We start from the raw sequence: 57,671 nt of genomic DNA on the forward strand, positions 1-57,671 counted from the left end.
ATCAGACAATCTGTGTGAGCACTTCACGCGAATCAATATCATTAGGTAAGGAGGTGATCCAACCGCAGGTTCCCCTACGGTTACCTTGTTACGACTTCACCCCAGTCATGAATCACAAAGTGGTAAGCGCCCTCCCGAAGGTTAAGCTACCTACTTCTTTTGCAACCCACTCCCATGGTGTGACGGGCGGTGTGTACAAGGCCCGGGAACGTATTCACCGTAGCATTCTGATCTACGATTACTAGCGATTCCGACTTCACGGAGTCGAGTTGCAGACTCCGATCCGGACTACGACGTACTTTATGAGGTCCGCTTGCTCTCGCGAGTTCGCTTCTCTTTGTATACGCCATTGTAGCACGTGTGTAGCCCTACTCGTAAGGGCCATGATGACTTGACGTCATCCCCACCTTCCTCCGGTTTATCACCGGCAGTCTCCTTTGAGTTCCCACCATTACGTGCTGGCAACAAAGGATAAGGGTTGCGCTCGTTGCGGGACTTAACCCAACATTTCACAACACGAGCTGACGACAGCCATGCAGCACCTGTCTCAGAGTTCCCGAAGGCACTAAGCTATCTCTAGCGAATTCTCTGGATGTCAAGAGTAGGTAAGGTTCTTCGCGTTGCATCGAATTAAACCACATGCTCCACCGCTTGTGCGGGCCCCCGTCAATTCATTTGAGTTTTAACCTTGCGGCCGTACTCCCCAGGCGGTCGACTTAACGCGTTAGCTCCGGAAGCCACGCCTCAAGGGCACAACCTCCAAGTCGACATCGTTTACAGCGTGGACTACCAGGGTATCTAATCCTGTTTGCTCCCCACGCTTTCGCACCTGAGCGTCAGTCTTTGTCCAGGGGGCCGCCTTCGCCACCGGTATTCCTCCAGATCTCTACGCATTTCACCGCTACACCTGGAATTCTACCCCCCTCTACAAGACTCTAGCTTGCCAGTTTCAAATGCAGTTCCCACGTTAAGCGCGGGGATTTCACATCTGACTTAACAAACCGCCTGCGTGCGCTTTACGCCCAGTAATTCCGATTAACGCTTGCACCCTCCGTATTACCGCGGCTGCTGGCACGGAGTTAGCCGGTGCTTCTTCTGCGAGTAACGTCAATGCAATGTGCTATTAACACACTACCCTTCCTCCTCGCTGAAAGTGCTTTACAACCCGAAGGCCTTCTTCACACACGCGGCATGGCTGCATCAGGCTTGCGCCCATTGTGCAATATTCCCCACTGCTGCCTCCCGTAGGAGTCTGGACCGTGTCTCAGTTCCAGTGTGGCTGGTCATCCTCTCAGACCAGCTAGGGATCGTCGCCTAGGTGAGCCATTACCCCACCTACTAGCTAATCCCATCTGGGCACATCTGATGGCATGAGGCCCGAAGGTCCCCCACTTTGGTCCGAAGACGTTATGCGGTATTAGCTACCGTTTCCAGTAGTTATCCCCCTCCATCAGGCAGTTTCCCAGACATTACTCACCCGTCCGCCGCTCGTCACCCAGAGAGCAAGCTCTCCTGTGCTACCGCTCGACTTGCATGTGTTAGGCCTGCCGCCAGCGTTCAATCTGAGCCATGATCAAACTCTTCAATTAAAAGCTTGATTTGCTTCAACTCGTGAAGCGATGCTCGAAAATTAACTTTCGTAATAATTCAACTAAATGAATTACTGCTTGGTCACTCTTCAAGACTTGATATTTTTTTGAACCCGAAGGTTCTGGATATCGTCTTGTGGAGTGCCCACACAGATTGTCTGATAAATTGTTAAAGAGCAGTGAGTTAGGTTGCTAACTCGAGGTGGCGTATATTACGCTTTTCACCTGAAGAGTCAAGCTTTTTTCTTATTAAGAAACGGTGTTTTCACCGGCTTGAATCTTTCTGGCTGGGCGACTGGTTCTCGTTAGAGGAGTCGTTGTTCCCGGTCAGTGGAGGCGCATTATAGGGAGTTCTCAGAAGGCCGCAACCCCTAAATGCAAAAAACTTTTCAAGCGCGGTATTTTTCGACAAAACGCTGAACAAGCCAGCGTTTTCGTCACTTTTTCCGGAAATCAGCGACAAAAGCTGGCGATCCGTAGAGTAAAATAAGAGTAACAATGTCAGTAAGGACTCGCAGCCATGCAATTTAATGCTCAACAACAGGCCGCCCAACGCAATCTTTCTTATCTACTTGCAGAAAAACTCGGCCAACAAATTCTGGCAGGCGATTATCAGGCCGGCAGTATCCTGCCCGGAGAGATGGAACTCGGGGAACAATTTGGCGTGAGCCGCACCGCGGTACGTGAAGCGGTGAAGATGCTGGCCGCCAAAGGCATGCTGCTCCCCCGTCCGCGCATCGGCACCCGGGTCATGCCGCAAAGCCAGTGGAACTTTCTCGATCAGGATTTACTGACCTGGTGGATGACCAAAGAGAACTTCGATCAGGTGATGCAGCATTTCCTTATCCTGCGAACCTCGCTGGAACCTCAGGCCTGCTCATTGGCGGCTGCCAACGCCAGCACGCAGCAAACTGCGCGGTTGGCTGAACTGATGGCGGAAATGCGGGCACTGCATGTTCAGTTTGACCGCGAGCACTGGATCCAGGTTGATACCCAGTTCCACCAGCTTATCTATGAGGCCAGCGGTAATCCGTTTCTCACATCATTCGCCAACCTGTTCAGTTCGGTGTATCAAAGTTACTTCCGCGCCATCACCGGTAACGAAGTGATTAAGCTCCAGAACCATCAGGCCATTGTCGATGCGATACTCGCCGGCGACGGCGCAGGGGCATTAGCCGCCTGCCAGATCTTGCTCAGAGAGAAAGACTAACTCATGCCCTACTTATATATAGAAGAACAATGAAGGGACGAATACGACAGTTAACCGGGAATCATAATGACTAAATCCGCGCGCAGTATGGCAGGGCTCCCCTGGATCGCCGCAATGGCATTCTTTATGCAGGCGCTGGACGCCACCATCCTCAACACGGCGTTGCCTGCGATAGCGCAAAGCCTGGAGCGCTCGCCACTGGCGATGCAGTCTGCCGTAATCAGCTATACGTTGACGGTTGCCATGCTGATCCCGGTCAGTGGCTGGCTGGCAGACCGTTTCGGTACCCGGCGGGTGTTTATCTTTGCGGTTTCGCTATTTACTCTCGGTTCGCTGCTGTGTGCGCTTTCCCCAACGCTAAGCGTGTTGGTGACCTCACGCGTCATTCAGGGCGTTGGTGGTGCGATGATGATGCCGGTAGCACGTTTGGCCCTGTTGCGCGCCTACCCGCGCAGCGAGCTGTTGCCGGTTCTGAACTTCGTGACCATGCCCGGGCTGGTTGGCCCGATCATGGGGCCGATGCTGGGGGGATGGCTGGTCACCTACGCCACCTGGCACTGGATTTTCCTTATCAACATCCCGATTGGCCTGCTCGGCATCTTCTATGCACGCAAATATATGCCGGACTTCACCACGCCCAAGCGTCGGTTCGATTTCCTCGGCTTTATGCTGTTTGGCCTGAGTCTGGTGCTGGTTTCTACCGGGCTTGAGCTGTTTGGCGAACAGGTGCTGGCCAGCTATATCTCACTGGGTATTCTGCTCAGCGGCGTGGTGATGCTGTTCGGCTATATCGCTCATGCCCGCAGGCACCCTCAGCCACTGATTGGTTTGGATTTATTCCAGACTCGCACCTTCTCCGTGGGGATCGCCGGCAATGTCGCTTCACGCCTGGGTACCGGCTGCGTGCCGTTCCTGATGCCGCTGATGTTGCAGGTCGGTTTCGGTTACTCGGCGATTATTGCGGGCTGCATGATGGCACCGACGGCCATCGGCTCACTGATGGCGAAATCCACCGTGACTCAAGTGCTGCGCTGGTTCGGCTATCGCAAAACGCTGGTTGGCATCACGTTGATTATCGGCGTGCTGATCGCCCAGTTTGCATTACAAAGCCCGGGAATGCCGCTGTGGTTGATGATCCTGCCGCTGTTCGTGCTGGGGATGGCGATGTCTACGCAGTTCACCGCCATGAATACCATCAGCCTGGCGGATTTAAACGATGCCAATGCCAGCTCCGGCAATAGCGTGCTGGCGGTTACTCAGCAGCTTTCCATCAGCTTCGGCGTGGCGATCAGCGCAGCGGTGCTGCGTTTCTATGAATCTATATCGCTCGGCACCATGGTCGATCACTTCCACTACACCTTTATTACCATGGGGATTGTCACCCTGGCCTCAGCGTTTGTCTTTATGCTGTTAAAAAGGAAGGACGGCCGTAACCTGATCAGTGGCCGTGACAGCAAGAAAGAAGCCGAAGCTCCCCGCTAGCGGCGGCCAACCGAAGCGCGTTCCACCAGCTCAGGGGTCAGTACCAGAACCTGAGCTTCACGTTCCGGATTCTGCAGGCGGTTGATCAACGCATCGATCGCCAATTCACCCAGCGAATCTTTAGGTTGATGAATGGTGCTTAGCGGCGGCGCAAGGTATTTGGCCAGTTCGATATCGTCGTAACCCATCACCGCCATGTCCTGCGGTACCGATAACCCAGCCTGATACAACGCCTGGTAAGCTCCCACCGCGACCGCGTCGTTACCGGCGAACACCGCGTGGGGTGGCTCAGCCAAGGCCAACAGCTGTTTCATGGCGATGACACCGCCTTCAAATTCAAAATCGCAGTGCACTTCATACCCCGGCAGGATCGCCAGCCCAGCACGCTGCATGGCGCTTCGGTATCCTTCCAGTCGGTGGCGTGCCGTGGTTTTATCCTGCGGGCCGGCGATGCAGGCGATTTTGCGATACCCACGAGCGATCAGATGATCGGTCGCCATCTCGCCACCCAACAAAGAGTTGTCCTGGATGATGTCGTTAGCCCCTTCGAACGGCGCCCAGTCCATCATCACTATTGGTAGAGACGGGTAGCGACTCAGCGCATCCTGCGATGGCCGATGGTTTTCGGTACACATCAACAGCAAACCGTCGACGCGCTTTTGCAGCAGCGTCTCCATATTGCGGTTCATGCGCGCGGCATCTTCTTCGGTATTGCACAGGATCAAACTGTAGCCACGTTCATAACAACTGCGCTCGACGCCACGCACCACCTCAGCATAAAAGGGGTTGTTGCTGGAAGTGACCAGCATGCCGATGGTTCGCGTCTGATTCAGTTTGAGACTGCGCGCCAGGGCGGAAGGCGCATAGTTCAGTTGTTCTATAGCCGCCATGATTTTGGCTCGCACGCTGTCGCTGACAAAGCGATTGTTATTAATGACGTGCGAAACCGTCGAGGTTGAAACACCCGCCAGGCGGGCGACATCTTTCATGGTGGCCAAGGGGGTTACTCCTGCTGCTGCAAGAAGGCGTCAATCTCTTCGCGCCAGGGCACGGAAGGTTGGGCGCCGGGACGGGTCACCGCAATTGCCGCTGCTGCATGAGCAAAGCGCACCGCATCCGCCATGATTTTGCCTTCCAGCAACGCCGTGACCAGCGCCCCGTTGAAGGTATCGCCAGCGGCGATAGTATCGACCGCTTTAACCTTGAAACCAGGTACCAATTTGCCGTTGCCGTTCTCACTCAGCCACACGCCACGGCTACCAAGAGTGATGATCACCGTTGCGATACCTTTATCGTGCAACGCCTGAGCGGCGCGCGCGGCATCATTATCGTCATTGACAGCAATACCGGTCAGGCGCTGAGCTTCGGTTTCGTTTGGCGTAATCATATCGATAGTCGCCAGTAGATCGTCCGGCAGCTCACGAGCAGGCGCCGGGTTAAGGATAACCTGCGTCTGATGCTGTTTCGCCAGGCTGGCGGCTGCGATAACGGTTTCCAACGGAGACTCGAGCTGCATCAGCAACGCGTCGGCGTCGATAACCTTTTGCTGATAACGTGCAAGATAATTGGGGGTCACTGCGGCATTGGCACCCGCATCGATGCCGATCACGTTCTCGCCTTCCGCATTAACGAAAATCAGCGCGACGCCCGTGGTGCTGTCGGCAATAGCTTCTATCGGTTGGGTATCAATGCGATCGCTCGCCAGTTGCTGACGCACGCGTTCACCGATGTCATCGGCACCCACGCAGGCGATAAAAGCGATATCTGCACCGCTGCGCCCAGCCGCCACCGCCTGGTTTGCGCCTTTGCCGCCAAACGCTACTTTATACTGTTTCCCGATCACCGTTTCGCCCGGGCGAGGAAACTGCTCAATATTAAGGATATGGTCGGCATTGATACTGCCCAGAACCACCAGCTTACCTGTTGCCATCGCATTGATTCCTGAATTACGCGCCATCATAAACGCCCCGTTTTGATGGCGCTGGTATGACTTATTGGGTGACCAGTTTCAAATCCACCGGAATGGTAGCCGACACTTTCTCGCCTTTCAGCACTTTATCGGCGGTTTCTACGCCGATCACGCCGATCTGATCCGGACGCTGCGCGACGGTAGCCGCCAGTTTGCCGCCTTCAACCGCTTTCACGCCGTCGGCAGTGCCGTCGAAGCCTACCACGACCACGTCGGTTTTACCGGCGGTTTGCAGCGCACGCAGGGCGCCCAGCGCCATTTCATCGTTCTGGGCAAACACCGCCTGCACATCAGGGTGAGCGGTCAGCAGGTTCTGCATCACGTTCAGGCCTTTGGTACGGTCGAAATCTGCCGGTTGGCTGGCCAACAGTTTGAATTTGTTCTGATCCAGTGATTGTTTAAAGCCTTCGCCACGCTCACGGGCAGCGGAGGTACCGGCGATCCCTTCCAGTTGGATCACTTTAGCGTCTGCGCCCACTTTTTTGGCAATGAAATCACCGGCCATTTTGCCGCCAACGCGGTTATCCGAAGCGATATGGCTGACCACTTCGCCCTTGCTCGCCACGCGGTCCAGGGTGATGACCGGGATCTTGGCCTGATTGGCCATCTTGATGGCGTTACCGACCGCATCGGAATCGGTTGGGTTAATCAGCAGCAGCTTAGGCGCCTGCACCATCAGATCCTGCACGTTAGCCAGCTCTTTCGCCGGGTTATTCTGCGAATCCAGCACCACCAGGTTGTAACCCAGCTTGTTGGCTTCCTGCTGCGCCCCCTCTTTCATTGAGACAAAGAACGGGTTGTTCAGCGTGGAAACCACCAGCGCAATAGTGTCTTTCGCCAGCGCGTTAGCGCTCAGGGTGGCGCTCAGTGCGAAGGCTGAAGCCAAAATTGCCAGTTTTTTCATTTTCATCATCGTGATTCCTGTAGGGGGAGGTTATTTGTTGCTTTTGTTCTCTACCAGAACCGCCAGCAGTATCACCACTGCCTTCACGATCATTTGGTAGTAAGAAGAAACACCCAGTAAATTCAATCCGTTGTTCAGGAAGCCAAGGATCAGCGCCCCGATCAAGGTACCAACAATGCGGCCCTTGCCGCCGGCCAGGCTGGTACCGCCCAGCACCACTGCGGCAATGGCGTCCAACTCATAGCCGGTGCCGGCGGTCGGCTGCGCGGAAGACAGGCGCGCCACTTCGATCACACCCGCCAATGCCGCCAACAAACCACAAAGCGAATAAACGATAATCTTCACTTTATCGACGCTGATACCGGACAGGCGGGTCGCCGCCTCGTTGCCGCCCAGAGCATAAATATAGCGGCCCAGGCGGGTATGGTGCAGCATGTACCACGCAGCGATAAAGACGATCGCCATGATCCAGATCGGGGTTGGTACGCCCAGCGGCCGGCCGATGCCGAACCAGCCGAAAGTATCGGCCACGTCGGTAAAGCCGGTGTTCACCGGGCTGCCGTTGGTGTACACCATGGTGACGCCGCGCAACAGCAGCATCATCACCAGGGTCGCAATAAATGCCTGCACCTTGCCTTTGGCAACGATCACCCCGGTACAGGCGCCGACCGCGGCTCCCAATGCCAGTGCCGCCGCCACGGCCACCACCGCGTTAACTTCAAAGCCCACGATCGATGCCGCTACCGCACCAGTTAACGCCAGTAGCGATCCCACCGACAAATCGATGCCGGAAGTGAGGATCACCAGCGTCATCCCCACCGCCATAATGGCGTTAACCGAGGTTTGCTGCAGAATATTGAACAGGTTATTTAGGGTGAAGAAATTCGGGCTCATTGAAGAGACCACGGCGATCAGCACCAGCAGAGCAATCAGTGATTTTTGCTCTAACAGCCACTCTTTACTGAACCAGCGCTTTGCCACACTCTGGGAACTCATATCTGATTACTCCTGCTTTACGCCGTATTGCTTGCCAACGGCCGCAGCCATCAACGCTTCCTGGGTGGCCTGTTCAATCGGGAACTCGCAGCTAAGGTGTCCTTCGTGCATCACCAGAATGCGGTCGCTCATGCCCATGACCTCCGGCATTTCCGACGACACCAGAATGATGCTCAGACCTTCCTGCTTGAACTGGTTAATTAACTGATAGATTTCTTTTTTGGCACCGACGTCGACACCGCGTGTCGGTTCATCGAGGATCAACACCTTTGGCCGCGTCATCAGGCCGCGGGCGATTGCCACTTTTTGCTGATTGCCGCCGGAGAGCAGGCCAATGGGCTGTTCCATCGACGGCGTCTTGATATTGAACAAGCGGATGAAATCCCCCACCGCCTGCTGTTCTTCGGCCTGTTTCAGGCTGCCGCCGGCACGGCTGAAATAGCGCAGCGCGGTCAACGACATGTTTTCCTTCACCGACATCCCCAACACCAGACCATCGCGCTTGCGGTCTTCGGAGATATACACAATGCCGTTCGCCAAACCGTCCTGTGGAGAATGAGTGACCACCTGGCGGCCATCGAGGCTGACCGTGCCGGCCTTGCGTGGTGCAGCCCCGTAGAGAATTTTCATCAGCTCGGTTCGCCCGGCGCCCATCAACCCGGCGACGCCAAGAATTTCGCCACGGTACAGCGTAAAGCTGACGTCATGCACACCCGGACCGGAAACCTGATTGACCTCCAGCCGTTTTTCACCGCGCGGCTGGTTGAGGCGCGGGTATTGTTCTTCCAGCTTGCGGCCGACCATCATTTCTATCAGCGAATCTTCCTGCAGCTCACTGACCGGACGTTCGGCGATAAACTGCCCGTCACGAAACACCGTGACGTCATCGCAAATTTCAAAAATCTCTTTCAGCCGGTGGGAGATGTAAACAATCCCTCGCCCTTCGGCCTTCAGTTCATTGATCACTTTAAATAAAGAGGCCGTCTCGGTATCGGTCAACGCATCCGTCGGCTCATCCATAATGATGACTTTCGATTCGAAGCTCAGCACCTTGGCGATTTCCACCATTTGCTGATCGCCGATCGACAGTTCCCCCACCAGCCGGTGGCTGCTGTAACTCAGGTTCAGTCGTGCGAGCAGTTTGTCTGCTTCGGCATACATGCGCTTCCAGTCGATGCGGCCGATACGGTTAACGAACTCACGCCCGAGGAAGATGTTCTCCGCAATGGTCAATTGCGGGATCAGGTTCAGTTCCTGATGGATGATGCCGATGCCCGCTTCCTGCGAATCCTTTGGGCCGTTGAACGCCACCTCTTTTCCGAGAAAGTACTGACTGCCGGCGTCTTTGTTATAAATGCCGGTCAGCACCTTCATCATGGTGGATTTCCCGGCGCCGTTTTCACCCACCAGCGCCATCACCTTGCCCGGGTACACGCTGAGCGCAGCGCCGGAAAGCGCCTTCACGCCGGGAAAGGCTTTATCGATCCCTTTCAGTTGCAGTAAAGGTTGCATAGGTGCCTCAGAAAGTTACGCCGGCGCAAAGGATCACGTTCGCGTAGGGCGAACATTCCCCGCTGCGGATCACCGCACGGCAGTGTTCCGTTTGTGCTTTAAAAGCCTGGTGGCTGATATAGCTCAGGCTGATGCTCTTCCCCTGGCGTTGGCCAAGTTCGGTCAGCTGAGCCAATAACGCGCTATGAAGCTGTGGATTTTGCTTAACGATTTCTTCCGCCAGAATGGCGCTTTCGACCTGCATCTCCTGCGTCACGACCTCGAGTACCTGTAGAAAATTCGGCACCCCCTGGGTCAGCGCCAAATCGATGCGCTGCGTGGCCGCCGGAATAGGCAGCCCGGCATCGCCGATAGCTATCTGATCGGTATGACCGAGACGGGAAACCACGGCAGAGACATCAGCATTCAGCAACACGCCTTTTTTCATCTTGTTCTTCTCATTCCGCCAGCGAAACGTTTCGCTTGTGTCTGGAGTTTAAAAAAACGTCAGTAGAAGGCAACCGGGATAATGCAGAAGTGTGATCGTCATCGAAACGTTTCGCTCGTGTTACCGAGAACAGATACCCTAAATAATTGACGTTGCATCGCGGCGGCAAGCCTGCGAATTCCCGGGAGCATAATCCACTATGTGATCGGGATGAGCTGGTGCAGCCAACAAAGAGGCAGCTTCAAGTATGACGGGGTTAAACAGAAAGGGCCCAGCGGTGGCTGAGCCCTTGAGCGGGAGTTAAATCTCGACCTGGGTTCCCAGCTCGATCACCCTATTGGGCGGGATCTCGAACTGGTCCGGCGCGCGTAGCGCATTGCGGCTCAATGCAATAAACAGCTTGCCGCGCAGGAACAGGTACCACGGCCGTTTGGTCAGGATCAACGACTCGTGCGACATAAAGAACGAGGTTTCCGTCATCCGGCACGGCAGCCCTTCCAGCCCGCAGCGGTGGAACACTTCTTCAACGTTCGGCGTTTCACGCCAGCCATAGCTGGCCACCACCCGCCAGAAGGTCGGTGACAGCTGTTCGATGGTCACTCGCCGCACGTTGTGAACGTAAGGTGCATCCTCGGTACGCAACGTCAACAGCACCACGCGTTCGTGCAGTACCTTGTTGTGCTTTAGGTTATGCAGCAGCGCAAAAGGGATCACGTTGATGGCGCGTGACATAAAGACCGCGGTGCCAGGCACCCGCACCGGCGGCGATTTTTCCAGTGAGGCGATCATCGCCTCCAGGGAATTGCCGTGCTCGTGCATGCGGCGCAGCAGGCGGAAACGTTCGCTCTTCCAGGTGGTCATGATGATGAACATCACCAGCGCCAACATCAGCGGCAGCCAACCACCCGAGAACAGTTTCAGGGCGTTGGCGGAGAACATCGGGATGTCGATAATCAGCAGGACAACCAGAATGCCGACGGCGAAGAAGCGATTCCAGTGCCAGTTTTTAATCGCCACCGACGTCACCAGAATACTGGTCAGCACCATGGTGCCGGTCACGGCGATGCCGTAGGCCGCCGCCAGATTACTGGAGTGTTCGAAACCGACAATCACCAGCACCACCGCGATATACAGCGTCCAGTTGATCACCGGAATGTAGATTTGGCCGGATTCCATCTCAGACGTATGGATGATGCGCATTGGCGACAGGTAACCCAGGCGCACCGCCTGACGGGTCAGGGAGAACACGCCGGAGATCACCGCCTGCGAGGCGATAACCGTGGCCAGCGTCGCCAGAATTAATAGCGGGATCAGCGCCCAGTCCGGCGCCAACAGGAAGAATGGGTTCTTGATCGCCTCCGGATTTTTCAGTAACAGAGCGCCCTGGCCAAAATAGTTCAGCACCAGTGAAGGCAGCACCACGGTGAACCAGGCCAGGCGAATAGGGAATTTGCCGAAGTGGCCCATATCGGCGTACAACGCCTCAACGCCGGTAATCGACAGCACCACCGCACCCAGCGCAAAGAACGAAACCTTCTTATATTCAATAAAGAAGTTCAGCGCCCATTTCGGGTTCAACGCCTGCAACACTTCCGGGTTAGCCATAATGCTGCGCGCCCCCAGTACCGCCAGGACGATAAACCACAGCAGCATCACCGGTGCAAAGAGCTTACCGACGCTGCCGGTACCGTGTTTCTGGATGGCGAACAGCAGCGTCAGCACCAGTATCGACAGCGGAACGATATAGCCATCGAGCGACGGAGCGGCGATTTCCAAACCTTCTATCGCGGACATCACCGATATTGCCGGGGTGATCACCACCTCGCCATAGAAGAAGCTGCCGCCAATCAGGCCCAGGATCACCAACACTGCAGTAGTGCGCGCTGAAGTATTACGCCCGGCCAACGACATCAGCGTCAGGATCCCGCCTTCGCCGGCATTATCTGCCCGCATGACATAAGTGAGGTATTTAAGGGAAACAATGATGATCAGCATCCAGAAAATCAGCGACAGAAAGCCGAAAACTACGTCTGGACGAACATCGAAGCCGTAATGGCCGGAGAAACACTCTCTGAGAGTATAGAGAGGACTGGTGCCGATATCACCGTAAACCACCCCAATTGCCGCCAAGGTTACCGCCGATAAGGACTGTTTATGCTCTGTGCTCATAATTCGTTTCTTTATTAGAACATCCGTTAGCGATGCATCCGCATCAGCCAGAGATACGGGCTCTAAGATCCGTTACGCCCACTAAAAGGCGCACAGTATGCACGATTTATACTGCTTGCCTACTCTTATATCAGACCCAAAAAATAAACAAAATGTGAACCGGCCGCTCTTTTGATAATAGAAAGATTTTACTAATCAACAAGCTATACCATTAAAAATAATGGTGGTTTATCATCGGATTATCCACCAAGATTGGCTAACTCTCGGACAACACGACAATAATATGGCGCCATCATCACTTCTTGCAGAACGGATTTCCCGCCTCAGCAGCGCGCTGGAGAGCGGTCTTTATGAACGTCAGGAAGCCATTCGCCTGTGTCTGCTGGCGGCGCTCAGCGGTGAAAGCGTGTTCCTGCTCGGTCCACCGGGCATTGCCAAAAGCCTGATTGCACGCCGGTTAAAATTCGCCTTTCGCCATGCGCGCTCCTTTGAATACCTGATGACGCGCTTCTCGACGCCGGAAGAGGTGTTCGGCCCGTTATCCATCCAGGCGTTAAAAGACGAAGGCCGCTATCAGCGCCTGACCGCCGGCTACCTGCCCGAAGCGGAAATCGTATTTCTGGATGAGATCTGGAAAGCCGGCCCGGCAATCCTCAATACCCTGCTGACCGCGATCAACGAACGTCGCTTCCGTAACGGCAACGCGGAGGAACCGATCCCCCTGCGGCTGTTGGTCACCGCCTCCAATGAATTACCGGAAGCCGACAGCAGCCTGGAAGCGCTGTACGACCGCATGCTGATACGCCTGTGGCTGGACAAAGTGCAGGACAAGCAGAACTTTCGCTCGTTGCTGGTCAGCCGCCAGAACGAGAATGAAAACCCGGTGCCGGAAGCCCTGAGCATCACCGACGAGGAGTATCACCAGTGGCAATCGCAGATCGACAAAATCAAGCTGCCTGAAAGCTGCTTCGAACTGATATTCCAACTGCGTCAGCGGCTGGATGCGCTGGACCATGCTCCTTACGTTTCCGATCGCCGATGGAAAAAGGCATTGCGCCTGTTGCAGGCCTGCGCCTTTTTCAGTGGTCGCGACGCCGTGGCCCCGATCGACCTGCTGCTGCTGAAAGACTGCCTGTGGCACGATCTCACCTCGCTAAAACTGCTGCAGCAGCAAGTAGAGCAGTTGCTGAACGAGTCGGCCTACCAACAGCAAACGCTGCTGATCCAGCTGCAACAGATCCACACCCGCTGGCTGCAGCACCAACAACAGCAGAGCGACAGTCAGGCGATCACACTGGTAAAAAAAGGCGGCATGTTCAGCCGAAAGCCGCAGTTTGCCCTGGCCACGCCGCTCGGCACCGGCCCCCTGACACTGTTGCTGCAAAAACCGCTGCAGCTGCATGATATTCAGGTCAACCATCTGAGTATTGAAAACAGCGTACTGGAAAACTGGCTGCAAAAAGGCGGCGACGTACGCGCCAAACTGAACGGCATCGGCTTTGCCCAGCAGATCGATCTGGAAGTGGACGAAAAACTGCATCTGACGGTACTGGACGTCAGTCGTCAGCCTTCGCTGCTGGCCCTGCCCGGTATAAAGACCGGGGGAACGCCTCAGGCAATGCTCGACGAAATGGACCAGTTGGCTCAGCGTCTGGCGGAACAGCGTCGGTTGTTCAGTCAGCATCAGCCCTGCCTGTTTACCCCGGCCGCCAGGCTGGCAAAAATTGAGGCCAGCCTGTTGCAGGTGGCGGAACAAATCAAACAGCAGCACCAGCAGATGCGCGGTCAGTAAGCATGCTCAGCCTGGAAACGCTCGATCTGCTGCTGGCGATCACCGAAGGTGAACTGATCGAGGAAATGATCATCGGTATGCTGGCGGCCCCGCAGCTGTCGATTTTCTTCAAGAAGTTTCCGGCGATCCGCCGGGCGCTGGATCGCGACCTGCCGCGCTGGAAGCTGCAGTTGAAACAGCGTCTGCATGAAGCCATGGTGCCACCTGCGCTGGCGCAAGAATTTTACCGCTATCAACAGTGCCAGTTAGAGAACAATACCCAGTTCTTTCATAACCTCAATGACACTCTGGACCTGCTCCGCCAGCTGGTTTCTCCTTTCTATGAGCAGGCCCGCTCGCTGGTGGACGCCGCCGATCTGCCCAATCATCCGCTGGACGACAGTTTCCAGACCCTGTTTTTACAACGCTGGCGTATCAGCCTGACGCTGCAGGCCACCATGATGCACCACCAGTTGCTGGAACAGGAACGCGAACAGCTGATGGCGGAGCTGCAGGAGCGTCTGGCACTGAGTGGGGCGCTGGAACCGCTGCTGTCGGAAAACGACACCGCCGCCGGGCGACTGTGGGACATGAGCAAAGGCCATCTTCAGCGCGGCGATTATCAACGGCTGGTGGAATACGGCAACTTCCTGCAGCAACAACCGGAGCTGAAAAAACTGGCGCAGCAGCTTGGGCGCAGCTATCAGGCCAAAGCGGTACAGCAACAGGATGCTTTGCCAGAGCCGTTTCGCGTCATGGTGCAGGTACCCGCCACGCTGCCGGAAGAGGTCAGCGGTATTCATCAGAGCGACGATATTCTGCGCCTGCTGCCGCCTGAATTGGTCACGTTGGGTATCGAAGAATTGGAATTTGAGTTTTACCGGCGCCTGCTGGAAAAGCAGTTATTGAGCTACCGCCTGCAGGGCGATGTCTGGCAGGAACAGATAACGATCCGGCAGGTCACCCACCAGCAGCAGGATCAGCAGCCGCGCGGCCCGTTTATCGTCTGTGTCGATACCTCAGGCTCCATGGGTGGGTTCAATGAGCAGTGCGCCAAGGCGTTTTGTCTGGCGCTGCTGCGCATTGCGCTGGCGGATAATCGCCGCTGCTACATCATGCTGTTTGCCAACCAGATAGTGCATTACGAGCTTACGGCCGCCAGCGGAATTGAACAGGCAGTGCGTTTTCTCGGTCAGCAGTTTCGCGGCGGCACCGATCTGGCAGCCTGCCTGAACGCCACGGTGAGTAAAATGGCGGAGAGCGGCTGGTTCGACGCGGATGCGGTGATCATTTCTGACTTTATTGCCCAGCGGTTGCCGGAGGAGGTCATAAAGAAGGTCAAACAGCAGCAGCAGAACCACCAGCAACGCTTTCACGCGGTGGCGATGTCCAGCTATGGCAAACCCGGCATCATGCGCATCTTCGATCATATCTGGCGCTTTGATACCGGGTTAAAAAGCCGCTTGATGCGCCGCTGGCGGCGCTGATTGTTACAGAAGCCCTTCGACCGCGTCACGCACTTGCGGTGACCACACGCCACACTGCACCTGACCAATGTGCGACAGTTGCAGCAACAGCATCACCAGGCGTGACTGGCCGATACCGCCACCGATAGTCTGCGGCATATCGCCACGCAGCAATGACTGATGCCACTCCAGCGCCAGACGATCTTCATCGCCGGTTTGCGCCAACTGGCGCTTCAGCGCACTGGCGTCAACGCGAATCCCCATAGAAGAAAGCTCGAAGGCATCCTGCAATACCGGGTTCCAGACCAGAATATCGCCGTTCAAACCTGCCAGGCCTTCTGCCGCCGGTGTCGTCCAGTCATCATAATCCGGCGCACGGACATCGTGTGATTTGCCGTGCGACAGCTTACCGCCGATCCCGATCAGAAATACCGCGCCCAGCTCTTTGGTAATCGCCCGCTCACGGCCTTTGGCATCCAGTTCCGGGTAGCGTTGCAACAGGGTTTCACTGTGAACAAAATGAATCTGCTCTGGCAGGAACGGCGTTAAGCCATATTCGCGGCTCACTTCGACTTCAGTGGCCTTAATCGCCGCATAAATACTGCTCACGGTGCTTTTCAGGTAATCCAGGCTGCGCTCACCATCCCCCATCACCCGCTCCCAGTCCCATTGATCGACGTAGACCGAATGGATCGCGCTCAGGCGATCTTCATCAGGACGCAATGCTTTCATATGGGTATACAGGCCTTCACCGGCGCCAAAATCGTAGCTGCCCAGCGTTTTACGTTTCCATTTCGCCAGTGAGTGCACCACTTCGAAGGTGGCTTCCGGCAGGGTTTTGACCTTTACCTGCACCGCTTTCTCACTGCCTGACAGGTTATCCTGGGTACCGTCACCCAGGCGGCTGAGGATCGGCGCCTGCACTTCGATCAGGCCAAGCTGCTGTTCCAGCTGGCGTGAGAAGAAGGATTTAACCAGGCTGATTTGTTGTTGTTTTTGAATAAACTGTTTTTTCATTGCCGTATCTCTTATAAACCTGTCTCTGTTGCCAACGATTAAGCAACAGAACGGCACCGTAATTCAATATCCGCTAATCAATATTGCCTTTTCACTTTTAATCGTTCATTTTGATGCGGTAATAATTCAACAATCAGCAATTAGTGGGGGATTAAATGGCTGAAAATTATCAGATCGATAATCTCGATCGCGGCATTCTTAACGCTTTGATGGAAAATGCCCGCACGCCTTACGCCGAACTGGCCAAGAACTTTGCCGTCAGTCCCGGTACCATTCATGTGCGAGTAGAAAAGATGAAGCAGGCCGGTATCATCACCGGCGCACGGGTTGACGTGAACCCTAAACGCCTGGGTTACGATGTCTGCTGTTTTATCGGCATTATATTAAAGAGTGCTAAAGACTATCCTTCGGCACTGAAAAAGCTCGAAAGCCTGGAGGAAGTGGTTGAGGCTTACTACACCACCGGCCACTACAGCGTGTTTATCAAAGTGATGTGCCGCTCAATAGATGCGTTGCAACAGGTACTTATCAACAAGATCCAGACCATTGACGAGATCCAGTCCACCGAAACGCTGATCTCGCTGCAGAACCCCATCATGCGTACCATCACGCCCTAGCCAATTAATTACTATACCCATATTATCCACAGGTAGATCCCAGCCGATTCACAGCGTACAATGCTGCCACTTTGAGAAGGCTGGGATCATTCATTTCATGGCAGACATTACTCTGATCAGTGGCAGTACGCTTGGCAGCGCCGAGTACGTAGCCGAGCACTTGGCTGAAAAACTGGAAGCTGCGGGCTTTACGACCGAAACCCTGCACGGCCCTGAATTGGATGAACTGACCCTGTCCGGGCGCTGGCTGGTGGTGTCTTCTACCCACGGTGCCGGCGATTTACCGGATAACCTGCAACCGCTGCTGGAACAAATAGAAGAACAGCTTCCTGACTTATCCCAGGTGCAGTTCGGCGCAGTCGGTTTGGGCAGCTCGGAATACGACACTTTCTGTGGTGCGATCCAACAGATCGACGATCTTCTGATCGCTCGCGGGGCGAAAAGGATCGGCGATCGGCTCGAGATCGACGTGACTGAACACGAAATTCCTGAGGATCCGGCAGAGGAATGGGTGAAAAATTGGATTAATTTACTCTAATTTGTTCAAAGATCACCCGAACGATTGTGGATAACTATGCTTAAAAGCAGGGTAAAAGCGGTAGTTATCCCAATAACAACCTTAGGTCTCTTTTTGACCTGTGCATAACATGCCATTTAGATCCCAGCTTATAAGCTATAGGATCACCGATCATTCACAGCTAACGATCCTCCTTAATCCGCTGATCTCAATCACGAATAATCACTTATCCACAGAAGATCGCGATCCTAATAAGAGATCTAATAAAGAGATCTTTAAATAAAAAAGATCTTCTTTTAATTACCGACGATCCTGACCACTTGGTCGATCGACTAAACTTGAGTAGAATCGCCCTCCCCAGGGCAAACAACGATCGTTCGCAATACGGCGAGGTGCAGTTCCATGTTTTATCCAGAGCAATTTGACGTCATCATCATCGGTGGTGGCCATGCCGGTACCGAAGCCGCAATGGCTGCGGCACGCATGGGGCGTCAGACTTTATTATTGACGCACAATATCGATACGCTGGGGCAGATGTCTTGCAACCCGGCGATTGGCGGTATTGGTAAAGGGCATCTGGTTAAGGAAATTGATGCACTTGGCGGCCTGATGGCCACGGCGATTGACCATGCCGGCATCCAGTTTAGGATACTAAACGCCAGCAAAGGCCCGGCGGTGCGAGCCACTCGTGCCCAGGCTGACCGCGTACTGTATCGCCAGGCTGTGCGCACCGCCCTGGAGAACCAGCCGAACCTGATGATCTTCCAGCAGCCGGTCGAAGATCTGATTGTGGAAAACGATCGCGTTGTCGGTGCGGTAACCCAAATGGGGCTGAAGTTCCGTGCCAAAGCGGTAGTACTGACCGTAGGCACCTTCCTGGATGGCAAGATCCATATCGGCCTGGAAAACTACAGCGGAGGCCGCGCCGGGGATCCTCCGTCGATCTCGTTGTCACAGCGCCTGCGTGAATTGCCTTTGCGCGTTAATCGATTGAAAACAGGTACGCCACCGCGTATCGATGCACGCACTATCGATTTCAGCGTTCTGACGCCGCAACACGGTGATACACCGATCCCGGTGTTCTCGTTTATGGGCAATGCCGGGCAACACCCGGAGCAAATGGCGTGCTACATCACCCATACCAACGAAAAAACCCATGACGTGATCCGCAATAACCTCGATCGCAGCCCGATGTATGCCGGGATCATCGAAGGGATCGGCCCACGCTATTGCCCATCGATCGAAGACAAAGTCATGCGCTTTGCCGATCGTAACGCTCACCAGATCTTCCTTGAACCGGAAGGCCTGACCAGCAACGAAATTTATCCTAACGGCATTTCCACCAGCCTGCCGTTTGACGTACAGATGCAGATCGTGCGTTCGATGGAAGGGATGCAGAATGCCCGTATCGTTCGTCCGGGTTATGCCATCGAGTATGATTTCTTCGATCCGCGCGATTTAAAACCGACGCTGGAAAGCAAATTTATCCAAGGCTTGTTCTTCGCCGGTCAGATTAACGGCACCACCGGCTACGAAGAAGCCGCTGCACAGGGCCTGCTGGCCGGTCTGAATGCCGGACGTTATGCCAACGAAGATGAAGGCTGGTCACCACGTCGCGATCAGGCTTACCTCGGCGTGCTGGTGGACGATCTCAGTACCCTGGGTACCAAAGAACCGTATCGCATGTTCACTTCACGCGCCGAATACCGCCTGATGCTGCGCGAAGACAATGCCGATCTGCGCCTGACCGAAAAAGGCCGCGAACTGGGTCTGGTGGACGATGCCCGCTGGGCGCGCTTTAGCGAAAAGCTGGAACACATCGAACAAGAACGTCAGCGCCTGCGCGACATCTGGATGCACCCGCATGCGGAGAATGTCGATCAGGTCAACGTACTGCTGAAAGCGCCGCTGTCGCGTGAAGCGAATGGCGAAGAGTTGCTGCGTCGCCCTGAAATGGATTACCAACAGCTGACCTCCGTAGCCGCATTTGCGCCGCCGTTGGCCGATACCCAGGCCGCAGAGCAGGTTGAGATCCAGGTAAAATACGAAGGCTACATTGCTCGTCAGCAGGAAGAGATCGAAAAACAGCAGCGTAACGAAAACACCGTGCTGCCGTTGGATCTCGATTATCAGCAAGTTTCCGGCTTGTCGAATGAAGTGATTGCCAAATTGAATGACCACAAGCCGAACTCGATCGGCCAGGCTTCACGCATCTCCGGCATCACACCGGCGGCGATCTCAATTTTGCTGATCTGGCTGAAAAAGCAGGGTTTGCTGCGCCGCAGCGCATAAATCTTGTTTTTGTGCGACCGTTTGTCTACTTGATAGACAAACGGTCGCTGACATCGTCCCGTGCCTGAATTATCATGCTTGGCTTCTTGGCCAGCCCCAATTTGGCTCGTCGTTCCACGCCAGTCAGAGGACCCGTTGTGCAGAAAAAATTAGACTCGCTGCTCACTGCAGCAGGCATTGCGCTTCCCGATCAGCAAAAACAGCAATTGCTAGGCTATGTCGGCATGCTGGACAAGTGGAACAAGGCTTATAACCTCACCTCGGTGCGCGATCCTCAGCAAATGCTGGTACGCCATATTCTCGACAGCATCGTGGTAAACCCGCATTTGCAGGGCTCCCGTTTTATCGACGTAGGCACCGGCCCCGGTCTGCCGGGCATTCCGTTGGCGATCGTTCGTCCTGATTCCCATTTCACCTTGCTGGACAGCCTGGGCAAGCGCGTGCGCTTCCTGCGTCAGGTGCAGCACGAACTGGGCCTGACCAACATTGAGCCGGTACAGAGCCGCGTTGAGGAGTTCCCGGCCGAACCGCCGTTTGACGGTGTGATCAGCCGTGCTTTTGCTTCGCTGCAGGACATGCTGTCCTGGTGCCACCATTTGCCGGCGAAAGGGCAGGGGCGTTTCTACGCGCTGAAAGGGGTTCGTCCTGATGAAGAGCTGACGCAGCTGCCGGAAGGTATCGAACTCGAGTCGGTGGTGCGCTTGCAGGTGCCGGAACTCGAAGGCGAACGTCATTTGGTGATACTTAAAGCAAACTGAGTTTGTTTTTGATCAAATAAGCGTGAATTAAAAGATAGTGTCTAGAGTAAATGTAAGCAGGCTAATCAAATGGCGGTTTTTTTAGTTAATTTACTTTTTATTAACACAAAAATAGCCGCCAATTAGCGACAATAGAGTAATTGCAATTCGAAATAGTCACGTTAGCAACGATAAGTTAACGATTCTGCTTTGGCGCTAATGTTAATTGGCTGTTGTAATATTACGCGACAAGCTGTCAATAAAAGGTTTTTACCGAGTAGATGGATTGTTTTTGAACGGTTAACTTGTAATATTTTGATTTATAATGTTTTTTGATCACTCAATTTGCTAAAGACGGTTTACACGTCGGTGAGTTATAAATCAGAAAGAGGCATTATTGTGAGCGGTTCGACGTTTCGTACTGTAACGCTGGAATAATCAGACAATTTAATGCGCCCTATATTCCGACCGTTTTCTTGTGAAAATAGCCTGAAATAGGGGAATTTAAATAATTGTTCACCTTTTCGCTACTTATCGATTGAATTCGTTGGTATGCCCCGTATAATTTGCTCGTTTTTTGCTGCTTGACTCAGATCAGTAAAAACAGTTTTATACGTCACTCAGCATACCCCCTCTGGGGTACGGAGAGAACAAACGTCATGTCTGTGTCCCTTTACAGCGGAAAAGTTGCTCGTAAATTGCTGTTTCTGCAGTTAATGACTTTTGTTCTGATCAGCGCTGCTTTCGGACTGAAAAGCCTGGAATGGAGCGGTTCGGCACTGGCGGGCGGTCTCGCAGCCTGGTTGCCGAGTACCATGTTTATGCTGTTTGCCTTGCGTCATCAGACGCAGACGCAGGCACCCGGTCGGGTCGCCTGGTCATTCGCCATCGGCGAGGGGTTAAAGGTCTTGATCACCATAGTTTTGTTGATCGTGGCGCTTGGGGTGTTCAAAGCGGAGTTTATACCGCTTGGCCTGACCTATTTAGCGGTGTTAGCGGTGCAAATTATCGCACCCGCCGTGATTAACAGTTACCGAAATTAACTAAATAAGGGTAGAGGCATCATGTCTGCAGAGGGATACAACAGTCCACAGGAGTATATCGGTCACCACCTGACGCAACTTCAGGTCGGGACTGGTTTTTGGTCGATTAACCTCGACTCGATGTTTTTCTCCGTTGTCCTCGGGGTTCTGTTCCTGGTGATTTTCCGCCGGGTTGCCAAAAACGCCACCAGCGGCGTACCGGGTAAGCTGCAAACCGCAGTGGAACTGGTCGTCGGGTTTGTCGACAGCAGCGTACGCGATATGTACCACGGCAAGAGCAAGGTAATTGCTCCGCTGGCGCTGACGGTGTTTGTCTGGGTATTCCTGATGAACATGATGGACCTGATCCCGGTCGACTTCCTGCCATTCATCGGTGCTCAGCTCGGTCTGCCGGCACTGCGTGTGGTGCCTACGGCTGACGTGAACGTCACCCTGTCGATGGCGTTGGGCGTATTTATCCTGATTCTGTTCTATAGCATTAAAATGAAAGGCGTTGGTGGGTTCGTTAAAGAGTTAACCATGCAGCCGTTCAACCACCCTGTATTCATTCCTATCAACCTGATCCTTGAAGGTGTCAGCCTGCTGTCCAAGCCTGTTTCACTGGGCCTGCGACTGTTCGGCAACATGTATGCGGGTGAGTTGATCTTCATCCTGATTGCCGGCCTGTTGCCGTGGTGGTCACAGTGGGTCCTGAGCTTGCCTTGGGCTATTTTCCACATCCTGATCATTACGCTTCAAGCCTTTATTTTCATGGTTCTGACGATTGTCTATCTCTCGATGGCATCTGAAGAGCACTGATTTTCTTAAAACACTTGCACTTTTAAACTGAAACAAACTGGAGACTGTCATGGAAAACCTGAGTATGGATCTGCTGTACATGGCTGCCGCTGTGATGATGGGTTTAGCGGCAATCGGTGCTGCGATCGGTATCGGCATCCTGGGTGGTAAATTCTTGGAAGGCGCTGCACGTCAGCCTGACCTGATTCCTCTGCTGCGTACACAGTTCTTTATCGTTATGGGTCTGGTTGACGCCATCCCGATGATCGCTGTTGGTCTGGGTCTGTACGTGATGTTCGCTGTCGCGTAAGTAGAGAATTTCTCTACACTGAAACCACACTATTAACTTTTAAAGAGGCATTGTGCTGTGAATCTTAACGCAACAATCCTCGGCCAGGCCATCGCGTTCGTTCTGTTTGTCTGGTTCTGCATGAAGTATGTATGGCCGCCGATTATGGCAGCCATCGAGAAGCGTCAGGGAGAAATTGCTGACGGTCTCGCTTCTGCAGAACGTGCCAAAAAAGATTTGGACTTAGCGCAAGCCAATGCGACCGACCAGCTGAAAACTGCTAAAGCAGAAGCTCAGGTGATCATCGAGCAAGCAAACAAACGCAAAGCTCAGATCATGGATGAAGCGAAAGCCGAAGCCGAGCAGGAACGTAACAAAATCGTGGCGCAGGCTCAGGCTGAGATCGAAGCCGAACGTAAGCGCGCTCGTGAAGAGTTGCGTAAGCAAGTCGCGATGCTGGCAATTGCCGGCGCCGAGAAGATCATCGAACGTTCCGTGGATGAAGCTGCTAACAGCGACATCGTTGATAAACTGGTCGCTGAACTGTAAGGAGGGAGGGGCTGATGTCTGAATTTGTAACTGTAGCTCGCCCCTACGCCAAAGCAGCTTTTGACTTTGCCGTTGAGCATCAAAGCGTAGAGCGCTGGCAAGATATGCTGGCGTTTGCTGCTGATGTCACTCGCAATGAACAGATTTCTGAACTGCTGTCTGGCGCTATGGCGCCAGAGACGCTGTCCAAGACGTTCATCGCGGTATGTGGCGATCAACTCGACGAACATGGCCAGAACTTTATCCGTGTAATGGCCGAAAATGGACGTTTACTGGTTCTTCCTGCCGTGCTGCAGCAGTTCAATGAACTGCGCGCCTTGCTGGAATCCACCGTCGAAGTCGACGTGCTCTCTGCGAGCGCACTGAGCGACAAACAGCAGGCTAATATTGCCGCTGCGATGGAAAAACGTCTGTCACGCAAAGTTAAGCTGAATTGCAAAATTGACAAGTCTGTACTGGCCGGCGTAATTATCCGTGCTGGCGATATGGTGATTGATGGCAGCGTTCGCGGTCGTCTTGAACGCCTGACAGACGTCTTGCAGTCTTAAGGGGACTGGAGCATGCAACTGAATTCCACCGAAATCAGCGAACTGATCAAGCAGCGCATTGCTCAGTTCAATGTGGTGAGCGAAGCTCACAATGAAGGTACTATTGTTTCCGTCAGCGACGGGATCATCCGCGTACACGGTCTGGCCGAAGTTATGCAGGGCGAAATGATCGCACTGCCAGGCAACCGTTACGCAATCGCATTGAACCTGGAGCGCGACTCCGTAGGTGCCGTGGTTATGGGTCCGTACTCGGATCTGGCCGAAGGCATGAAGGTAAAATGTACCGGCCGTATTCTGGAAGTTCCGGTTGGCCGTGGCCTGCTGGGCCGTGTAGTTAACACCCTGGGTGCACCTATCGACGGTAAAGGCCCGGTTGATAACGACGGTTTCTCCCCGGTTGAAGCTATCGCCCCTGGTGTTATCGAGCGTCAGTCCGTAGATCAGCCGGTTCAAACTGGCTACAAATCTGTCGACGCCATGATCCCAATCGGCCGTGGCCAGCGTGAGCTGGTGATCGGTGACCGTCAGACCGGTAAAACCGCTCTGGCTATCGATGCGATCATCAACCAACGCGACTCCGGCATCAAATGTGTTTACGTGGCTATCGGCCAGAAAGCGTCTACCATCGCTAACGTGGTGCGCAAGCTGGAAGAGCACGGCGCACTGGCAAACACCATCGTTGTGGTTGCTACCGCGTCTGAATCCGCTGCACTGCAATACCTGGCGCCATACGCCGGTTGTGCGATGGGCGAATACTTCCGTGACCGCGGTGAAGATGCACTGATCGTTTATGATGACCTGTCCAAACAGGCCGTTGCTTACCGTCAGATTTCCCTGCTGCTTCGTCGTCCACCAGGTCGTGAAGCTTACCCAGGCGACGTATTCTACCTCCACTCCCGTTTGCTGGAGCGTGCTGCGCGTGTTAACGCCGACTACGTTGAAGCCTTCACCAAAGGTGAAGTCAAAGGCCAAACCGGTTCACTGACCGCTCTGCCGATCATTGAAACTCAGGCAGGTGACGTTTCCGCGTTCGTTCCGACCAACGTAATCTCGATTACCGATGGTCAGATCTTCCTGGAATCCAACCTGTTTAACTCCGGTATTCGTCCGGCGGTTAACCCGGGTATCTCCGTATCCCGTGTGGGCGGTGCAGCGCAAACCAAGATCATGAAAAAACTGTCCGGTGGTATTCGTACCGCGCTGGCACAGTACCGTGAACTGGCTGCGTTCTCTCAGTTCGCTTCCGATCTGGATGATGCGACCCGCAAACAGCTGAGCCACGGTCAGAAAGTGACCGAGCTGCTGAAACAGAAACAGTATGCGCCGATGTCCGTCGCACAACAGTCTCTGGTGCTGTTTGCCGCAGAACGTGGCTACCTGAACGACGTTGAAGTCGCGAAAGTCGTGAGCTTCGAAGCCGCGCTGGTTGCTTACGCAGACCGCGAGCATGCCGAGTTGCTGAACCACATCAACCAAACTGGCAATTTCAACGATGAGATCGAGGGCAAACTGAAAGCCGTCCTCGAGACCTTCAAGAAAACCCAGTCCTGGTAACGCTCAGCGGCCTGCAGTTGAAAGACAGCAGGCCGTCTGGCAATGAGGAGAAGCAGAGATGGCCGGCGCAAAAGAGATACGTAGTAAGATCGCGAGCGTGCAAAACACGCAAAAGATCACTAAAGCGATGGAAATGGTCGCCGCCTCCAAAATGCGTAAATCGCAGGAACGCATGGCGGCCAGCCGTCCTTATGCAGAGACCATGCGCAAAGTGATTGGTCACCTTGCGTTGGGTAATCTGGAATATAAGCACCCGTACCTGGATGAGCGTGACGTTAAGCGCGTCGGGTATCTGGTGGTGTCTACTGACCGTGGTCTCTGTGGCGGCTTGAACATCAACCTGTTCAAGCGTCTGTTGGCAGAGATGAAAGGCTGGTCCGAAAAAGGCGTTGAAGTTGATTTGGCGCTGATTGGCTCTAAAGCGGCCTCTTTCTTTGGTTCCGTGGGCGGCAACGTGGTTGCCCAGGTTACCGGCATGGGGGATAAACCTTCCCTGTCGGAACTGATCGGTCCGGTGAAAGTGATGCTGCAAGCCTACGACGAAGGTCGTTTGGACAAGCTGTACATTGTCAGCAACAAATTTATCAATACGATGTCCCAGGAACCACAGATTATTCAGCTGCTGCCGTTGCCGCCTTCCGATGACGGTGAGCTGAAGAAAAAATCTTGGGATTACCTGTATGAACCCGATCCAAAAGTGCTGCTTGATACCTTGCTGCGCCGCTATGTGGAATCGCAAGTTTATCAGGGCGTCGTGGAAAACCTGGCCAGCGAGCAGGCCGCACGAATGGTAGCGATGAAAGCCGCAACCGATAACGGCGGTAGCCTGATCAAAGAGCTGCAGTTGGTATACAACAAGGCTCGTCAGGCCAGCATCACTCAGGAACTCACCGAGATCGTTTCGGGAGCCTCCGCGGTTTAAGCTAGGTTTACGAATTACGTAGAGGATTCAAGATGGCTACTGGAAAGATTATCCAGGTAATCGGCGCCGTAGTGGACGTCGAGTTCCCTCAGGATGCCGTACCAAAAGTGTACAATGCTCTTGAGGTAGAAAACGGTACCGAGAAGCTGGTGCTGGAAGTTCAGCAGCAGTTGGGCGGTGGCGTAGTTCGCTGTATCGCGATGGGGACCTCAGATGGTCTGCGCCGCGGTCTGAAAGTGAACGATCTGGAACACCCAATTGAAGTACCGGTAGGTAAAGCTACCCTGGGCCGTATCATGAACGTATTGGGTGAACCAATCGACATGAAAGGCGACATCGGCGAAGAAGAACGTTGGGCGATTCACCGTCCAGCGCCAAGCTACGAAGATTTGTCAAACTCCCAGGATCTGCTGGAAACCGGTATCAAGGTTATGGACCTGATTTGTCCGTTCGCTAAGGGCGGTAAAGTTGGTCTGTTCGGTGGTGCTGGTGTTGGTAAAACCGTAAACATGATGGAGCTGATCCGTAACATCGCGATCGAGCACTCCGGTTATTCCGTGTTTGCAGGCGTGGGTGAGCGTACTCGTGAGGGTAACGACTTCTACCACGAAATGAACGACTCCAACGTACTGGACAAAGTATCCCTGGTTTACGGCCAGATGAACGAGCCACCGGGTAACCGTCTGCGCGTTGCTCTGACCGGTCTGACCATGGCGGAGAAATTCCGTGACGAAGGCCGCGACGTTCTGCTGTTCGTTGATAACATTTACCGTTATACCCTGGCCGGTACCGAAGTGTCCGCACTTCTGGGCCGTATGCCATCTGCGGTAGGTTATCAGCCAACGCTGGCGGAAGAGATGGGCGTTCTGCAAGAACGTATCACCTCTACCAAGACCGGTTCTATCACTTCCGTACAGGCCGTTTACGTTCCTGCGGATGACTTGACTGACCCGTCACCAGCCACCACCTTTGCTCACTTGGATGCAACCGTGGTACTGAGCCGTAATATCGCTTCTCTGGGTATCTACCCGGCCGTTGACCCGCTGGATTCCACCAGCCGTCAGCTGGATCCGCTGGTAGTTGGCCAGGAGCACTACGATGTAGCGCGTGGCGTGCAGTCTATTCTGCAACGCTACCAGGAACTGAAAGATATCATCGCAATCCTGGGTATGGACGAGCTGTCAGAAGATGACAAACTGGTCGTATCCCGTGCGCGTAAAATCCAACGCTTCCTGTCTCAGCCGTTCTTCGTGGCAGAAGTCTTCACCGGTTCTCCGGGCAAGTTCGTATCGCTGAAAGACACCATTCGTGGTTTCAAAGGCATTATGGACGGCGACTATGACCACCTGCCTGAACAAGCGTTCTACATGGTTGGCGCCATTGAAGAAGCAGTGGAAAAAGCCAAGAAACTGTAACGCCTTGAGAGGAGGGTGATATGGCTATGACTTACCATCTGGATGTAGTCAGCGCGGAAAAACATATGTTTTCCGGCCTGGTGCAAAAGATCCAGGTGACAGGTAGCGAAGGCGAACTGGGGATTTTCCCTGGCCATGCGCCGCTGCTGACTGCCATCAAGCCTGGCATGGTGCGTATTGTTAAACAGCACGGTGAAGAAGAGTTCATCTACCTGTCCGGCGGTATCCTTGAGGTACAGCCGAGCGTGGTCACCGTGTTGGCGGACACTGCCATCCGTGGAACGGACCTCGACGAAGCGAGAGCGCTGGAAGCTAAGCGTAAAGCTGAAGAGCACATCCGTAGCTCTCATGGCGATGTCGACTATGCTCAGGCATCTGCGGAACTGGCGAAAGCGATCGCAAAACTGCGCGTTATCGAGCTCACCAGAAGAGCGATGTAACATTTTGGCGCGTGCATAACGCAACCAAAATTAAGAAAGCGGCCTATTTGGTCGCTTTTTTTTTGCTTTAAAATAAGCGTTTCAACCCAGTGGGCATTGTGATGTATAACCCTCGAGAGAGGCTAAAAATGTCTCCGATCGCCGACAGTTCCAGCCAGACTGGGGTTATCTGAATGTTAACTGCGGCGCGCCTAGTGCCCCATGGCCTGCGCCGGGTTCGTGAAGAGAAATATGTAGTAATATCGTCACTAAAGAGTTCTACTTTCGTCTATCAAAATGGAGTTATCAGGTTGCTTATGTCGAACAGCGCAATGAGTGTGGTGATCCTCGCCGCGGGCAAGGGAACACGCATGTATTCCGATCTTCCCAAGGTGTTACATCCATTGGCCGGTAAGCCGATGGTGCAGCACGTCATTGATGCCGCGATGAAACTGGGCGCGAAAAACGTCCATTTGGTCTACGGCCACGGCGGTGAGTTGCTGAAAAAGACCCTGACCGACAGTGCGCTGAACTGGGTGCTGCAGGCCGAGCAGTTGGGGACCGGCCACGCCATGCAGCAGGCTGCACCGCATTTTGCCGATGATGAAGACGTGCTGATGCTGTACGGTGACGTTCCGCTGATCTCTGTCGATACCCTGCAGCGCCTGCTGGCGGCGAAGCCACAGGGCGGCATTGGTCTGCTGACCGTAAAACTGGCTGATCCGAGCGGTTACGGTCGTATCGTGCGCGAGCAGGATACGGTGGTGGGAATTGTTGAGCACAAGGATGCCAGCGAAGCCCAGCGTCAGATCACTGAAATCAATACCGGCATCCTGGTGGCCAACGGGCGCGATCTGAAGCGCTGGCTGGGGATGCTGAACAACGACAACGCGCAGGGTGAGTTCTATATCACCGATATCATCGCGTTGGCACATGCCGACGGCAAGAAAATTGAGGCGGTCCATCCATCTCGCCTGAGTGAAGTGGAAGGCGTGAATAACCGCCTGCAGCTGTCGCGACTTGAGCGCATTTATCAGGCAGAACAATCTGAAAAGTTGCTGCTGGCCGGCGTAATGCTGTTGGATCCGGCGCGTTTTGATCTGCGTGGGGAACTTGTACACGGTCGCGACATCTCTATTGATGCCAACGTGATTATTGAAGGTTCGGTCAAGCTGGGCGACCGCGTGAAAATCGGTGCCGGCTGCGTGCTGAAAAACTGCGTAATTGGCGACGACTGCGAGATCAGCCCGTATAGCGTATTGGAAGATGCGGTGCTGGCAGCGGAATGCACCGTGGGGCCATTCGCCCGTCTTCGTCCGGGCGCAGAGCTGGCGGTGGGCGCCCATGTCGGCAACTTCGTCGAAATGAAAAAAGCACGCTTGGGCAAAGGTTCCAAGGCGGGCCATCTGAGCTATCTGGGCGATGCCGAGATTGGTGACGATGTGAATATCGGCGCCGGTACTATCACCTGTAACTATGATGGCGCCAACAAGCATAAAACCATTATTGGCGACGGCGTGTTTGTTGGTTCCGATACCCAACTGGTGGCACCGGTCTCCGTCGGCAAAGGCTCTACCATCGCCGCTGGCACTACGGTTACCCGTGATATCGGCGAGGACGAACTGGTGCTGAGCCGCGTTAAGCAGGTACACATCCAGGGCTGGCAGCGTCCGGTGAAAAAGAAATAAGCATTGTGTTTTGCGTTGGGCTCCGCGGACGAGCCCAATACAAAACATAATAATCCCCATTCTCTACAGGCTCGGGGACGCACGGTAAAAACCGGCAAAATCAGGTCAAGACATCGAAAGCGCCCCGAAAGGCGTTTAATTAGGAATACAACTGATGTGTGGAATTGTAGGCGCAGTAGCGCAACGTGATATTGCAGAGATCCTGTTGGAAGGTTTACGCCGCCTTGAGTACCGTGGCTATGACTCAGCCGGTTTGGCAGTGGTGGATGCGGAAGGCAACGTGAACCGTTTACGCCGCGTGGGCAAGGTCAATAAACTGGCCGAAGCCGCGGAACAACATCCCTTGCACGGCGGCACCGGTATTGCTCACACCCGCTGGGCAACGCACGGTGAACCTACCGAAGCGAATGCGCACCCGCATGTTTCTGATTACATTACCGTGGTGCATAACGGCATCATCGAAAACCACGAACCGCTGCGTGAATTGCTGATCGAACGGGGCTATCACTTCAGCTCCGAGACCGATACCGAGGTGATTGCTCACCTGGTGCATTGGGAACAGCGCCAGGGCGGCAGCTTGCTGGAAGTGGTGCAGCGCGTGATCCCACAGCTGCGTGGCGCCTACGGCACCGTGGTAATGGATAGCCGCGACCCGAGCGTACTGGTGGCAGCGCGTTCCGGCAGTCCGCTGGTGATCGGCCGCGGCGTGGGTGAAAACTTCCTGGCATCCGACCAATTGGCGCTGCTGCCGGTGACCCGTCGCTTTATCTTCCTGGAAGAAGGCGACGTGGTGGAAATGACCCGCCGCACCGTCAACATTTTCGACAAACAGGGTAACGCCGTTGAACGCCCTGAGATTGAATCTCAAGTGCAATACGACGCCGGTGATAAAGGCGCTTACCGCCATTACATGCAAAAAGAGATTTACGAACAGCCGCTGGCGCTGAAAAACACCCTGGAAGGGCGTTTCAGCCATGGCCAAATCAACCTGAGCGAGCTGGGCCCGCGCGCCGATGAGCTGCTGGCGAAGGTGCAGCATGTGCAGATCATTGCCTGCGGTACGTCATACCACTCTGGCATGGTTGCTCGCTATTGGTTCGAATCTCTGGCCGGTGTGCCTTGCGACGTCGAGATCGCGTCTGAATTCCGTTACCGCAAATCTGCCGTGCGTCCGGGCAGCCTGATCATCACGCTGTCACAGTCCGGCGAAACCGCCGATACCCTGGCGGCGCTGCGCCTGTCGAAGGAATTGGGCTACCTCGGTTCGTTGGCGGTGTGTAACGTGGCCGGTTCTTCGCTGGTGCGTGAATCCGATTTGGCGCTGATGACCAAGGCCGGGACCGAAATTGGCGTGGCCTCTACCAAGGCCTTCACCACCCAGTTGGCGGTGTTGTTGATGCTGGTGGCACGTTTGGGCCGTCTGAAAGGCATGGCGGAAAGCGTTGAGCATGAAATCGTACACGGCCTGCAGGCGTTGCCGGCGCGTATCGAACAGATGCTGTCGCTGGACAAAAGCATTGAAGCGCTGGCGGAGGGCTTCTCCGACAAGCATCACGCACTGTTCCTCGGCCGTGGCGATCAGTATCCGATTGCCATGGAAGGTGCGCTGAAGCTGAAGGAGATCTCCTACATTCACGCGGAAGCCTATGCGGCCGGTGAATTGAAACACGGCCCACTGGCGTTGATCGATGCCGATATGCCGGTGATCGTGGTAGCGCCGAACAACGAACTGTTGGAAAAACTGAAATCCAACATCGAAGAAGTTCGCGCGCGCGGCGGCCAGCTGTATGTGTTCGCCGATCAGGATGCCGGTTTCGTCAGCAGCGAAGGGATGACCATCATTCCATTGCCGCACGTAGAAGAAATCGTGGCCCCTATCTTCTACACCGTGCCGTTGCAGCTGCTGTCTTACCATGTGGCGTTGATCAAAGGCACCGATGTTGACCAGCCGCGTAACCTGGCTAAGTCTGTCACCGTAGAGTAATCCGCTGCTGTTAATCTCTAAAAGCCGGCCACTGTGCCGGCTTTTTTCATAACGGGATCAAATATGACAAGAGTGCTACAGCGGAGATAAAAGTTGTCATATTCAAACGGATAGCGGCGCTGGAAAGGGTTTTTTTATTGATTAATTACTGAGTGGTTTTATGTTTAATGGTTTGATTTTTATAGAGTAATTATATCCGCACTCTCACTGTAATATAACTGTCATATTTCGTACATTTTACTGTCACCAAACTGTCCTATTTTCCCTCCTGCAGCAATACTTACTCTGATGAAAACGACTCAAAGTCGATTTTTGAATATCCCATTAGGAGGGATTATGAAACTGATGCGTACCACCGTCGCCAGTATTGTGGCAGCGACTTTCTCCCTGACCGCCGTGTCCGCGTTCGCTGCTGCTAGCCTGACCGGTGCAGGTGCGACATTCCCCGCTCCGGTTTATGCCAAGTGGGCAGATTCTTATCAGAAAGAAACCGGCAACAAAGTTAACTATCAGGGCATCGGCTCTTCTGGTGGCGTGAAGCAAATCGTCGCCAATACCGTTGACTTTGGTGCCTCCGATGCACCTTTGAGTGATGACAAGCTGGCGGCCGATGGCCTGTTCCAGTTCCCTACCGTGATCGGTGGCGTGGTGCTGGCCGTTAACATCCCGGGCATCAAATCCGGTGAGCTGACCCTGGATGGGAAAACCCTGGGTGATATCTACCTGGGCAACGTGAAAAAATGGAACGACCCGGCGATCACCAAGCTGAACCCAGGCGTCAAGCTGCCGGATCAGAACATTGCGGTTGTTCGTCGCGCAGACGGTTCAGGCACCTCTTTCGTGTTCACCAGCTATCTGTCTAAAGCCAATGCGCAGTGGAAAGAGAAAATCGGTGCAGGTTCTACCGTTAACTGGCCAACCGGTCTGGGCGGCAAGGGCAATGACGGCATCGCCGCATTCGTACAGCGTCTGCCAGGCTCCATCGGTTACGTTGAATACGCGTATGCCAAACAAAACAACCTGGCTTACACCAAGCTGATTTCTGCCGACGGCAAAGCGGTTAGCCCAACAGAAGAGAGCTTCAGCGCCGCCGCTAAAGGCGTTGACTGGAGCAAAACCTTCGCCCAGGACCTGACTAACCAGAAAGGCGACAACGCCTGGCCAATCACCTCCACCACCTTCATCCTGGTGCACAAAGAGCAGAAAAACCCGGCTCAGGGCACCGAAGTTCTGAAGTTCTTTGACTGGGCGTACAAAACCGGCGCCAAGCAGGCTAACGACCTGGATTACGCCACGCTGCCGAACGAAGTTATCGAGCAGGTGCGTGCAGCATGGAAAACCAACGTAAAAGACAGTTCCGGTAAAGCGCTGTACTAACAACGCAGGGGCGCGTGATTCGGCGCGCCCCACTCAGTTTTTCAGGGCTCAATTCAGGTTGGGCCTGCCAGGGTTAACACAGAGAGTGATCTATGGCTGAGTACAAGCCGACCATTAAAGCACCGAGTAAAAATGGTGACGTCATCTTCAGCGCGCTGGTTAAACTGGCGGCGCTGATTACCCTATTGTTGCTGGGCGGCATTATTGTTTCGCTGATCTTCGCCTCCTGGCCGAGCATACAGAAATTCGGTTTCTCCTTCCTGTGGACCAAAGAATGGGACGCGCCTGCTGAGCAGTTCGGCGCCCTGGTACCGATCTACGGCACCGTCGTCACCTCGCTGATCGCATTGATTATCGCCGTACCCGTCAGCTTCGGCATTGCGCTGTTCCTGACCGAGCTGGCACCAAACTGGCTGAGGCGCCCGCTGGGTATCGCCATTGAATTGCTGGCGGCGATCCCGAGTATCGTTTACGGCATGTGGGGTCTGTTCGTGTTCGCCCCGCTGTTTGCCGAATATTTCCAGACCCCGGTTGGCGAGGTGCTGTCCGGCATTCCGATTGTCGGTGAGCTGTTCTCTGGCCCGGCGTTCGGTATCGGTATTCTGGCTGCCGGGGTGATCCTGGCGATTATGATTATTCCTTATATCGCCGCCGTAATGCGCGATGTATTCGAACAAACCCCGGTGATGATGAAAGAGTCGGCCTATGGCATCGGCTGCACCACCTGGGAAGTGATTTGGCGCATCGTATTGCCGTTTACCAAGAATGGCGTGATTGGCGGTGTAATGCTCGGCTTGGGCCGTGCGCTGGGGGAAACCATGGCGGTGACCTTCATCATCGGTAACACCTACCAGCTCGACAGCGCTTCACTGTATATGCCGGGCAACAGCATCACCTCTGCACTGGCCAACGAATTCGCCGAAGCGGAGTCGGGCGTGCACACCGCCGCGTTGATGGAGTTGGGGCTGATTCTGTTTGTTATCACCTTTATCGTGCTGGCGCTGTCGAAGCTGATGGTGATGCGCCTGGCAAAGAGTGAGGGACGCTAACGTGACGACTATGGATATGCAAAATAGCGTAGCGCTGCTGGAAAGCCGCCGCAAAATGCAGGCCTGGCGCCGCCAGAAGAACCGACTGGCGCTGTTCCTGTCGATGGCGACCATGGTGTTTGGCCTGTTCTGGCTGGTGTGGATCCTGTTCTCCACCGTGACCAAGGGCATCGACGGCATGTCGCTGGCGCTGTTCACCGAAATGACTCCTCCGCCGAATACCGCGGGCGGTGGTCTGGCAAACGCCATCGCCGGTAGCGGCCTGTTGATCCTGTGGGCTACCGTGTTCGGTACGCCACTGGGCATCATGGCGGGGATTTACCTGGCGGAATATGGCCGTAAATCCTGGCTGGCGGAAGTCATCCGTTTTATTAACGACATTCTGTTATCGGCACCGTCGATTGTTGTGGGCCTGTTCGTGTACACCATCGTGGTGGCGAAGATGGAACACTTCTCCGGTTGGGCCGGGATCATCGCGTTGGCGCTGTTGCAGGTACCGATCGTGATCCGTACCACCGAGAATATGCTGAAGCTGGTGCCGGATACGCTGCGCGAAGCCGCTTATGCGCTGGGCACGCCGAAATGGCGCATGATTTCCGCCATCACGTTGAAAGCCTCGGTCTCCGGCATCATCACCGGCGTGCTGCTGGCGATTGCGCGTATCGCAGGGGAAACCGCACCGTTGCTGTTTACCTCGCTGTCGAATCAGTTCTGGAGCACCGACCTGATGCAGCCGATCGCCAACCTGCCGGTGACCATTTTCAAATTCGCCATGAGCCCGTTCGCCGAATGGCAAGAGCTGGCCTGGGCCGGGGTGCTGTTGATAACCCTGTGCGTACTGCTACTGAATATCCTGGCGCGTGTGGTTTTCGCCAAGAAAAAGCATTCATAAAATTTTGAGCGCTGCCGTGGCGGCGCTGATGAAAAGAGAGAAGTCTTGATGAGTATGGTTACTGACGCTTCCAGCAGCAAAATTCAGGTACGCGATCTGAACTTCTACTATGGCAAATTCCATGCGCTGAAAAACATCACGCTGGATATCGCCAAGAACAAGGTCACCGCGTTTATCGGCCCGTCCGGCTGCGGCAAATCTACCCTGCTGCGCACCTTCAACAAAATGTATCAGCTTTACCCCGAGCAGCGTGCCGAAGGTGGCATTCTGCTGGATGGGCAGAACATTCTGACCGACAACTCGGATATCGCACTGCTGCGTGCCAAGGTCGGCATGGTGTTCCAGAAGCCGACGCCGTTCCCGATGTCGATTTACGACAATATCGCCTTCGGCGTGCGCCTGTTTGAAAAGCTGTCACGTGCCGACATGGATGAGCGTGTGCAGTGGGCCTTGACCAAGGCGGCGCTGTGGAACGAAACCAAGGACAAGCTGCACCAGAGCGGTTACAGCCTGTCGGGTGGCCAGCAGCAACGTCTGTGCATCGCCCGCGGCATTGCCATTCGTCCGGACGTGTTATTGCTGGACGAACCTTGCTCGGCGCTGGATCCGATTTCCACCGGTAAGATTGAAGAGCTGATCAGCGAACTGAAGTCTGACTACACCGTGGTGATCGTAACCCACAACATGCAGCAGGCCGCGCGTTGCTCCGACTCCACGGCATTTATGTATCTGGGCGAACTGATCGAGTTCAGTGATACTGATAACCTGTTCACCGCGCCACAGAAAAAACAGACCGAAGACTACATCACCGGCCGTTATGGTTGATAGGATGCATCATGGATAACCTGAATTTAAATAAGCACATTTCCGGCCAGTTCAACGCAGAACTGGAGCATATCCGCACCCAGGTATTGACCATGGGCGGGCTGGTGGAACAGCAACTGACCGACGCTATCACCGCGATGCACAATCAGGACGGTGAATTGGCCAAGCGCGTGATCGAAGGCGACGCCAAGGTCAATATGATGGAAGTGGCGATTGACGAAGCCTGCGTGCGGATCATCGCCAAACGCCAGCCGACCGCCAGCGACCTGCGTCTGGTGATGGCGATCATCAAAACCATTTCCGAGCTGGAACGCATCGGCGACGTGGCGGACAAGATTTGCCGCACCGCGCTGGAGAAATTCTCGCACCAGCATCAGCCACTTCTGGTCAGCCTGGAGTCGCTTGGTCGCCATACCGTGCAGATGCTGCACGACGTGCTGGACGCCTTCGCGCGCATGGATTTGGATGAAGCTATCCGCATTTACCGCGAAGACCGGAAGGTCGATCAGGAATATGAGGGCATCGTACGCCAGTTGATGACCTACATGATGGAAGATACGCGTACCATCCCAAGCGTGCTGACCGCGTTATTCTGTGCCCGTTCGATCGAGCGTATCGGTGACCGCTGCCAGAACATTTGCGAATTTATCTTCTATTTCGTCAAAGGTCAGGACTTCCGTCATATCGGTGGCGACGCGCTGGAAAAGCTGCTGTCATCCGACGGAAAAGACGATAAAAAAGAGTAATTTCCCCCGAGAGTTACCCCTGAAGGCGCAGAAAACTGCGCCTTTATGCTGTTTAAAACCCTTAAAGACAAAAAGGTTATAAATATAGCTTTTTATATTATTTCCTGACCTAAGTGGGGCTTGCTAGCTTAGCAGCCAGCAGGACATCAACCCTTAGGAGCTCCCCATGAAACATCGCGCTTTGGCCTTAACCTTATTAGCCAGCCTGACCAGCCTCGCCACCGGTGCCGCGCATGCGGACAAACTCGACGACATCAAGAAAGCCGGCGTAGTGCGTATCGCGGTGTTCGACAGCAATCCGCCGTTCGGTTATATCGACCCGCAAAGCAAAAAGCTGGTGGGTTACGATGTGGATGTCGCCGATGCGATCGGCAAAGCGCTGGGCGTGAAGGTTGAGCTGCGAGCCACCAACCCGGCCAACCGTATTCCTTTGCTGGTCTCGAAAAAGGTCGACCTGATTGCCGCTAACTTCACCATTACCGACGAGCGCGCCAAGGAAGTGAACTTCAGCGTGCCGTATTTCGCCACCGGCCAGAAATTTATCGCCCATAAAGGCGTACTGAAAACCCCGGAAGACATCAAAAAGCTGCGCATTGGCGCGGACAAAGGCACGGTGCAGGAAATTACCCTGCGCGAACATTATCCGACGGCGAAAGTGATCTCTTACGACGACACCCCGCTGGCGTTCGTGGCGCTGCGTAACGGTAACGTGCAGGCGATCACCCAGGATGACGCCAAGCTGGTGGGCCTGCTCGGCAACCTGCCGGCCGCCCAGAAAGCTGACTTCGAGATCTCGCCGTTCAGCATTACCAAAGAGTACCAGGGAGTCGGCATTCCCAAAGGCGAAGATCGCCTGACCGCCAGCGTTAACGACACGCTGATCAAACTGGAAAAGGACGGCGAAGCGGTGAAAATCTACAATCGCTGGTTCGGGCCGGAAACCAAAACGGCTCAACCGCGCGGCGATTTCACCATCGCACCCCTGGATCAGCAGCCTAAGGCCTGATTCTGCGGGGTCGTGAAGTCAGAACGGAGGGGCGCAGCTTGCTGCGCCCTTGGCGCATGGTGCAAAACAAGGATTAGGCATGAATCTGCAACAACTCTCAGACTGGCTGCTGACGCCGCAGTATCTGAGCTGGTTATGGGATGGCTTCCTGCTGACGCTGTGGCTTTCCGCCTGTGCGAGCCTGGCAGCCACGCTGTTGGGGTTTTTACTGACAGCGATGCGTGACAGCCGCCTGAGGGGGCTGCGCTGGCTGGCGGTCGGTTACAGCTCATTGTTTCGCAATACGCCGCTGCTGGTGCAGCTGTTCTTCTGGTATTTCGCCGCCGGGCAGATTTTGCCGTCTGCCGCCATGCAGTGGCTGAATACGCCACACCACATCGGCCTGCTTGAGTGGCCCTCATTTGAATTTCTGGCCGGTTTCTTCGGCCTGACGCTTTACTCCACCGCTTTTATCGCTGAAGAGATCCGCTCCGGCATCCGTGGTGTCGCCAGCGGACAAAAGTACGCCGCCAACGCGCTGGGGCTGACCGGATGGCAGGCCATGCGTTATGTGGTCCTGCCGCAGGCGCTGAAAATTGCCATGCCGCCGCTACTGGGCCAATACATGAACGTAATAAAAAACTCCTCGCTGACCATGGCGATCGGCGTCGCTGAACTTTCCTATGCTTCGCGTCAGGTAGAAACCGAGACGCTACGCACCTTCCAGGCCTTTGGCGTGGCGACGGTGTTGTATATCGCCATCATTGCGCTATTGGAAGGCTGGGGCATGTGGCGGCAGCAGCGTAAACCGCTGGGAGGACATTAAGATGGATTTCAGCATCATTTACGACAACCTGGGATATCTGCTGTGGGGCACCTGGCCGGATGGGCCGCTGGGGGGCGCGGCGCTGACACTGGCTATCAGCCTGATGGCGGGGGTGGCTTCGGCTATTCTCGGCACGCTGCTGGGGGTGGCATTGGCGATGTCACGCGGCGTGGTGGCCGGGCTGTTGGCGGCGGTTTTGGGCTTTTTCCGCGCAATTCCGGTGATCATGCTGATTTTCTGGACCTATTTCCTGCTGCCCATCGTTTTTGGCGTAGATATTCCTGAAATTACCACGGTGGTTTGCGCTCTGGCGTTGATCGCCTCCGCCTATCTGGCGCATGCGGTGAAAGCCGGCATTGCCGCCATCGGGCCGGGGCAGTGGCAGGCCGGGTTATCGTTGGGGCTGACCCGCTGGCAAACGCTGTGGTTGATAGTGCTGCCGCAGGCGCTGCGCATGATGGTGCCGTCGTTTATCAACCAGTGGATTTCGCTGATCAAGGACACCTCCCTGGCCTATATCGTTGGTGTCAGTGAGCTGACCTTTCTGGCGACACAGGTCAACAACCGCAGCATGGTGTATCCGATGGAGGTATTCCTGTTTATCGCGTTGGTGTACTTCGTGTTCTGCCTGGCGTTGGATCTGCTGGCCAATGCGATCAATCGCCGCTACAGCCCGCAGACCCGGGCTGTAAAACGGTCATGGCGCTGGTGGCGCAACAAACCGCCGTTGCCGGCTAGTTAGTCAGCTGCCAGCCGCGTTCACGCCAGAGCGCCGGCAATTGCGCCAGATTGTCGAATGCGGTGACCAAGGGGTGATCGATAGGTTTATTGTGCGGATCGGCGCAGAAGTAAAACACCGGGATCCCGGCGGCGATTCCTGCCTGTGCACCGGCGGCGGAATCGTCCACCAGGATGCAGCGCTCCACAGGCACCTGCATTTTTTCAGCGGCGTGGAACACAATGGCCGGATCCGGCTTCCAGCGTTGGATGTCATAGCCGCTGAACAACCGGTCATCAAAATAGTGCAGCATATCGGTCAGGCCGAGCGAGTGTTGCATTTTGCTGACCGGGCCGTTGGAAACGGTGCACATCGGCACCTTCACCTGCGCCAGCAGTTCACGCGCCCCGGCGATTTGTTGCAGCTCGCTATCGAACAAGCGGGCCACTTCCTGGCGGTACAGCGGTTCAAGCTCTTCCTTTGCCAGCGTGGTGCCCTGTTCTGCATTAACCTGTTCGATAATTTCGTACAGCTTCACTCCTTTGAATCTTCTGAACACGTCGTCCAGCGACAGGTGGATGCCGAAGTGGGCAAACATGTGCACATAGGCTTTGCTGCACAGCACTTCGCTGTCCACCAGCGTGCCGTCGCAATCAAACAAAATACAGTCAATCTGGTTCATCAGCGTCAGTGTCCTTCGAGTCAACAGCGATAATGCCACTTTAACCGCATCAGGCAGGATTGCGACTCCTGAATCCTGGTTTTCCGATGAATATCAGCAAATACAACCTGTTGGGGTTTATAGCCGTAAAGACGGCGAAAAAAACCTGTGATCAGCATCAAAACCCTGACTTTTTGTTATATACCCGGCATACTTGAAGCCGCATCTGTGTTGGCTGCGAACGCTCACCCCAGTCACTTACTTGAGTAAGCTCTTGGGGATTCGCGTTCTTGCCGCCGTGATGCGACTCCAATTATTTTGGGTATAGGATAGCCGGCGACTGTCCATTCCCCTCTTCGGAATTCTGATAATGAGCAAACCAGTATCTGGCCTTGACGTCGAGCAAGGCTTGCTTGGGCGCGTGTTTAAACTCAAGCAACATGGCACTACGGCGCGTACGGAAACGATTGCCGGTATTACTACCTTTTTGACCATGGTGTATATCGTGTTCGTTAACCCCCAAATCCTGGGCGCGGCGGGCATGGATACGCAGGCGGTGTTCGTGACAACCTGTCTGATTGCCGCTTTCGGCAGCATTTTCATGGGCCTGCTGGCGAACCTGCCGGTAGCGCTGGCACCGGCGATGGGCCTCAATGCGTTCTTCGCGTTTGTAGTGGTCGGCGCAATGGGCATCTCATGGCAGATCGGCATGGGTGCCATTTTCTGGGGGGCAGTCGGTTTATTGCTGCTGACCATTTTCCGCGTTCGCTACTGGATGATTGCCAATATTCCGATGAGCTTGCGGGTGGGCATTACCAGCGGTATCGGTCTGTTTATCGGCATGATGGGGCTGAAAAATGCCGGTATCGTGGTGGCTAACCCGGACACGCTGGTGACCATCGGCAGCCTGACTTCGCACAACGTGCTGCTGGGTGCGCTGGGCTTCTTTATCATCGCGGTATTGTCTTCACGCAACTTCCATGCGGCAGTGCTGATTTCTATCGTGGTGACTACGCTGATCGGCTGGGCGCTGGGCGATGTGAAATACGGCGGCGTATTCTCGATGCCTCCTAACATCACGTCGGTAGTGGGTCAGGTTGATCTGGCCGGGGCGCTGAATATTGGCCTGGCCGGGGTGATTTTCTCCTTTATGCTGGTCAACCTGTTCGATTCCTCCGGCACCCTGATTGGCGTAACCGACAAGGCCGGGCTGACTGACGACAAGGGTAAGTTCCCGCGCATGAAGCAGGCGCTGTATGTCGACAGCATCAGCTCGGTAGCCGGTTCCTTTGTCGGCACTTCTTCGGTTACCGCCTACATTGAAAGCTCCGCCGGGGTGTCTGTCGGCGGCCGTACCGGCCTGACCGCCGTGGTAACCGGTATCCTGTTCCTGTTGGTGATTTTCCTGTCGCCGTTGGCGGGTATGGTGCCGGCTTATGCCGCAGCCGGCGCGCTGATCTACGTTGGCGTGCTGATGACATCAAGTTTGGCGCGGGTGAAGTGGGATGACCTGACCGAAGCCGTTCCGGCGTTCGTCACGGCAGTGATGATGCCATTCAGCTTCTCGATTACCGAAGGCATTGCGCTCGGCTTTATTTCCTATTGCGTGATGAAGCTGGGGACCGGTCGCTGGCGCGAAATCAGCCCATGTGTGGTGGTGGTGGCGCTGTTGTTTGTGCTGAAAATTGTGTTTGTAGACGGCCATTAATACGGCAAGGGCCGACGCTGGTCGGCCCCGTTATCTTTTAGGCACCCGGCGTAGCGTCGGGCGCCTGCTGCAACATCCACTGTAAAGGCCGTTTAAAACGGGCCTGCCAGCCGCCGTCAGGGTTCTCTCCCTGAGAAAAATGCAACGTTTCTACCTGGTTATTCTCACTGAACAAATTGGCGAAATGCATCGCCAGCGCCTGATCGCTGAAGTTTTGCCGATCGTAATACGCCACCACCAAGCGCTTATTGGTCGCCAGCGATTGCTGAGCCTGCTTGATCTCACCATTGGGGGCGATCAGCATCGCGCCGGCATATAGCTGGGGATATTTGGCCAGCAGATTGGCCGCGTGCAGCGCTCCTTGCCCACGGGCGGTGAGGTAGACCTGCTGCGGGTTGAGTTTTAGTTCTGCGGCCGGTTGCAAAGCCCGCTGGATCGCGCTTTGGGTGCTTTCGTCACTGTAATTCGACCAGCGGAAGCTGTTCTCCGACAGCATCTGGGTACCGTTGATCTCAACATAGGCCACGCCCATCTCGCTAAACAACAAACGCTCTTCGGGTGTGATACCGGCGCTCTTGCCGTAGGTATGCAGGTACACCACCGTTGGCCAGCCGCCGGCAGGCGGTGTGCCTTCAGGAATGGCGTAGCTGGCTTTGCCTTCGTACCAATGCGCATGTTGCAGGTAGCGGGCTTTGGTGACCGCCAATATTGATTGATAGGTCCTGCTGTGCTGAATGCTATTGAAGGCGTCGTCCTCCAACAGGTTGTAGTAATACCACAACCCGCGATCGGCACTCAGCTGCAGATAGCGCTCCGCCAGTTCGGTTTGGCCCTTTTCCGCCGAAGAGGCCGCCAGTTGATAGGGGGCCCATATGTTCCGCCCGTCTTCGCGCATCAGCGTCAGGTACAGCGACATGGCCGCGATCTTTTTGTCTTCCTGGCCCTGGGCGGTGCGCGGGTATTGGGCATTCAAAGGGCTATGTACCGGCAGCTCGATCGGCTCTTCTCCGGCGGGATAACGCATTTCTGCGGCTGATAATGGTCTGGTGATGAAAGCCAGTAATATGGCTAAAATGAGAAAATACATAATTTTATGACTTTAATTTTAATGGGTTATAAAGTGATCTCTCATAAGAATGACGCCTTCAGTCAATTTTCTGCCGAAGGCGTCTGTAAAATAATCTTACTTCAGTCGACGAATATAATCACTGAATGCGGACAACTGGCCGGTCAGGAAGTCCAGCGTGCCCTGATCAATCAACTCCCCAGCCTGAGCATCCACTTTATTCTGGATCACGCCGCCCATAAATTCCGGTTTGTTCATCACCATGGCATCGAGAAACACCAGGATCTGGCGCAGGTGATACTGGCAGCGCGCGCCGCCAATCGGCCCCATAGAGCTGGTCTGAATGGCTACGGGTTTACCGGCTAACGGCTGGTTCGGCAGGCGAGACAGCCAGTCGATGGCGTTTTTTAACCCGCCCGGCACCGAGTAGTTATATTCCGGGGTAACGATGATAACGCCGTCCGCCTGACGGATTTGCTCTGCGATCGCTTCCACTGCAGCAGGGAAACCTTCTTCCTGTTGCACATCGGCATCATACAGCGGGATATCACGGATTGAAGGAAGCGCTTCGATGGTGACGCCTTGTGGCGCAAGGTCCGGTAGGGCATTGGCGACCATGGCGTTGTACGAGCCTTTACGCAGGCTGCCGAGCAGGGTAACGATTTTTAATGCTTGGTCTGACATGGTGATTCTCCCTTTCGAATGAACAGATTCAGCTTAGAACATCAGGAGATAGTAGGGCAAAGCTGCAGGAGAGAATAGATGATTGCTGAATATTTAGCTGACTTTACAGTTTTATGCAGGAATTTATGCGTTAAAGAAAGTTTTATCTCAGGGGTTCGTCGCAGGGTAAGCGGCCGATGTCAGCGGTGAAGTGCCAGGCTGGTCAGTTTGATAAAGCGGGTGGAACTGGCCGGTGCTCGTGGAGAGATCTCCCCGTTTTTCTGCAGGCCTTTATTGGCTTCATACTGCCAGCATACCAGACGTTCCAGGCTGGGTTCGCGCGCGCAAGCCCAGCTCAGATATTCGTCGGCATCGCTCATCACCTGAACCTGGGGGGTGATGCTGGATCGCAGGTGGCCGGAAAAAGGGTGCAGCAGCAGCGACGATTGCCCGCTGTTACCCAGGCCGGAAATTTTCAACACGCTTTGACGGATGCTCCACAGCTGCGTTTCTGCCTCCAGCCGATCGTATTGCGCACTGATCCAGGCACTTTCTGCCGGCGTTTGAAATTGGTCTTGCAGCCTTTTCTGTTGCCCGCCCCGGGCGCGCATGACTTCAATATCCAGCCCCACCTTGCCTTCATCGCTTAATAAAACCCCTACCGTATCGCTGGCGTAGGCCAGGCTGAAATCGGGCAGGTGGTTATCGACAAAGCAGGGGCGGCCGGTAGGTGTGGTAGCGATGGGGGGCAATGTCGGCAGGCCGTAGAGATAAAACATCATTTCGGCGAGCAGGATACGCCCCTGCAGAAAGCGTTGGCGGCGTTTAATGGAAAAAGCGGTGGTAGCAGCAACGACCTCGGCGGAGAGCCTCCGGGTATCCAGTGCGGTGGACGTGGGGATCCATCGGGCAAAATGACACGCCATTATTCACTCCATACCAGAGGGGTCGCTGAAAACGCAGGGGAGTTAGATTAAGCATAAGTCGAGGATTTATCATCAAAAAACAGTATGCGTTTTATCCTATTTATCTGTTTGAGTAATATCATCGTCCGGGGCAGCGCCGCTCCACCATTGGATCAGCGAGGCGTTTGGTGCCAGATCAAAATGGGGTTTACCGAGCAGATGATTCAGAATGCGTGCTGAGCGCCAGGCCATCAGGCTGAGCCCGCCTTCCGCGCTGCCGTGGCTGTGGATACCGGCATTCACCGCATAAATGCGATTCTGCTCAGGCCCCTGCCATTCGAGGTTAAAATCGGGCAGTAACGGCAAGTGTTGTTGGTCGTCGAAAGGAATGCGTGGCAACAGGGGTTTTAAATAGGCAGGGAGTGAAGGGCGATAACCGGTTGCTAAAATGACGACATCGGCATTGAATCCTTCCTGGCGATTTTCAAGGCCGTGTCGGGTTCGCAATTGGAACCCTTTGCCTGTCGGCTCGATCGCCAGCAGAGTGCGATGCGGCAAAAGACGCACGTTGCGCGGCTGGTGCATCACATCGAAACGCATATAAAGCTCCCGGTACAAAGTACGTAGCGTATGGTTGCTAATACCGTCGGCCGGCAGTTTCTGAGTCTTGAGTTCGCGCTCGCGGATATCCTGCGGCAGCGTATAAAAATAATCGACGTACTCCGGGGTGAAATATTCATTGGTGAAGGCAGACTCGTCCAGCGGCTGAAAATTGGGCCGACGGGAAATCCAGTCGAGCTGTGCCGGTTCGCCCCAGTGCCCCCGCAGCGCGTTCAGAAAAATATCGGCACCGCTTTGGCCGCCGCCAATCACCGCCACCCGCTTACCGGTCAGATCAGGATTACGCAGGCCGATTTCGGCGGCATGCAGGCAGTTTTCACCCAGCGCCGGGTAAAACTCCTCAGGCAGCCAGGGGTCGTGGCCGGTGCCCAGACAGATATTCTTCGCCCACAGGGTTTGGTCGGGGGTGCGTACTTTGAACAGCTGTTTGTCATCGTCAAAATCAATGCTCTCAACCGACTGTGAAAACTGTAACCCTTCTAATCTATTACAGGCCCAGCTCAAATAGTCGGAGAACTCTTCGCGGCTGATAATTTGCTGTTCGGTAATCAGAAAACGATAAATTTTTTTCTGCTCGACCAGGTAATTGATAAAGGAGAATTGGCTGCGAGGCGTTACCGCCGTAACCAGGTCCTGCAACACATAGGTCTGCATATAGGCGGAAGGGAGCAGCATGCCGGGATGCCAACGGAAGCTGGCGTTGCGATCGAGAAAGGCATAATTCAGTGCACCACTTTCATAGGCCAACGCCGCCAGGCTGAGGTTGAAAGGGCCAAGGCCGACGCCGAGTAAATCCAGTGGTTCATTCATTTTTTCTTATCTCTTTGATGGAAATTGCTGAGATAAGCTTAGGTGAGTTTTGGCAAGAAGGAGGAGAAAGCAGGCGTTTGTCGGGGGTTCTTCCTGCCAGATTCTGTAGCAGGAAGCGAAAACCAGCTGGCTTGTTAACGTCTTATTCCAGCACGAAAGTGTCTCCGGTCGCGGGTGACACCACCTCCGGTAACCACAGGCGCCCCCAGGTTCCGGTGCAATGGCATCCCATTAATTTCTCCGGTTTTTGCTGATGAAGAAAATGTCTTACCCGCCATAGGGTGCGCGGCGACGCGCAGCGCAGATGAAAACCGCCGATCAAAGCGTGGATCCGATCGATCCCAGTGATTTTCTGGCAGTGACGCACGATGTGAATGATCCCGCGATGCCCGCAACCGGTAATAATCACCAACCCGCGATCGGATTTATAAATCAGCACGCCTTCGTCGATGACATAGTCCACTCCTGCATTTTCCCCGACAATCACTCCATAGGCGCGCGGTGCGGGTACTGCGATTTCGCCTGACCACATAAAACGATCGCTGATAGACAGTGGTTTGCGGCTGTACTCCATGCGGTGGCGTGAGTAATCGATATCCAAAGAGAGCTTTTTGATTTTGCGGGTGTGGCCCAGTACCTTCAGCGCCGCATAGCGTTCGTCGCCGATCTGCGGATGGCAGATAATGCGGCTGCCGTCAGGCAGCCAGGTGACGCCGCCGCAGTGGTCATAGTGGCCATGAGAGAGCACGGTTGCGGTTATTCTGGAGAGATCTACGCCCATCAGCCGCGCATTGTGCAGGAAACTGCCGTCAGGGCCGGTATCAAATAAAACGCTGGCAGTTTCATCCTGAAGCAGCAGGCTTAAGCCTGCCTTGGCCAGCAGTGACGGATTGGCGCTGGCGGCGCGGCGGTTTTCCAGCAGCACCTTGAAGGTTAATGCCATCTTTGCTCGTTCCTGAGAAGGATCCCTGACCCACCAGTATATCTAGGGAGTTATGACGGCTCTGTGAGCCAAGGCGCAGAGCGGGGCAAAGAAAAACGGCCAGAACAAAGGTTTATCCTGGCCGTGAATAGGTCGCTTGTTACGTTACCGCCGCTTATTTACCAATGCAGAAGCTGGAGAAAATGCGTCCCAGCAGGTCATCTGAGGTAAATTCGCCGGTGATTTCACTCAGCGCTTGCTGCGCCAGTCGCAATTCTTCGGCCAGCAGCTCCCCCGCGTAAGCGCTCACTAACTGTTCTTTGCCCTCGACCAGATGCTGGGCTGCTTGCTCAAGCGCCTGCAGGTGGCGGCGACGTGCCAGGAAACCGCCTTCCATATTGCTGGTGAAGCCCATACTCTGCTTCAGGTGGTCCCGCAGCAGGTCGATACCTTCACCGGTGCGCGCCGACAGGCGAATAAGTGAGTGACCATTTACTTCTGTCATGCCCAAGGGTTCACCGGTGATGTCGGCTTTGTTACGTACTACGGTGATCGGCAGACGATGCGGCAGACGTGCCATAAACTCCGGCCAAATCTCTGCCGGTTCGGTTGCCGCGGTGGTGGTGCCATCGACCATAAACAGCACGCGGTCAGCCTGTTCGATCTCGTTCCACGCACGTTCGATACCGATACGCTCCACTTCGTCGCTGGCTTCGCGCAGGCCGGCGGTGTCGATGATGTGTAAAGGCATGCCGTCGATGTGAATATGCTCGCGCAGCACGTCGCGAGTGGTGCCGGCGATATCGGTGACGATAGCCGCTTCGCGACCGGCCAGTTCGTTCAACAGGCTGGATTTACCGGCGTTAGGACGCCCGGCGATCACCACTTTCATCCCTTCGCGCAGCAGGCTGCCCTGACGCGCTTCTGCGCGTACGTTGTCCAGATCGGTCATGACTCCGTTGAGCTGCGCCTCGATTTTACCGTCAGACAGGAAGTCGATTTCCTCATCCGGGAAGTCTATCGCTGCTTCTACATAGATTCGCAGGTGAGTAAGTGCTTCCACAAGCTGGTTGATGCGGGTGGAGAACGCCCCCTGCAGCGAGTTCATGGCAGAACGTGCCGCCTGCTCGGAACTGGCGTCGATCAGGTCGGCAATTGCTTCGGCCTGCGCCAGATCCAGCTTGTCATTAAGGAAGGCACGCTCGGAAAATTCGCCGGGACGGGCGATACGCACGCCGGGCAGCGCCAGTACGCGTTTGAGCAGCAAATCGAGGATAACCGGCCCGCCGTGGCCTTGCAGTTCCAGCACGTCTTCGCCGGTAAACGAGTTCGGGCCAGGAAACCACAGCGCGATGCCCTGGTCCAGAGTGGCGCCTTCGGCATCACGGAACGGCAGGTAATCGGCGTAACGCGGCTTCGGCAGTTTGCCGAGCAGGGCCTGGGCTACGTCTTTGGCGCCACGGCCGGAAATACGCAAAATGCCGACGCCGCCGCGTCCCGGCGGGGTGGCTTGGGCTACGATGGTATCGGTGGTGCTCATAGTGATTCTCTCTGACGATTCAATATGCAAAAAGGCGGTCTTAATGACCGCCTCTTATCTTTTGCTGCAAGGGTTCAGCGCGCCGAACCCCTACAATACGCTTAGGTCTTTTTCTTGTCGCGGCTGTGCAGGCCACGTTTTTCCAGGCCGCGGTAAATCAGCTGCTGCTGGAGGATGGTCACCAGGTTACTGACGATGTAGTACAGCACCAGACCTGACGGGAACCACAGGAAGAACACTGTGAAGATCACCGGCATAAAGGTCATGATTTTCTGCTGCATCGGGTCAGTGACGGTGGTTGGCGACATCTTCTGGATGAAGAACATCGTCACGCCCATCAGGATTGGCAAGATGTAGTACGGGTCTTGCGCCGACAGGTCATGGATCCACAGGGCGAACGGCGCATGGCGCAGCTCAACCGAGCCCATCAACATGTAGTACAGCGCCAGGAAGATTGGCATCTGGATAACCAGCGGCAAACACCCACCCAACGGGTTCACTTTCTCAGACTTGTACAGCGCCATCATTTCCTGGCTCATGCGCTGTTTGTCATCACCGATACGCTCACGCATCGCCTGCAGTTTTGGCTGCAGCATGCGCATTTTGGCCATCGAGGTGTACTGCGCTTTGGTCAGCGGGTACATGATGCCACGCACGATGAAGGTGATGATGATAATTGAGAAGCCCCAGTTACCGATAAAGCCGTGGATAAACTTCAGCAATTTGAACAGCGGCTGAGAGATGAACCACAACCAACCGTAATCCACGGTCAGATCCAGGTGCGGCGCCAGTTGGGCCATCTGGTCTTGCAGTTCCGGCCCCACCCACAGGGTGGCATTCAGCTGCTGCTGCGCACCAGGCTGCACCACTACCGGAGTAGATTTGAAGCCAATGGTGGACAGGTTATCGCCAGGCTTGGCGGTATAGAAGGTGTTGCTGCCTTGAGTTGCCGGCACCCATGCGGTTGCGAAGTACTGTTGCAGCATGGCAACCCAACCGCCCTGCGTGGTGACACTCAGGTTTTCGTCCTTATCGAACGCATACTTCTGATATTTGTCTTCGCTGGAAGAGTACGCCGCGCCACGGAAGGTGTGCAGAGCGAAGTTGTTGCTGCCGGTGTCACGGTGCTTAGGCAGCTCGGTCGTCTGCTTCAGTTGGCCGAACAGGGTCAGTTCCAGCGGGGTGGTGCCTTTGTTGTCGACGTTGTAGTCAACAGCAACCGCGTAATGATTACGCTTGAGCACGAAAGTCTTGGTGTAGATAGCGCCGTCTTTACCGGTAAAGGTCAGCGGAATGCGCAGCTCTTCCTGGCCTTCCGGCAGGGTGTAGCTGTCCTGCGCCGCCTGGAACAGAGGACGTTCGCCGTTTGCCGGGTTATCCGGGCCGTTTCTGCCGGTCAGGCCGCTTTGCGCCTGATAAACAAATGACGGTGTGGTTTCCAGCAGTTGGAATGGCGTCGATGAACCCAGAGTGTCCGGGTAAGCCAACAGTTTAGCCTGCTCGATATCACCACCACGGGTGTTGATGGTCAGCGACAGCACGTCAGTATTAACGGTAATCAGTTTACCCTGACCACTGGCTGGAACTGCTGAGCTTGCGGCATCACCGGTAGCAGTGTTCGAAGTCTGTTGCGTGGTCTGGGCGACTGGTTGCGGAGCATTGTCCGTTTGCCAGGCTTGCCAGATCATGAAAGACACGAACAGCAGAGCGATGAGGAGAAGATTGCGTTGCGAATCCATCGTTAGTGTTCTCTGTTATCGTCGGGTTTCGGCGGCACGGGATCATCGCCACCTGGGTTCAAGGGGTGGCATTTTAATACGCGTTTCAATGCTAACCAACTGCCTTTTATCATGCCAAACCTGCTTAATGCCTCAATTGCGTAATGAGAGCATGTCGGCTGGAAGCGACAACGAGGCCCAAGCAGCGGACTGATGACGAGCTGGTAAGCCCGCACCAGCCCGATCAGGATGCGGGAGCCTGGCGACAGTGGCGACGCCATAATTTTTCCAAAGCTTCCGTCAGCGCGCGGTTATCCAAATCCGCTATCCCTTTTTTGGCCACCACGACAAAATCCATCGCCGGTAACTCGTGCTGACGTAAACGGAAGCTTTCGCGGGTTAGGCGTTTGATCCGATTGCGTTCATGCGCGCGTTTGACGTGTTTTTTGGCGACGGTAAGACCGATGCGGGGATGCCCCAGCTGGTTCAGGCGGCCGAGGATGGTGATTTGCGGCGTGCCAGCCCGTTGTGGCTGCTGGAAGACGAAAGTGAAATGAGTGGGAGTTAACAAACGTAACTCCCTGGGAAAAGCTAGCTTAACCACTCAGCGGGTTAGCTTTTATTACTTAGAAACAGTCAGACGAGAACGGCCTTTCGCACGACGGCGGGCCAGAACTTGACGACCATTTTTGGTGGCCATACGAGCACGGAAGCCGTGGCTACGGTTGCGCTTCAATACGGACGGTTGGAAAGTGCGTTTCATGGCGATTTCTACCTAAACTTAAATAATTACTGATCAGTAAACGCGTTTGGCTATTCGGCGTGAAGACGACCGACGCCTCAATCGCAATATATAAAGAAGCGGGATTGTAATAATTGTACAGTCCTGAGTCAATTCACATCGCGCTAGCCTACCTGGTTGTCTGCCAATACGGAGTAAAATCCGGTCTTGGCCCGTGGTCACCGCAGAATCCTGTCTGGTTAATGACACACCATTAAGGAACCAGGTACACACGTAGGGCGAAGATTATACGGACTCGGGGGTAAATCGCAAGGATCCCGACGCGATCCTTGTGGTTAAAGCCAAGGATCCGACGTGGATAACAGGGTATAACCGGTTGACAATGTAAAAAATACCGTTCCTCAGGCGGTATTTCGCCTGCAATTTGGCGTGGCTGGCGAAAAGATCGCCGCAGGCCGGGGCCTGTGGATAAAATGGATCTAATCTGTGATGAAGGGGAGGATCTCTTGCGCGGATTGCGCTATGATCCGTCATTCCGATCGCGATCTCTCAAGCGGGGATCGTGAGGGACATAAACCGTGAAAGGCGGTTCGCATCCCCCACAGGCAAACAGCCGATGCCGGGTATGTGTCAAAAATCATGAGTTATAAAAAATTAGCCTGATTCTTTTCTTTTATTGATCTTGTTCGAGTGGAGTCCGCCGTGTCACTTTCGCTTTGGCAGCAGTGTCTTGCCCGATTGCAGGATGAGTTACCTGCCACAGAATTTAGTATGTGGATACGCCCATTGCAGGCGGAACTGAGTGACAATACCCTGGCGCTTTATGCGCCCAATCGTTTTGTGCTGGATTGGGTTCGCGATAAGTACTTAAACAATATCAATGGCCTGTTGAATGATTTCTGCGGTACGGATGCCCCCTTGCTGCGTTTTGAAGTGGGCAGCAAACCGATCTCCCAAATCATCAGCCAGACCGTTACCGCCAGCGTGAGTGCAAGCGCACCCAGCTTACCGGTAGCGCGCGCCGTGGCGCCGTCCCGCCCCAGTTGGGACAACGCGGCTCCTCAGCCTGAACTTTCCTACCGCTCCAACGTTAACCCAAAGCATACCTTTGATAACTTTGTTGAGGGTAAATCCAACCAGTTGGCGCGCGCGGCGGCCCGCCAGGTGGCGGATAACCCGGGCGGCGCCTATAACCCGCTGTTCCTGTATGGCGGCACCGGCCTGGGTAAAACTCACCTGTTGCACGCGGTAGGCAACGGCATCATGGCCCGCAAGGCCAACGCCAAAGTGGTCTATATGCACTCTGAACGCTTTGTTCAGGACATGGTCAAAGCCTTGCAGAACAATGCCATTGAAGAATTTAAGCGTTATTACCGCTCGGTCGATGCGCTGCTGATCGATGACATCCAATTTTTTGCCAATAAAGAGCGTTCGCAGGAAGAGTTCTTCCATACCTTTAACGCCCTGTTGGAAGGCAATCAGCAGATTATCCTGACCTCAGACCGCTACCCGAAAGAGATTAACGGCGTGGAAGATCGCCTGAAGTCGCGCTTCGGTTGGGGGCTGACGGTGGCGATCGAGCCGCCTGAGCTGGAAACCCGCGTGGCGATCCTGATGAAAAAGGCCGACGAGAACGATATCCGTCTGCCGGGCGAGGTGGCGTTCTTTATCGCCAAGCGCCTGCGTTCCAACGTGCGTGAGCTCGAAGGGGCGCTGAACCGCGTGATTGCCAACGCAAACTTTACCGGCCGTGCCATTACCATTGATTTCGTGCGTGAAGCGCTGCGCGATCTGCTGGCTCTGCAGGAAAAGCTGGTCACCATCGATAATATTCAAAAGACGGTGGCGGAATACTATAAAATTAAAGTCGCGGATTTGTTGTCCAAGCGGCGTTCGCGTTCCGTTGCCCGCCCGCGCCAAATGGCGATGGCATTGGCAAAAGAACTCACCAACCACAGCCTGCCAGAAATCGGCGATGCGTTTGGTGGCCGCGACCATACCACGGTGTTGCACGCCTGCCGGAAGATTGAGCAGCTGCGTGAGGAAAGTCACGACATCAAAGAAGATTTCTCCAATTTAATCAGAACATTATCTTCCTAGCGCTATGAAATTTATCGTTGAACGTGAGCATCTGCTAAAACCGCTGCAACAGGTGAGCAGCCCGCTGGGCGGCCGCCCAACCTTGCCAATTCTGGGTAACCTGCTGTTGCAGGTGACGGAAGGCTCCCTGCTGCTGACCGGCACCGATCTGGAGATGGAGATGGTGGCGCGCGTTGCCCTGTCCCAGCCCCATGAAGCGGGCGCGACTACCGTCCCCGCGCGTAAATTCTTTGATATCTGCCGTGGTCTGCCTGAAGGGGCCGAGATCACCGTAACGCTTGAAAGCGAGCGCATGCTGGTGCGTTCCGGCCGCAGCCGCTTCTCACTTTCTACGTTGCCGGCGGCGGATTTCCCGAACCTGGACGACTGGCAGAGCGAAGTTGAATTTTCGCTGCCACAGGCAACGCTGAAGCGCCTGATTGAAGCTACGCAGTTCTCGATGGCTCATCAGGACGTGCGTTACTACTTAAACGGCATGCTGTTCGAAACCGAAGGGGAAGAGCTGCGTACCGTGGCGACCGACGGTCACCGCCTGGCGGTGTGTTCGATGCCGATCGGCCAGGAATTGCCGTCGCATTCGGTGATCGTGCCGCGTAAAGGCGTGATGGAGCTGGTGCGTCTGCTGGACGGTGGTGAGACCTTGCTGCAACTGCAGATCGGCAGCAACAACATTCGCGCTCACGTCGGTGACTTTATCTTCACCTCCAAGCTGGTTGACGGCCGTTTCCCTGATTATCGCCGCGTATTGCCGAAGAACCCGGACAAAACGCTGGAAGCCGGCTGCGACTTGCTCAAGCAGGCGTTTGCCCGCGCGGCCATTTTGTCGAACGAAAAGTTCCGCGGCGTGCGCCTGTACGTTAGCCAGAACCAGCTCAAGATCACCGCCAACAACCCGGAACAGGAAGAAGCGGAAGAGATCCTCGATGTCAGCTATGACGGCACCGAGATGGAAATTGGTTTTAACGTCAGTTACGTGCTGGACGTTTTGAACGCGCTCAAGTGTGAAGATGTGCGTCTGCTGCTGACCGACTCGGTTTCCAGCGTGCAGATCGAAGACGGTGCCAGTAAGTCTGCTGCTTACGTCGTCATGCCAATGCGGCTGTAGAATTTATCGGGCTATCTTACTTGCCCCTTTGCGATTGGGCAGTGCTCGCAATCCTCACGTACTCTGTGTACGCTCCGGTTGCTGTGCTCTGGCCGCACGCAAAGGGTCTGCGACAATAACGCCCTGGGCTGTTCGATGATTAAGATAACTGCAGCATGGCATTAACGCGTTTACTGATTAAAGACTTCCGCAATATAGAAGCGGCGGATTTGGCGCTGGCGCCGGGATTCAACTTCCTGGTTGGTGCCAACGGCAGCGGAAAAACCAGCGTGCTCGAGGCTGTATATACCCTTGGGCACGGGCGTGCGTTTCGCAGCCTGCAGGCCGGTCGGGTGATCCGCCACGACCAGCCGGAGTTCATTTTGCACGGCCGTATTGACGGTGCAGAGCGTGAAATATCCGTAGGATTAAGCAAGAGCCGTCAGGGTGACAGCAAGGTACGCATCGATGGCAGCGACGGCCACAAAGTGGCTGAACTGGCGCAGTTATTGCCGATGCAACTGATCACCCCCGAAGGTTTTACCCTGCTAAACGGCGGGCCGAAATTCCGGCGCGCCTTCCTGGACTGGGGCTGTTTTCATAACGAACCCGGTTTTTTCACCGCCTGGAGCAACCTGAAACGGTTACTGAAGCAGCGCAATGCCGCGCTGCGCCAGGTCAGTCGCTATGCGCAAATCCGCGCCTGGGATCAGGAACTGATCCCGTTGGCAGAGCGCATCAGCGAGTGGCGGGCAGCTTATAGCGACGCGATTGCCGCGGATATTACCGCGACGTGCGCGCAGTTTTTGCCCGAATTTGCCCTGAGTTTCTCTTTCCAGCGCGGCTGGGACAAAGAGAGCGACTACGGAGAGCTGCTGGAGCGCCAGTTTGAGCGCGACAGGGCGTTAACCTATACCGCGGTGGGGCCGCATAAGGCGGACTTCCGCATTCGTGCCGACGGCACGCCGGTAGAGGATTTGTTATCGCGCGGTCAGCTTAAATTGCTGATGTGCGCATTGCGCTTAGCGCAGGGTGAGTTTCTCACCCGGCAGAGCGGGCGGCGTTGCCTGTATCTGATTGATGATTTTGCCTCCGAGCTGGACACCGGCCGTCGCCGGTTGCTGGCCGATCGCCTGAAAGCCACCCAGGCCCAGGTCTTTGTCAGTGCCGTGAGCGCTGAACAAGTGACCGATATGGCCGGTGAAAAGGGCAAGATGTTCCGCGTGGAACAAGGTAAAATAGAGGTTCAACCACAGGACTAAAATGAGCGAGAAACGTTGATGTCGAATTCTTATGACTCCTCAAGTATCAAGGTATTAAAAGGGCTGGACGCGGTGCGTAAGCGCCCGGGCATGTATATCGGCGACACCGATGATGGCACCGGTCTGCACCACATGGTATTCGAGGTTGTGGACAACGCTATCGACGAAGCACTCGCTGGCCACTGTAGTGACATTCAGGTGACCATCCATGCCGACAATTCCGTTTCGGTACAGGATGATGGCCGCGGTATCCCGACCGGTATTCACGAAGAGGAAGGGGTTTCCGCAGCACAGGTGATCATGACCGTGCTGCATGCTGGCGGCAAATTTGATGACAACTCCTACAAGGTCTCCGGCGGTCTGCACGGCGTGGGCGTCTCCGTTGTTAACGCCCTGTCTGAGAAGCTGGAACTGGTGATCCGTCGTGAAGGCAAGGTGCATGAGCAAACCTATGCCATGGGCGAGCCATTGTCGCCGCTGAAAGTGGTCGGTGAAACCGATCAGACCGGCACCACGGTCCGTTTCTGGCCGAGCTATGAAACCTTCACCAACAATACCGAATTTGAGTACGACATTCTGGCCAAGCGCCTGCGCGAACTCTCTTTCCTGAACTCCGGCGTGTCTATCCGCCTGAAAGACAAACGTACCGACAAAGAAGACCACTTCCACTACGAAGGCGGTATCAAGGCGTTTGTTGAATACCTGAACAAGAACAAAACCCCGATCCACCCGAACGTGTTCTACTTCTCGACCGTCAAAGACGACATCGGTGTGGAAGTGGCGCTGCAGTGGAACGACGGTTTCCAGGAAAACATCTACTGCTTCACCAACAACATCCCGCAGCGTGACGGCGGTACCCATCTGGTCGGTTTCCGTACCGCGATGACCCGTACCCTGAACAGCTACATGGATAAAGAAGGCTACAGCAAAAAGGCTAAAATCAGCGCCACCGGCGACGATGCGCGTGAAGGTCTGATTGCCGTGGTTTCGGTGAAGGTGCCTGATCCGAAGTTCTCTTCTCAGACCAAAGACAAGCTGGTGTCTTCCGAGGTGAAAACCGCGGTTGAAACGCTGATGAACGAGAAGCTGGTCGATTATCTGATGGAAAATCCGGGCGATGCGAAAATCGTCGTCGGTAAAATCATCGACGCGGCGCGTGCTCGTGAAGCGGCGCGTAAAGCGCGTGAAATGACCCGCCGTAAGGGCGCGCTGGATCTGGCCGGCCTGCCGGGCAAACTGGCGGACTGCCAGGAACGTGATCCTGCGCTGTCTGAACTGTACCTGGTGGAAGGGGACTCAGCGGGCGGCTCTGCCAAGCAGGGACGTAACCGTAAGAACCAGGCAATCCTGCCGTTGAAGGGTAAAATCCTCAACGTAGAGAAGGCGCGCTTCGACAAGATGCTGTCTTCGCAGGAAGTGGCGACGTTGATCACCGCGCTGGGCTGCGGCATTGGCCGTGACGAGTACAACCCGGACAAACTGCGCTATCACAGCATCATCATCATGACCGATGCCGACGTCGATGGCTCGCACATCCGTACGCTGCTGTTGACCTTCTTCTACCGTCAGATGCCGGAAATCATCGAGCGTGGCCACGTGTTCATTGCTCAGCCGCCTTTGTACAAGGTGAAAAAAGGCAAGCAGGAACAGTACATCAAAGATGACGAGGCGATGGATCAATACCAAATCGCCATCGCGATGGACGGCGCAACCCTGCACACCAACGCCAGCGCCCCGGCACTGGGCGGTGAGCAACTGGAAAAACTGGTTGCCGAACACTACAGCGTGCAGAAGCTGATCGGTCGTATGGAGCGTCGCTACCCGCGCGCGCTGCTGAACAACCTGATCTACCAGCCGACTCTGCAGGAAGAAGATCTGAGCGATCAGTCCAAGGTTAAGACCTGGATTGATTCTCTGGTGAAACTGCTGAACGACAAAGAGCAGCACGGCAGCAGCTATGACTCGGTGATCTTCGAGAACCGCGAGCGCCAGATGTTTGAGCCGGTGCTGCGCATTCGTACCCACGGTGTGGATACCGACTACGCGCTGGACTTCGACTTCATCCACGGTGGTGAGTACCGCAAAATCTGCGTGCTGGGCGAGAAACTGCGCGGCCTGATCGAAGAGGGTGCCTTCATCGAACGTGGTGAGCGCCGTCAGCCGATTGAAAGTTTCGAGCAGGCATTGGAGTGGTTGGTGAAAGAGTCACGTCGCGGCCTGGCGGTACAACGTTATAAAGGTCTGGGCGAGATGAACCCAGAGCAGCTGTGGGAAACCACCATGGATCCGGAAAGCCGCCGTATGCTGCGCGTGACCGTGAAGGACGCCATTGCTGCAGACCAATTGTTCACCACCCTGATGGGTGATGCGGTTGAACCTCGTCGTGCCTTTATCGAAGAGAATGCCCTGAAAGCGGCAAATATCGATATCTAACGTATTGATGACTGTGAAAATCCGCGCCGGGCAACCCGCGCGGATTTTTTTACGCCGTTTTTGACGCTGACACGGCGGGCTGAAACGCGTTAGCATGGGAAAAAACCACTGGGAGAGGATCGAATGGCTATTGAACTGATTGCGATTGATATGGA

At 54.9% G+C, this 57,671-nt stretch carries 52 protein-coding genes and 1 rRNA gene (1 of these 53 running past the window's edge); 33 read left to right on the forward strand and 20 right to left on the reverse strand.

The annotated features are described in order from the left end of the window. Positions 1–46: 46 nt before the first annotated feature. A 16S ribosomal RNA gene (locus tag NR114_RS14835) occupies positions 47–1,589 on the reverse strand. Between the two features lie 520 nt (positions 1,590–2,109). Between NR114_RS14835 and NR114_RS14840 the strand changes: the two genes are divergently transcribed. Both NR114_RS14840 and mdtD read left to right on the forward strand, forming a co-directional pair. Continuing rightward, a complete protein-coding gene (locus tag NR114_RS14840) occupies positions 2,110–2,799 on the forward strand; it encodes a FadR/GntR family transcriptional regulator (RefSeq protein ID WP_020837687.1) in 690 nt (229 codons plus the stop codon). Between the two features lie 66 nt (positions 2,800–2,865). Further along, positions 2,866–4,281 carry a multidrug transporter subunit MdtD gene (mdtD, locus tag NR114_RS14845; protein ID WP_234529637.1) on the forward strand — a complete coding sequence of 472 codons (1,416 nt, stop codon included), beginning with the start codon at positions 2,866–2,868 and terminating at the stop codon, positions 4,279–4,281. Here the strand turns inward: mdtD and rbsR are convergent. The 7 genes from rbsR to kup form a co-directional block, all read right to left on the reverse strand. Further along, positions 4,278–5,279: a ribose operon transcriptional repressor RbsR gene (gene rbsR, locus NR114_RS14850; protein ID WP_020837691.1), complete on the reverse strand. Its 1,002-nt coding sequence runs from the start codon at positions 5,277–5,279 to the stop codon at positions 4,278–4,280. The genes mdtD and rbsR overlap by 4 nt on opposite strands. Before the next feature lie 5 nt (positions 5,280–5,284). Beyond that, positions 5,285–6,211, reverse strand: a complete 927-nt coding sequence (rbsK, locus tag NR114_RS14855; protein ID WP_234529638.1) for a ribokinase — start codon at positions 6,209–6,211, stop codon at positions 5,285–5,287. 61 nt (positions 6,212–6,272) lie between these two features. Continuing rightward, entirely contained in the window at positions 6,273–7,160 is an 888-nt protein-coding gene (rbsB, locus tag NR114_RS14860; protein WP_041415747.1) for a ribose ABC transporter substrate-binding protein RbsB, read from the reverse strand. Positions 7,161–7,184: 24 nt separating this feature from the next. Further along, on the reverse strand, positions 7,185–8,150 hold the full coding sequence (gene rbsC, locus NR114_RS14865) for a ribose ABC transporter permease (RefSeq protein ID WP_020837695.1): 966 nt from the start codon (positions 8,148–8,150) through the stop codon (positions 7,185–7,187). Positions 8,151–8,156: 6 nt separating this feature from the next. Next, positions 8,157–9,662 carry a ribose ABC transporter ATP-binding protein RbsA gene (gene rbsA / locus NR114_RS14870; protein ID WP_234529639.1) on the reverse strand — a complete coding sequence of 502 codons (1,506 nt, stop codon included), beginning with the start codon at positions 9,660–9,662 and terminating at the stop codon, positions 8,157–8,159. 7 nt (positions 9,663–9,669) lie between these two features. Further along, complete coding sequence (rbsD, locus tag NR114_RS14875; RefSeq protein ID WP_048759300.1) at positions 9,670–10,089, reverse strand: D-ribose pyranase; 420 nt, start codon at positions 10,087–10,089, stop codon at positions 9,670–9,672. A gap of 300 nt (positions 10,090–10,389) precedes the next feature. Then, positions 10,390–12,258, reverse strand: a complete 1,869-nt coding sequence (kup, locus tag NR114_RS14880) for a low affinity potassium transporter Kup (protein WP_020837698.1) — start codon at positions 12,256–12,258, stop codon at positions 10,390–10,392. Between the two features lie 283 nt (positions 12,259–12,541). On the opposite strand from kup, the gene ravA reads away from it, so the two are divergent. Next, positions 12,542–14,050, forward strand: coding sequence for an ATPase RavA (ravA, locus tag NR114_RS14885; RefSeq protein WP_020837699.1), 1,509 nt, complete (start codon positions 12,542–12,544; stop codon positions 14,048–14,050). A 2-nt stretch (positions 14,051–14,052) separates the two neighbouring features. Beyond that, complete coding sequence (gene viaA, locus NR114_RS14890; RefSeq protein WP_046374847.1) at positions 14,053–15,516, forward strand: ATPase RavA stimulator ViaA; 1,464 nt, start codon at positions 14,053–14,055, stop codon at positions 15,514–15,516. 3 nt (positions 15,517–15,519) lie between these two features. Here the strand turns inward: viaA and asnA are convergent, their stop codons facing one another. Further along, a complete protein-coding gene (gene asnA, locus NR114_RS14895) occupies positions 15,520–16,512 on the reverse strand; it encodes an aspartate--ammonia ligase (RefSeq protein ID WP_020837701.1) in 993 nt (330 codons plus the stop codon). A gap of 155 nt (positions 16,513–16,667) precedes the next feature. On the opposite strand from asnA, the gene asnC reads away from it, so the two are divergent. The 23 genes from asnC to NR114_RS15010 all read left to right on the forward strand — a co-directional run bounded on the left by asnC (position 16,668) and on the right by NR114_RS15010 (position 39,305). Then, a complete protein-coding gene (gene asnC / locus NR114_RS14900) occupies positions 16,668–17,129 on the forward strand; it encodes a transcriptional regulator AsnC (protein WP_004950461.1) in 462 nt (153 codons plus the stop codon). Positions 17,130–17,226: 97 nt separating this feature from the next. Then, entirely contained in the window at positions 17,227–17,667 is a 441-nt protein-coding gene (mioC, locus tag NR114_RS14905) for an FMN-binding protein MioC (protein WP_234529641.1), read from the forward strand. A gap of 381 nt (positions 17,668–18,048) precedes the next feature. Beyond that, positions 18,049–19,938 (forward strand): tRNA uridine-5-carboxymethylaminomethyl(34) synthesis enzyme MnmG, encoded by a 1,890-nt coding sequence (gene mnmG / locus NR114_RS14910; protein ID WP_046374845.1) that lies wholly within the window; start codon positions 18,049–18,051, stop codon positions 19,936–19,938. Between the two features lie 137 nt (positions 19,939–20,075). Next, a complete protein-coding gene (gene rsmG / locus NR114_RS14915; protein WP_046374844.1) occupies positions 20,076–20,696 on the forward strand; it encodes a 16S rRNA (guanine(527)-N(7))-methyltransferase RsmG in 621 nt (206 codons plus the stop codon). Positions 20,697–21,334: 638 nt separating this feature from the next. After that, positions 21,335–21,718, forward strand: a complete 384-nt coding sequence (gene atpI / locus NR114_RS14920) for a F0F1 ATP synthase subunit I (protein ID WP_020837704.1) — start codon at positions 21,335–21,337, stop codon at positions 21,716–21,718. A gap of 21 nt (positions 21,719–21,739) precedes the next feature. After that, positions 21,740–22,516, forward strand: coding sequence for a F0F1 ATP synthase subunit A (atpB, locus tag NR114_RS14925; RefSeq protein WP_020837705.1), 777 nt, complete (start codon positions 21,740–21,742; stop codon positions 22,514–22,516). A 49-nt stretch (positions 22,517–22,565) separates the two neighbouring features. Beyond that, on the forward strand, positions 22,566–22,805 hold the full coding sequence (atpE, locus tag NR114_RS14930; protein ID WP_004093904.1) for a F0F1 ATP synthase subunit C: 240 nt from the start codon (positions 22,566–22,568) through the stop codon (positions 22,803–22,805). Positions 22,806–22,862: 57 nt separating this feature from the next. Further along, on the forward strand, positions 22,863–23,333 hold the full coding sequence (gene atpF / locus NR114_RS14935) for a F0F1 ATP synthase subunit B (protein ID WP_004950476.1): 471 nt from the start codon (positions 22,863–22,865) through the stop codon (positions 23,331–23,333). Positions 23,334–23,347: 14 nt separating this feature from the next. After that, the gene (atpH, locus tag NR114_RS14940) at positions 23,348–23,881 is read left to right on the forward strand and encodes a F0F1 ATP synthase subunit delta (RefSeq protein WP_020837709.1); all 534 of its coding nucleotides are present in this window, start codon (positions 23,348–23,350) and stop codon (positions 23,879–23,881) included. Positions 23,882–23,893: 12 nt separating this feature from the next. Then, the gene (gene atpA / locus NR114_RS14945; protein ID WP_020837710.1) at positions 23,894–25,435 is read left to right on the forward strand and encodes a F0F1 ATP synthase subunit alpha; all 1,542 of its coding nucleotides are present in this window, start codon (positions 23,894–23,896) and stop codon (positions 25,433–25,435) included. Between the two features lie 58 nt (positions 25,436–25,493). Next, on the forward strand, positions 25,494–26,357 hold the full coding sequence (gene atpG / locus NR114_RS14950; RefSeq protein WP_020837711.1) for a F0F1 ATP synthase subunit gamma: 864 nt from the start codon (positions 25,494–25,496) through the stop codon (positions 26,355–26,357). 32 nt (positions 26,358–26,389) lie between these two features. After that, a complete protein-coding gene (atpD, locus tag NR114_RS14955; RefSeq protein WP_020837712.1) occupies positions 26,390–27,772 on the forward strand; it encodes a F0F1 ATP synthase subunit beta in 1,383 nt (460 codons plus the stop codon). Between the two features lie 20 nt (positions 27,773–27,792). Further along, complete coding sequence (locus NR114_RS14960; RefSeq protein WP_020837715.1) at positions 27,793–28,212, forward strand: F0F1 ATP synthase subunit epsilon; 420 nt, start codon at positions 27,793–27,795, stop codon at positions 28,210–28,212. Positions 28,213–28,508: 296 nt separating this feature from the next. After that, entirely contained in the window at positions 28,509–29,879 is a 1,371-nt protein-coding gene (gene glmU, locus NR114_RS14965; RefSeq protein ID WP_234529642.1) for a bifunctional UDP-N-acetylglucosamine diphosphorylase/glucosamine-1-phosphate N-acetyltransferase GlmU, read from the forward strand. 154 nt (positions 29,880–30,033) lie between these two features. Further along, on the forward strand, positions 30,034–31,863 hold the full coding sequence (glmS, locus tag NR114_RS14970; RefSeq protein WP_046374842.1) for a glutamine--fructose-6-phosphate transaminase (isomerizing): 1,830 nt from the start codon (positions 30,034–30,036) through the stop codon (positions 31,861–31,863). Between the two features lie 336 nt (positions 31,864–32,199). Continuing rightward, the gene (gene pstS / locus NR114_RS14975) at positions 32,200–33,240 is read left to right on the forward strand and encodes a phosphate ABC transporter substrate-binding protein PstS (protein ID WP_020837719.1); all 1,041 of its coding nucleotides are present in this window, start codon (positions 32,200–32,202) and stop codon (positions 33,238–33,240) included. 92 nt (positions 33,241–33,332) lie between these two features. Continuing rightward, positions 33,333–34,289, forward strand: coding sequence for a phosphate ABC transporter permease PstC (gene pstC, locus NR114_RS14980; RefSeq protein ID WP_044554283.1), 957 nt, complete (start codon positions 33,333–33,335; stop codon positions 34,287–34,289). Between the two features lies 1 nt (position 34,290). Continuing rightward, positions 34,291–35,181 (forward strand): phosphate ABC transporter permease PstA, encoded by an 891-nt coding sequence (pstA, locus tag NR114_RS14985; protein ID WP_041415128.1) that lies wholly within the window; start codon positions 34,291–34,293, stop codon positions 35,179–35,181. Positions 35,182–35,235: 54 nt separating this feature from the next. Beyond that, on the forward strand, positions 35,236–36,006 hold the full coding sequence (pstB, locus tag NR114_RS14990; RefSeq protein WP_369982368.1) for a phosphate ABC transporter ATP-binding protein PstB: 771 nt from the start codon (positions 35,236–35,238) through the stop codon (positions 36,004–36,006). Between the two features lie 11 nt (positions 36,007–36,017). Beyond that, positions 36,018–36,752: a phosphate signaling complex protein PhoU gene (phoU, locus tag NR114_RS14995; RefSeq protein WP_020837725.1), complete on the forward strand. Its 735-nt coding sequence runs from the start codon at positions 36,018–36,020 to the stop codon at positions 36,750–36,752. A 166-nt stretch (positions 36,753–36,918) separates the two neighbouring features. Further along, positions 36,919–37,758 carry an ABC transporter substrate-binding protein gene (locus tag NR114_RS15000; protein ID WP_044554285.1) on the forward strand — a complete coding sequence of 280 codons (840 nt, stop codon included), beginning with the start codon at positions 36,919–36,921 and terminating at the stop codon, positions 37,756–37,758. 79 nt (positions 37,759–37,837) lie between these two features. After that, on the forward strand, positions 37,838–38,563 hold the full coding sequence (locus tag NR114_RS15005; RefSeq protein ID WP_256814223.1) for an amino acid ABC transporter permease: 726 nt from the start codon (positions 37,838–37,840) through the stop codon (positions 38,561–38,563). Between the two features lies 1 nt (position 38,564). Further along, positions 38,565–39,305 (forward strand): amino acid ABC transporter permease, encoded by a 741-nt coding sequence (locus NR114_RS15010; protein ID WP_116691523.1) that lies wholly within the window; start codon positions 38,565–38,567, stop codon positions 39,303–39,305. Here the strand turns inward: NR114_RS15010 and yieH are convergent. Continuing rightward, entirely contained in the window at positions 39,298–39,963 is a 666-nt protein-coding gene (gene yieH, locus NR114_RS15015) for a 6-phosphogluconate phosphatase (RefSeq protein ID WP_115060905.1), read from the reverse strand. The genes NR114_RS15010 and yieH overlap by 8 nt on opposite strands. 349 nt (positions 39,964–40,312) lie before the next feature. Between yieH and NR114_RS15020 the strand changes: the two genes are divergently transcribed. After that, a complete protein-coding gene (locus tag NR114_RS15020) occupies positions 40,313–41,650 on the forward strand; it encodes an NCS2 family permease (protein ID WP_020837732.1) in 1,338 nt (445 codons plus the stop codon). Between the two features lie 37 nt (positions 41,651–41,687). Here NR114_RS15020 and NR114_RS15025 read toward each other — a convergent pair whose 3' ends face one another. The 10 genes from NR114_RS15025 to rpmH form a co-directional block, all read right to left on the reverse strand. Next, complete coding sequence (locus tag NR114_RS15025) at positions 41,688–42,737, reverse strand: hypothetical protein (RefSeq protein WP_130016559.1); 1,050 nt, start codon at positions 42,735–42,737, stop codon at positions 41,688–41,690. A gap of 96 nt (positions 42,738–42,833) precedes the next feature. Further along, positions 42,834–43,400, reverse strand: a complete 567-nt coding sequence (locus tag NR114_RS15030; protein WP_256814229.1) for an NADPH-dependent FMN reductase — start codon at positions 43,398–43,400, stop codon at positions 42,834–42,836. Positions 43,401–43,579: 179 nt separating this feature from the next. Next, positions 43,580–44,305, reverse strand: a complete 726-nt coding sequence (locus NR114_RS15035) for a 4'-phosphopantetheinyl transferase superfamily protein (protein WP_020837736.1) — start codon at positions 44,303–44,305, stop codon at positions 43,580–43,582. 96 nt (positions 44,306–44,401) lie between these two features. Continuing rightward, positions 44,402–45,715: a lysine N(6)-hydroxylase/L-ornithine N(5)-oxygenase family protein gene (locus NR114_RS15040; RefSeq protein WP_256814232.1), complete on the reverse strand. Its 1,314-nt coding sequence runs from the start codon at positions 45,713–45,715 to the stop codon at positions 44,402–44,404. Between the two features lie 142 nt (positions 45,716–45,857). After that, a complete protein-coding gene (locus NR114_RS15045) occupies positions 45,858–46,658 on the reverse strand; it encodes an MBL fold metallo-hydrolase (protein WP_197821463.1) in 801 nt (266 codons plus the stop codon). 154 nt (positions 46,659–46,812) lie between these two features. Continuing rightward, positions 46,813–48,177: a tRNA uridine-5-carboxymethylaminomethyl(34) synthesis GTPase MnmE gene (mnmE, locus tag NR114_RS15050; RefSeq protein ID WP_048759337.1), complete on the reverse strand. Its 1,365-nt coding sequence runs from the start codon at positions 48,175–48,177 to the stop codon at positions 46,813–46,815. A 101-nt stretch (positions 48,178–48,278) separates the two neighbouring features. Beyond that, positions 48,279–49,916 carry a membrane protein insertase YidC gene (yidC, locus tag NR114_RS15055; protein ID WP_020837770.1) on the reverse strand — a complete coding sequence of 546 codons (1,638 nt, stop codon included), beginning with the start codon at positions 49,914–49,916 and terminating at the stop codon, positions 48,279–48,281. A 2-nt stretch (positions 49,917–49,918) separates the two neighbouring features. Then, complete coding sequence (yidD, locus tag NR114_RS15060) at positions 49,919–50,176, reverse strand: membrane protein insertion efficiency factor YidD (RefSeq protein WP_012004505.1); 258 nt, start codon at positions 50,174–50,176, stop codon at positions 49,919–49,921. Next, complete coding sequence (gene rnpA / locus NR114_RS15065; RefSeq protein ID WP_004950547.1) at positions 50,140–50,499, reverse strand: ribonuclease P protein component; 360 nt, start codon at positions 50,497–50,499, stop codon at positions 50,140–50,142. Before rnpA ends, yidD begins: the two co-directional genes overlap by 37 nt. A gap of 18 nt (positions 50,500–50,517) precedes the next feature. Beyond that, positions 50,518–50,658: a 50S ribosomal protein L34 gene (rpmH, locus tag NR114_RS15070; protein ID WP_003849659.1), complete on the reverse strand. Its 141-nt coding sequence runs from the start codon at positions 50,656–50,658 to the stop codon at positions 50,518–50,520. A gap of 681 nt (positions 50,659–51,339) precedes the next feature. Here rpmH and dnaA point away from each other — a divergent pair. The 5 genes from dnaA to yidA all read left to right on the forward strand — a co-directional run. After that, on the forward strand, positions 51,340–52,737 hold the full coding sequence (gene dnaA, locus NR114_RS15075; protein ID WP_234530614.1) for a chromosomal replication initiator protein DnaA: 1,398 nt from the start codon (positions 51,340–51,342) through the stop codon (positions 52,735–52,737). Between the two features lie 4 nt (positions 52,738–52,741). Further along, on the forward strand, positions 52,742–53,842 hold the full coding sequence (gene dnaN / locus NR114_RS15080; RefSeq protein WP_020824632.1) for a DNA polymerase III subunit beta: 1,101 nt from the start codon (positions 52,742–52,744) through the stop codon (positions 53,840–53,842). A gap of 155 nt (positions 53,843–53,997) precedes the next feature. Continuing rightward, positions 53,998–55,083, forward strand: coding sequence for a DNA replication/repair protein RecF (gene recF, locus NR114_RS15085; RefSeq protein ID WP_012004508.1), 1,086 nt, complete (start codon positions 53,998–54,000; stop codon positions 55,081–55,083). Positions 55,084–55,101: 18 nt separating this feature from the next. Then, positions 55,102–57,516 (forward strand): DNA topoisomerase (ATP-hydrolyzing) subunit B, encoded by a 2,415-nt coding sequence (gene gyrB, locus NR114_RS15090; protein ID WP_020824633.1) that lies wholly within the window; start codon positions 55,102–55,104, stop codon positions 57,514–57,516. A 123-nt stretch (positions 57,517–57,639) separates the two neighbouring features. Continuing rightward, a protein-coding gene (gene yidA, locus NR114_RS15095; RefSeq protein WP_115057903.1) for a sugar-phosphatase crosses the window boundary here: on the forward strand, positions 57,640–57,671 show its 5' end (the start). The gene runs 784 nt beyond the window's last position; only the first 32 of its 816 coding nucleotides appear in the window; it begins with the start codon at positions 57,640–57,642; the stop codon falls past the right edge of the window.

The organism is Serratia sp. Ser99 (assembly GCF_024519545.1).
GTDB classification, from domain to species: Bacteria; Pseudomonadota; Gammaproteobacteria; order Enterobacterales; family Enterobacteriaceae; genus Serratia; species Serratia liquefaciens.

What these genes read in the sequence shown, in the direction of transcription:
- NR114_RS15035 (WP_020837736.1), bottom strand. Translation starts at nt 44,305, where the DNA reads ATGGCGTGTCATTTTGCCCGATGGATCCCCACGTCCACCGCACTGGAT.
- NR114_RS15030 (WP_256814229.1), bottom strand. Translation starts at nt 43,400, where the DNA reads ATGTCAGACCAAGCATTAAAAATCGTTACCCTGCTCGGCAGCCTGCGT.
- mnmG (WP_046374845.1), top strand. Translation starts at nt 18,049, where the DNA reads ATGTTTTATCCAGAGCAATTTGACGTCATCATCATCGGTGGTGGCCAT.
- asnC (WP_004950461.1), top strand. Translation starts at nt 16,668, where the DNA reads ATGGCTGAAAATTATCAGATCGATAATCTCGATCGCGGCATTCTTAAC.
- NR114_RS14960 (WP_020837715.1), top strand. Translation starts at nt 27,793, where the DNA reads ATGGCTATGACTTACCATCTGGATGTAGTCAGCGCGGAAAAACATATG.
- atpG (WP_020837711.1), top strand. Translation starts at nt 25,494, where the DNA reads ATGGCCGGCGCAAAAGAGATACGTAGTAAGATCGCGAGCGTGCAAAAC.
- glmU (WP_234529642.1), top strand. Translation starts at nt 28,509, where the DNA reads ATGTCGAACAGCGCAATGAGTGTGGTGATCCTCGCCGCGGGCAAGGGA.
- dnaN (WP_020824632.1), top strand. Translation starts at nt 52,742, where the DNA reads ATGAAATTTATCGTTGAACGTGAGCATCTGCTAAAACCGCTGCAACAG.
- viaA (WP_046374847.1), top strand. Translation starts at nt 14,053, where the DNA reads ATGCTCAGCCTGGAAACGCTCGATCTGCTGCTGGCGATCACCGAAGGT.
- atpE (WP_004093904.1), top strand. Translation starts at nt 22,566, where the DNA reads ATGGAAAACCTGAGTATGGATCTGCTGTACATGGCTGCCGCTGTGATG.
- rbsD (WP_048759300.1), bottom strand. Translation starts at nt 10,089, where the DNA reads ATGAAAAAAGGCGTGTTGCTGAATGCTGATGTCTCTGCCGTGGTTTCC.
- recF (WP_012004508.1), top strand. Translation starts at nt 53,998, where the DNA reads ATGGCATTAACGCGTTTACTGATTAAAGACTTCCGCAATATAGAAGCG.
- mnmE (WP_048759337.1), bottom strand. Translation starts at nt 48,177, where the DNA reads ATGAGCACCACCGATACCATCGTAGCCCAAGCCACCCCGCCGGGACGC.
- rbsA (WP_234529639.1), bottom strand. Translation starts at nt 9,662, where the DNA reads ATGCAACCTTTACTGCAACTGAAAGGGATCGATAAAGCCTTTCCCGGC.
- NR114_RS15000 (WP_044554285.1), top strand. Translation starts at nt 36,919, where the DNA reads ATGAAACATCGCGCTTTGGCCTTAACCTTATTAGCCAGCCTGACCAGC.
- NR114_RS14840 (WP_020837687.1), top strand. Translation starts at nt 2,110, where the DNA reads ATGCAATTTAATGCTCAACAACAGGCCGCCCAACGCAATCTTTCTTAT.
- atpA (WP_020837710.1), top strand. Translation starts at nt 23,894, where the DNA reads ATGCAACTGAATTCCACCGAAATCAGCGAACTGATCAAGCAGCGCATT.
- NR114_RS15045 (WP_197821463.1), bottom strand. Translation starts at nt 46,658, where the DNA reads ATGGCATTAACCTTCAAGGTGCTGCTGGAAAACCGCCGCGCCGCCAGC.
- NR114_RS15020 (WP_020837732.1), top strand. Translation starts at nt 40,313, where the DNA reads ATGAGCAAACCAGTATCTGGCCTTGACGTCGAGCAAGGCTTGCTTGGG.
- yidD (WP_012004505.1), bottom strand. Translation starts at nt 50,176, where the DNA reads ATGGCGTCGCCACTGTCGCCAGGCTCCCGCATCCTGATCGGGCTGGTG.
- pstC (WP_044554283.1), top strand. Translation starts at nt 33,333, where the DNA reads ATGGCTGAGTACAAGCCGACCATTAAAGCACCGAGTAAAAATGGTGAC.
- rbsC (WP_020837695.1), bottom strand. Translation starts at nt 8,150, where the DNA reads ATGAGTTCCCAGAGTGTGGCAAAGCGCTGGTTCAGTAAAGAGTGGCTG.
- yidC (WP_020837770.1), bottom strand. Translation starts at nt 49,916, where the DNA reads ATGGATTCGCAACGCAATCTTCTCCTCATCGCTCTGCTGTTCGTGTCT.
- atpB (WP_020837705.1), top strand. Translation starts at nt 21,740, where the DNA reads ATGTCTGCAGAGGGATACAACAGTCCACAGGAGTATATCGGTCACCAC.
- atpD (WP_020837712.1), top strand. Translation starts at nt 26,390, where the DNA reads ATGGCTACTGGAAAGATTATCCAGGTAATCGGCGCCGTAGTGGACGTC.
- phoU (WP_020837725.1), top strand. Translation starts at nt 36,018, where the DNA reads ATGGATAACCTGAATTTAAATAAGCACATTTCCGGCCAGTTCAACGCA.
- NR114_RS15040 (WP_256814232.1), bottom strand. Translation starts at nt 45,715, where the DNA reads ATGAATGAACCACTGGATTTACTCGGCGTCGGCCTTGGCCCTTTCAAC.
- gyrB (WP_020824633.1), top strand. Translation starts at nt 55,102, where the DNA reads ATGTCGAATTCTTATGACTCCTCAAGTATCAAGGTATTAAAAGGGCTG.
- mioC (WP_234529641.1), top strand. Translation starts at nt 17,227, where the DNA reads ATGGCAGACATTACTCTGATCAGTGGCAGTACGCTTGGCAGCGCCGAG.
- rbsB (WP_041415747.1), bottom strand. Translation starts at nt 7,160, where the DNA reads ATGAAAATGAAAAAACTGGCAATTTTGGCTTCAGCCTTCGCACTGAGC.
- rbsK (WP_234529638.1), bottom strand. Translation starts at nt 6,211, where the DNA reads ATGGCAACAGGTAAGCTGGTGGTTCTGGGCAGTATCAATGCCGACCAT.
- NR114_RS15025 (WP_130016559.1), bottom strand. Translation starts at nt 42,737, where the DNA reads ATGTATTTTCTCATTTTAGCCATATTACTGGCTTTCATCACCAGACCA.
- yieH (WP_115060905.1), bottom strand. Translation starts at nt 39,963, where the DNA reads ATGAACCAGATTGACTGTATTTTGTTTGATTGCGACGGCACGCTGGTG.
- asnA (WP_020837701.1), bottom strand. Translation starts at nt 16,512, where the DNA reads ATGAAAAAACAGTTTATTCAAAAACAACAACAAATCAGCCTGGTTAAA.
- pstB (WP_369982368.1), top strand. Translation starts at nt 35,236, where the DNA reads ATGGTTACTGACGCTTCCAGCAGCAAAATTCAGGTACGCGATCTGAAC.
- NR114_RS15010 (WP_116691523.1), top strand. Translation starts at nt 38,565, where the DNA reads ATGGATTTCAGCATCATTTACGACAACCTGGGATATCTGCTGTGGGGC.
- kup (WP_020837698.1), bottom strand. Translation starts at nt 12,258, where the DNA reads ATGAGCACAGAGCATAAACAGTCCTTATCGGCGGTAACCTTGGCGGCA.
- atpI (WP_020837704.1), top strand. Translation starts at nt 21,335, where the DNA reads ATGTCTGTGTCCCTTTACAGCGGAAAAGTTGCTCGTAAATTGCTGTTT.
- ravA (WP_020837699.1), top strand. Translation starts at nt 12,542, where the DNA reads ATGGCGCCATCATCACTTCTTGCAGAACGGATTTCCCGCCTCAGCAGC.
- NR114_RS15005 (WP_256814223.1), top strand. Translation starts at nt 37,838, where the DNA reads ATGAATCTGCAACAACTCTCAGACTGGCTGCTGACGCCGCAGTATCTG.
- mdtD (WP_234529637.1), top strand. Translation starts at nt 2,866, where the DNA reads ATGACTAAATCCGCGCGCAGTATGGCAGGGCTCCCCTGGATCGCCGCA.
- glmS (WP_046374842.1), top strand. Translation starts at nt 30,034, where the DNA reads ATGTGTGGAATTGTAGGCGCAGTAGCGCAACGTGATATTGCAGAGATC.
- pstS (WP_020837719.1), top strand. Translation starts at nt 32,200, where the DNA reads ATGAAACTGATGCGTACCACCGTCGCCAGTATTGTGGCAGCGACTTTC.
- atpH (WP_020837709.1), top strand. Translation starts at nt 23,348, where the DNA reads ATGTCTGAATTTGTAACTGTAGCTCGCCCCTACGCCAAAGCAGCTTTT.
- rpmH (WP_003849659.1), bottom strand. Translation starts at nt 50,658, where the DNA reads ATGAAACGCACTTTCCAACCGTCCGTATTGAAGCGCAACCGTAGCCAC.